At 67.5% G+C, this 57,387-nt stretch carries 53 protein-coding genes (1 of these 53 only partly in view); 29 read left to right on the forward strand and 24 right to left on the reverse strand.

Annotation, left to right across the window (positions count from 1 at the left end; genetic code table 11):
* Positions 1-70: 70 nt before the first annotated feature.
* The gene (locus AC4ELH_RS26085) at positions 71-1,498 is read left to right on the forward strand and encodes an HNH endonuclease signature motif containing protein (protein ID WP_498887647.1); all 1,428 of its coding nucleotides are present in this window, start codon (positions 71-73) and stop codon (positions 1,496-1,498) included.
* Positions 1,499-1,508: 10 nt separating this feature from the next.
* Here AC4ELH_RS26085 and AC4ELH_RS26090 read toward each other — a convergent pair whose 3' ends face one another.
* Positions 1,509-2,324: an AraC family transcriptional regulator gene (locus AC4ELH_RS26090; RefSeq protein WP_498887648.1), complete on the reverse strand. Its 816-nt coding sequence runs from the start codon at positions 2,322-2,324 to the stop codon at positions 1,509-1,511.
* A gap of 27 nt (positions 2,325-2,351) precedes the next feature.
* On the opposite strand from AC4ELH_RS26090, the gene AC4ELH_RS26095 reads away from it, so the two are divergent.
* Genes AC4ELH_RS26095 through AC4ELH_RS26105 form a run of 3 tightly spaced genes read left to right on the forward strand, consistent with a single transcriptional unit; the run spans position 2,352 to position 3,723 of the window.
* Entirely contained in the window at positions 2,352-2,822 is a 471-nt protein-coding gene (locus AC4ELH_RS26095) for a VOC family protein (protein ID WP_498887649.1), read from the forward strand.
* 9 nt (positions 2,823-2,831) lie between these two features.
* The gene (locus tag AC4ELH_RS26100) at positions 2,832-3,269 is read left to right on the forward strand and encodes an HIT family protein (protein ID WP_064960379.1); all 438 of its coding nucleotides are present in this window, start codon (positions 2,832-2,834) and stop codon (positions 3,267-3,269) included.
* 10 nt (positions 3,270-3,279) lie between these two features.
* On the forward strand, positions 3,280-3,723 hold the full coding sequence (locus AC4ELH_RS26105; RefSeq protein ID WP_064886710.1) for a nitroreductase family deazaflavin-dependent oxidoreductase: 444 nt from the start codon (positions 3,280-3,282) through the stop codon (positions 3,721-3,723).
* Here the strand turns inward: AC4ELH_RS26105 and AC4ELH_RS26110 are convergent.
* Both AC4ELH_RS26110 and AC4ELH_RS26115 read right to left on the reverse strand, forming a co-directional pair.
* Positions 3,720-4,769 carry an LLM class flavin-dependent oxidoreductase gene (locus AC4ELH_RS26110; protein ID WP_064960380.1) on the reverse strand — a complete coding sequence of 350 codons (1,050 nt, stop codon included), beginning with the start codon at positions 4,767-4,769 and terminating at the stop codon, positions 3,720-3,722. The two genes, AC4ELH_RS26105 and AC4ELH_RS26110, sit on opposite strands and share 4 nt — an antisense overlap.
* Before the next feature lie 13 nt (positions 4,770-4,782).
* Positions 4,783-5,631, reverse strand: coding sequence for a uracil-DNA glycosylase (locus tag AC4ELH_RS26115; RefSeq protein WP_498887651.1), 849 nt, complete (start codon positions 5,629-5,631; stop codon positions 4,783-4,785).
* A gap of 68 nt (positions 5,632-5,699) precedes the next feature.
* Between AC4ELH_RS26115 and tap the strand changes: the two genes are divergently transcribed.
* Together tap and AC4ELH_RS26125 are read left to right on the forward strand one after the other, a co-directional pair.
* Complete coding sequence (gene tap / locus AC4ELH_RS26120) at positions 5,700-6,929, forward strand: multidrug efflux MFS transporter Tap (protein ID WP_498887652.1); 1,230 nt, start codon at positions 5,700-5,702, stop codon at positions 6,927-6,929.
* A gap of 77 nt (positions 6,930-7,006) precedes the next feature.
* Positions 7,007-8,371, forward strand: coding sequence for an FAD-binding oxidoreductase (locus tag AC4ELH_RS26125; protein WP_498887654.1), 1,365 nt, complete (start codon positions 7,007-7,009; stop codon positions 8,369-8,371).
* Positions 8,372-8,378: 7 nt separating this feature from the next.
* Here AC4ELH_RS26125 and AC4ELH_RS26130 read toward each other — a convergent pair whose 3' ends face one another.
* Positions 8,379-9,254: a rhomboid family intramembrane serine protease gene (locus AC4ELH_RS26130; RefSeq protein WP_082963593.1), complete on the reverse strand. Its 876-nt coding sequence runs from the start codon at positions 9,252-9,254 to the stop codon at positions 8,379-8,381.
* A gap of 65 nt (positions 9,255-9,319) precedes the next feature.
* Between AC4ELH_RS26130 and AC4ELH_RS26135 the strand changes: the two genes are divergently transcribed.
* Genes AC4ELH_RS26135 through AC4ELH_RS26145 form a run of 3 tightly spaced genes read left to right on the forward strand, consistent with a single transcriptional unit; the run spans position 9,320 to position 12,030 of the window.
* On the forward strand, positions 9,320-10,558 hold the full coding sequence (locus AC4ELH_RS26135; RefSeq protein ID WP_055116338.1) for a cytochrome P450: 1,239 nt from the start codon (positions 9,320-9,322) through the stop codon (positions 10,556-10,558).
* Entirely contained in the window at positions 10,558-11,148 is a 591-nt protein-coding gene (locus AC4ELH_RS26140) for a TetR/AcrR family transcriptional regulator (RefSeq protein WP_448448468.1), read from the forward strand. The genes AC4ELH_RS26135 and AC4ELH_RS26140 overlap by 1 nt, the downstream gene beginning before the upstream one ends.
* Positions 11,149-11,193: 45 nt before the next feature.
* Positions 11,194-12,030, forward strand: a complete 837-nt coding sequence (locus AC4ELH_RS26145) for a DUF5995 family protein (RefSeq protein ID WP_064886680.1) — start codon at positions 11,194-11,196, stop codon at positions 12,028-12,030.
* A gap of 20 nt (positions 12,031-12,050) precedes the next feature.
* Here AC4ELH_RS26145 and AC4ELH_RS26150 read toward each other — a convergent pair whose 3' ends face one another.
* The 3 genes from AC4ELH_RS26150 to AC4ELH_RS26160 are packed head-to-tail and all read right to left on the reverse strand — an operon-like array spanning position 12,051 to position 15,742.
* Entirely contained in the window at positions 12,051-12,761 is a 711-nt protein-coding gene (locus tag AC4ELH_RS26150) for a siderophore-interacting protein (RefSeq protein ID WP_448448469.1), read from the reverse strand.
* Between the two features lie 51 nt (positions 12,762-12,812).
* Positions 12,813-13,994 (reverse strand): acyltransferase family protein, encoded by a 1,182-nt coding sequence (locus tag AC4ELH_RS26155; protein ID WP_448448470.1) that lies wholly within the window; start codon positions 13,992-13,994, stop codon positions 12,813-12,815.
* On the reverse strand, positions 13,991-15,742 hold the full coding sequence (locus AC4ELH_RS26160; protein WP_064886683.1) for a DEAD/DEAH box helicase: 1,752 nt from the start codon (positions 15,740-15,742) through the stop codon (positions 13,991-13,993). The genes AC4ELH_RS26155 and AC4ELH_RS26160 overlap by 4 nt, the downstream gene beginning before the upstream one ends.
* A gap of 111 nt (positions 15,743-15,853) precedes the next feature.
* Between AC4ELH_RS26160 and AC4ELH_RS26165 the strand changes: the two genes are divergently transcribed.
* Positions 15,854-16,393 (forward strand): LppP/LprE family lipoprotein, encoded by a 540-nt coding sequence (locus AC4ELH_RS26165; RefSeq protein WP_064886712.1) that lies wholly within the window; start codon positions 15,854-15,856, stop codon positions 16,391-16,393.
* Between the two features lie 13 nt (positions 16,394-16,406).
* On the opposite strand, the gene AC4ELH_RS26170 is transcribed toward AC4ELH_RS26165, so the two are convergent.
* On the reverse strand, positions 16,407-17,147 hold the full coding sequence (locus AC4ELH_RS26170) for an SDR family oxidoreductase (RefSeq protein WP_463793889.1): 741 nt from the start codon (positions 17,145-17,147) through the stop codon (positions 16,407-16,409).
* A 119-nt stretch (positions 17,148-17,266) separates the two neighbouring features.
* Between AC4ELH_RS26170 and AC4ELH_RS26175 the strand changes: the two genes are divergently transcribed.
* The 3 genes from AC4ELH_RS26175 to AC4ELH_RS26185 are packed head-to-tail and all read left to right on the forward strand — an operon-like array spanning position 17,267 to position 22,985.
* Positions 17,267-18,163, forward strand: coding sequence for a LysR family transcriptional regulator (locus AC4ELH_RS26175; protein ID WP_064886685.1), 897 nt, complete (start codon positions 17,267-17,269; stop codon positions 18,161-18,163).
* A 30-nt stretch (positions 18,164-18,193) separates the two neighbouring features.
* A complete protein-coding gene (locus tag AC4ELH_RS26180; protein ID WP_498887657.1) occupies positions 18,194-21,604 on the forward strand; it encodes a TM0106 family RecB-like putative nuclease in 3,411 nt (1,136 codons plus the stop codon).
* Between the two features lie 28 nt (positions 21,605-21,632).
* Positions 21,633-22,985, forward strand: coding sequence for an FAD-binding oxidoreductase (locus AC4ELH_RS26185; protein WP_498887659.1), 1,353 nt, complete (start codon positions 21,633-21,635; stop codon positions 22,983-22,985).
* Between the two features lie 98 nt (positions 22,986-23,083).
* On the opposite strand, the gene AC4ELH_RS26190 is transcribed toward AC4ELH_RS26185, so the two are convergent.
* Positions 23,084-24,772: a DHA2 family efflux MFS transporter permease subunit gene (locus AC4ELH_RS26190; protein ID WP_498887661.1), complete on the reverse strand. Its 1,689-nt coding sequence runs from the start codon at positions 24,770-24,772 to the stop codon at positions 23,084-23,086.
* Between the two features lie 78 nt (positions 24,773-24,850).
* Positions 24,851-26,146 (reverse strand): multidrug effflux MFS transporter, encoded by a 1,296-nt coding sequence (locus tag AC4ELH_RS26195; protein WP_448448476.1) that lies wholly within the window; start codon positions 26,144-26,146, stop codon positions 24,851-24,853.
* Positions 26,147-26,268: 122 nt separating this feature from the next.
* Between AC4ELH_RS26195 and AC4ELH_RS26200 the strand changes: the two genes are divergently transcribed.
* The 3 genes from AC4ELH_RS26200 to AC4ELH_RS26210 all read left to right on the forward strand — a co-directional run bounded on the left by AC4ELH_RS26200 (position 26,269) and on the right by AC4ELH_RS26210 (position 32,332).
* Entirely contained in the window at positions 26,269-27,036 is a 768-nt protein-coding gene (locus AC4ELH_RS26200) for a hypothetical protein (protein WP_064886690.1), read from the forward strand.
* 143 nt (positions 27,037-27,179) lie between these two features.
* Positions 27,180-30,884 carry a multifunctional oxoglutarate decarboxylase/oxoglutarate dehydrogenase thiamine pyrophosphate-binding subunit/dihydrolipoyllysine-residue succinyltransferase subunit gene (locus AC4ELH_RS26205; protein WP_448448477.1) on the forward strand — a complete coding sequence of 1,235 codons (3,705 nt, stop codon included), beginning with the start codon at positions 27,180-27,182 and terminating at the stop codon, positions 30,882-30,884.
* Positions 30,885-31,021: 137 nt separating this feature from the next.
* A complete protein-coding gene (locus AC4ELH_RS26210; RefSeq protein ID WP_064960397.1) occupies positions 31,022-32,332 on the forward strand; it encodes an MFS transporter in 1,311 nt (436 codons plus the stop codon).
* 18 nt (positions 32,333-32,350) lie between these two features.
* Here AC4ELH_RS26210 and map read toward each other — a convergent pair whose 3' ends face one another.
* The gene (gene map, locus AC4ELH_RS26215; RefSeq protein WP_448448478.1) at positions 32,351-33,112 is read right to left on the reverse strand and encodes a type I methionyl aminopeptidase; all 762 of its coding nucleotides are present in this window, start codon (positions 33,110-33,112) and stop codon (positions 32,351-32,353) included.
* Positions 33,113-33,181: 69 nt separating this feature from the next.
* On the opposite strand from map, the gene AC4ELH_RS26220 reads away from it, so the two are divergent.
* From AC4ELH_RS26220 to AC4ELH_RS26230, 3 genes are read left to right on the forward strand one after another with little or no spacing between them, the layout of a single operon-like run.
* Positions 33,182-33,442 (forward strand): helix-turn-helix domain-containing protein, encoded by a 261-nt coding sequence (locus tag AC4ELH_RS26220; protein WP_064960398.1) that lies wholly within the window; start codon positions 33,182-33,184, stop codon positions 33,440-33,442.
* A 38-nt stretch (positions 33,443-33,480) separates the two neighbouring features.
* A complete protein-coding gene (locus AC4ELH_RS26225; protein ID WP_448448479.1) occupies positions 33,481-34,251 on the forward strand; it encodes a class I SAM-dependent methyltransferase in 771 nt (256 codons plus the stop codon).
* A 36-nt stretch (positions 34,252-34,287) separates the two neighbouring features.
* Positions 34,288-35,112: an SDR family NAD(P)-dependent oxidoreductase gene (locus AC4ELH_RS26230; protein WP_064960400.1), complete on the forward strand. Its 825-nt coding sequence runs from the start codon at positions 34,288-34,290 to the stop codon at positions 35,110-35,112.
* A gap of 19 nt (positions 35,113-35,131) precedes the next feature.
* Here AC4ELH_RS26230 and AC4ELH_RS26235 read toward each other — a convergent pair whose 3' ends face one another.
* Both AC4ELH_RS26235 and AC4ELH_RS26240 read right to left on the reverse strand, forming a co-directional pair.
* A complete protein-coding gene (locus AC4ELH_RS26235) occupies positions 35,132-35,983 on the reverse strand; it encodes a glycine betaine ABC transporter substrate-binding protein (protein WP_448448480.1) in 852 nt (283 codons plus the stop codon).
* An 8-nt stretch (positions 35,984-35,991) separates the two neighbouring features.
* Positions 35,992-37,203: an NAD(P)-dependent malic enzyme gene (locus tag AC4ELH_RS26240; RefSeq protein ID WP_064886697.1), complete on the reverse strand. Its 1,212-nt coding sequence runs from the start codon at positions 37,201-37,203 to the stop codon at positions 35,992-35,994.
* A gap of 133 nt (positions 37,204-37,336) precedes the next feature.
* Between AC4ELH_RS26240 and corA the strand changes: the two genes are divergently transcribed.
* Entirely contained in the window at positions 37,337-38,440 is a 1,104-nt protein-coding gene (gene corA / locus AC4ELH_RS26245; RefSeq protein WP_064886698.1) for a magnesium/cobalt transporter CorA, read from the forward strand.
* On the opposite strand, the gene AC4ELH_RS26250 is transcribed toward corA, so the two are convergent.
* The 6 genes from AC4ELH_RS26250 to AC4ELH_RS26275 all read right to left on the reverse strand — a co-directional run bounded on the left by AC4ELH_RS26250 (position 38,437) and on the right by AC4ELH_RS26275 (position 44,235).
* Complete coding sequence (locus AC4ELH_RS26250; RefSeq protein WP_064886699.1) at positions 38,437-39,048, reverse strand: suppressor of fused domain protein; 612 nt, start codon at positions 39,046-39,048, stop codon at positions 38,437-38,439. The genes corA and AC4ELH_RS26250 overlap by 4 nt on opposite strands.
* On the reverse strand, positions 39,045-40,349 hold the full coding sequence (locus AC4ELH_RS26255) for an ABC transporter ATP-binding protein (RefSeq protein WP_463805365.1): 1,305 nt from the start codon (positions 40,347-40,349) through the stop codon (positions 39,045-39,047). Before AC4ELH_RS26255 ends, AC4ELH_RS26250 begins: the two co-directional genes overlap by 4 nt.
* A gap of 4 nt (positions 40,350-40,353) precedes the next feature.
* The gene (locus AC4ELH_RS26260) at positions 40,354-41,178 is read right to left on the reverse strand and encodes an ABC transporter permease subunit (protein WP_448448516.1); all 825 of its coding nucleotides are present in this window, start codon (positions 41,176-41,178) and stop codon (positions 40,354-40,356) included.
* A 69-nt stretch (positions 41,179-41,247) separates the two neighbouring features.
* Complete coding sequence (locus AC4ELH_RS26265; protein ID WP_448448483.1) at positions 41,248-42,153, reverse strand: carbohydrate ABC transporter permease; 906 nt, start codon at positions 42,151-42,153, stop codon at positions 41,248-41,250.
* Positions 42,150-43,547, reverse strand: coding sequence for an ABC transporter substrate-binding protein (locus AC4ELH_RS26270; protein ID WP_498887666.1), 1,398 nt, complete (start codon positions 43,545-43,547; stop codon positions 42,150-42,152). Before AC4ELH_RS26270 ends, AC4ELH_RS26265 begins: the two co-directional genes overlap by 4 nt.
* A 181-nt stretch (positions 43,548-43,728) precedes the next feature.
* Positions 43,729-44,235 carry a YflT domain-containing protein gene (locus tag AC4ELH_RS26275; protein ID WP_064886704.1) on the reverse strand — a complete coding sequence of 169 codons (507 nt, stop codon included), beginning with the start codon at positions 44,233-44,235 and terminating at the stop codon, positions 43,729-43,731.
* 127 nt (positions 44,236-44,362) lie between these two features.
* Between AC4ELH_RS26275 and AC4ELH_RS26280 the strand changes: the two genes are divergently transcribed.
* Positions 44,363-45,103: a DUF4190 domain-containing protein gene (locus tag AC4ELH_RS26280; RefSeq protein ID WP_064960405.1), complete on the forward strand. Its 741-nt coding sequence runs from the start codon at positions 44,363-44,365 to the stop codon at positions 45,101-45,103.
* Positions 45,104-45,149: 46 nt separating this feature from the next.
* On the opposite strand, the gene AC4ELH_RS26285 is transcribed toward AC4ELH_RS26280, so the two are convergent.
* Positions 45,150-46,115: an HpcH/HpaI aldolase/citrate lyase family protein gene (locus AC4ELH_RS26285; RefSeq protein ID WP_498887668.1), complete on the reverse strand. Its 966-nt coding sequence runs from the start codon at positions 46,113-46,115 to the stop codon at positions 45,150-45,152.
* Positions 46,116-46,140: 25 nt separating this feature from the next.
* On the opposite strand from AC4ELH_RS26285, the gene AC4ELH_RS26290 reads away from it, so the two are divergent.
* From AC4ELH_RS26290 to AC4ELH_RS26305, 4 genes are all read left to right on the forward strand, one after another.
* A complete protein-coding gene (locus AC4ELH_RS26290; protein ID WP_055116441.1) occupies positions 46,141-47,427 on the forward strand; it encodes a magnesium transporter MgtE N-terminal domain-containing protein in 1,287 nt (428 codons plus the stop codon).
* Entirely contained in the window at positions 47,424-47,969 is a 546-nt protein-coding gene (locus AC4ELH_RS26295) for a DUF1003 domain-containing protein (protein WP_064886707.1), read from the forward strand. The genes AC4ELH_RS26290 and AC4ELH_RS26295 overlap by 4 nt, the downstream gene beginning before the upstream one ends.
* Positions 47,970-48,127: 158 nt before the next feature.
* Positions 48,128-49,411, forward strand: a complete 1,284-nt coding sequence (locus AC4ELH_RS26300; protein WP_064886714.1) for a lytic transglycosylase domain-containing protein — start codon at positions 48,128-48,130, stop codon at positions 49,409-49,411.
* A 49-nt stretch (positions 49,412-49,460) separates the two neighbouring features.
* Entirely contained in the window at positions 49,461-50,603 is a 1,143-nt protein-coding gene (locus tag AC4ELH_RS26305) for an Mrp/NBP35 family ATP-binding protein (RefSeq protein WP_064886715.1), read from the forward strand.
* On the opposite strand, the gene tatB is transcribed toward AC4ELH_RS26305, so the two are convergent.
* The 4 genes from tatB to sigE all read right to left on the reverse strand — a co-directional run bounded on the left by tatB (position 50,600) and on the right by sigE (position 53,837).
* Positions 50,600-51,004 carry a Sec-independent protein translocase protein TatB gene (tatB, locus tag AC4ELH_RS26310; RefSeq protein ID WP_064886708.1) on the reverse strand — a complete coding sequence of 135 codons (405 nt, stop codon included), beginning with the start codon at positions 51,002-51,004 and terminating at the stop codon, positions 50,600-50,602. The genes AC4ELH_RS26305 and tatB overlap by 4 nt on opposite strands.
* A 2-nt stretch (positions 51,005-51,006) precedes the next feature.
* Positions 51,007-52,503: a serine protease HtrA gene (gene htrA / locus AC4ELH_RS26315; RefSeq protein WP_064886709.1), complete on the reverse strand. Its 1,497-nt coding sequence runs from the start codon at positions 52,501-52,503 to the stop codon at positions 51,007-51,009.
* A 78-nt stretch (positions 52,504-52,581) separates the two neighbouring features.
* Complete coding sequence (gene rseA, locus AC4ELH_RS26320) at positions 52,582-52,980, reverse strand: anti-sigma E factor RseA (RefSeq protein ID WP_054602999.1); 399 nt, start codon at positions 52,978-52,980, stop codon at positions 52,582-52,584.
* A 77-nt stretch (positions 52,981-53,057) separates the two neighbouring features.
* A complete protein-coding gene (gene sigE / locus AC4ELH_RS26325) occupies positions 53,058-53,837 on the reverse strand; it encodes an RNA polymerase sigma factor SigE (protein ID WP_055116450.1) in 780 nt (259 codons plus the stop codon).
* A 174-nt stretch (positions 53,838-54,011) separates the two neighbouring features.
* Here sigE and AC4ELH_RS26330 point away from each other — a divergent pair, with 174 nt between their 5' ends.
* The 4 genes from AC4ELH_RS26330 to AC4ELH_RS26345 form a co-directional block, all read left to right on the forward strand.
* Positions 54,012-54,656, forward strand: a complete 645-nt coding sequence (locus AC4ELH_RS26330; protein WP_064960407.1) for an O-methyltransferase — start codon at positions 54,012-54,014, stop codon at positions 54,654-54,656.
* A 211-nt stretch (positions 54,657-54,867) separates the two neighbouring features.
* Positions 54,868-55,563 (forward strand): TetR/AcrR family transcriptional regulator, encoded by a 696-nt coding sequence (locus tag AC4ELH_RS26335; protein ID WP_064886264.1) that lies wholly within the window; start codon positions 54,868-54,870, stop codon positions 55,561-55,563.
* Positions 55,560-56,453 (forward strand): ABC transporter ATP-binding protein, encoded by an 894-nt coding sequence (locus AC4ELH_RS26340; RefSeq protein WP_064960409.1) that lies wholly within the window; start codon positions 55,560-55,562, stop codon positions 56,451-56,453. The genes AC4ELH_RS26335 and AC4ELH_RS26340 overlap by 4 nt, the downstream gene beginning before the upstream one ends.
* Positions 56,450-57,387 carry the 5' portion of an ABC transporter permease gene (locus AC4ELH_RS26345; RefSeq protein ID WP_448448489.1) on the forward strand. The gene runs 682 nt beyond the window's last position, so the window shows 938 of its 1,620 coding nt (coding positions 1-938); its start codon is at positions 56,450-56,452; its stop codon lies off the right edge, out of view. The genes AC4ELH_RS26340 and AC4ELH_RS26345 overlap by 4 nt, the downstream gene beginning before the upstream one ends.

Genomic DNA, 57,387 nt, shown 5'->3' on the forward strand with positions numbered 1-57,387 from the left:
GCTTGAGCTTCAATCGAAAACACCGCTGAACAGCAGAAAAGCGCCCACTAGAACACTAGGAGCGCCACACATGTTCGAGGTTGATTCCGATGTGGCTCTGATCGACAAGATCAGTGCTGCGGCGCGGGCGGAGTCGGCGGCGATCGCGGGGCGGCTGGCTGCGATTGGGGCGTTGGACAGTCTGCGGGAGCAGGAGTTGGCCGAGTCGATCTTTTGGACCACCGACCCGTTCGAGGAAGTCTCGGCCGAAGTGTCGGCGGCGTTGCGGATCAGTCGGGGCCGGGCCGGCACCCAGATTCATCACGCCCGGGTATTACGCGACAAACTCCCGTTGGTGGCCGCCCGGTTCGCTGTTGGCGACATCGACTACCGGATCGTGCGGACGCTCATCGCCCGCACCGGCATCGTCGACCCCGCAGTATGGGCCGGCCTGGATGAAGAACTCGCCACCCGGGCGCATCGGTGGATGCGGTTGTCTGAACGGCAGTTGCGGGATCGGGTGGATCAGTGGATCGCCAAACTCGACCCCAACGGGGTGCGGGTCCCACCCCCGATCGACGACGGCCGGTTTGTTCAGGTCGAGGCGAGCAGCCCCGGCATGGCCTCGGTGTGGGCCAACATCCACGCCGCTGACGGGGTCGCGTTGAGTCAACGCCTGGATGCGGTGGCTGACACGGTCTGCAACCACGATCCGCGTACCCGCGAGCAGCGCCGCGCCGATGCGGTGGGGCCGGTGGCCCGACTCGAATCCCGCATGCCGTGTCTGTGTCGGCGTGAGGACTGCCCGGCCGCACAGCAGCGGGCGGCCGCGGATGCGGCGGTGGTGCATGTGCTGGCCGACCAATCCACCGTGAACGGGACCTGTGATGATCCGGGGTATCTGGTCGGCCATGGCATCCTGCCCGCCGAGTCCGTGCGGGATCTGGCCGCCACCGGCACGGTCAAACCGGTACGCATGCCCGCTGCGGCTGAGCCGCGGTACCGCCCGTCGGTGGCGTTGTCGGAGTTCATCCGGTGGCGCGATCTGACGTGCCGGTTCCCTGGCTGTGATGCCCCGGCCGAACGCTGCGACATTGACCACACCGCGCCCTGGCCCGCCGGGCCGACGCATCCGTCGAACACCAAACTATTTTGCCGGGCACACCATTTGGTGAAAACGTTCTGCCCCGGCTGGACTGACCGTCAACGACCCGACGGCACCATCGAGTTCACCACCCCCACCGGACACACCCACGTGACCGAACCCCACGGCGCCGGTCTGTTCCCCACCCTGGCCCACCCCACCGGGGACCTCAACCTCCCCGACCCCGAACCGCAAGCCCCGCACCCCGATCGCGCTTCGAAGATGCCCAAACGCTCACGCACCCGCGAACAAGACCAACGTGACCGCATCGCAGAAGAACGACGCCTACGCGCCGAACTCAACAACGACCTCGCCTACGAACGCGACTACCAAGCCTGGCTCGCCGAAGAAAACGGACCACCACCACCCTTCTGAGCAGGGGCGATCAACCTTCGGTGGGCTCGGCCGCGTTCTGAGCGGCGTACTCCCCCGGCGTGCTGCCCAGCATGGACCGAAAGTCGTTGATGAAATGGGCCTGGTCATACCAGCCGAGTCGTACTGCGAGATCAGCAAAGTCGACTCCCGGCACGGTCTCGATCTCCAAAGCCGCCTGCTGCAGCCGATATCGGCACAGTACCCATTTGATCGTCACCCCGACATAGCGCCGGAACACCCGCTGCGTGGTTCGCGTACTCCACGGCGAGAGCTCCATGACCTGCTCCACCCGCTGCAATGTCGCGTCGTCACGCATCCGGTCGATCAACGGGCAGAGCGCACGGTAGGTCGGGTCGGGCTCACCGGCCATCGCACCGATCGCCTCGTCCAGATCCGGTGCGCCCAACAACCCGTCGTCCACCGGCACTACGCGGCCGGTGAGCGCCGCAGCGTCCCCACCGAAACGGCCAACGAAACCACCGGGACGAAATCGCGCCCCAACCACACCACCCCGACCGCTGATCGTGATGCGGAAAACCTCGGGCACCACCCCGTGCAGCAACGTGGCGGGCAGCCGATGCCCATGGCGCACAACATCATCGCCCCACTCGCTGGTGAGATGCATGGCAGGGAAGGTGATCACCGTGCTCTCGAATGGACCTGCCTCATGCCGGTCCCAGGCCACCGACCAGAAGTGCTCGACGAAGCTCGCAGCCGCCTCCGACGGCGCCCACCGCTGAAGGTCGAATGCCGAGGCACTGCCCGCACGGCCGACCACGCCGCGCATCGGCGCGTTCTGCTGTGACGCGTTTTTCCAAGCCGGCATCGACCCCAGCCTACGAAACTGGTCGGCATGAGTGTCACACCGATTCCGGAGGGCTACACGAGCCTGACCCCGTTCATCTGCGTCGACGGCGCTGCCGACGCGATCGCTTTCTACCAGACCGTGTTCGGTGCCACGGTCGTCGAGCGGATGGACGGCGCTGATGGCACCGTCTCGCATGCCGAGCTGGATTTCGGCAACGGTCGACTGCAACTCGGCGACCCACAGGAGTCCTTTCAGATCGCCGCTCCCGCACCAGGCGACCCGGCAACCTATTCGATGGGGCTGTACTGCCCCGACGTCGATGACGTGGTGACCCGCGCGGAGAATGCCGGGGCGACCATCCGCGAACCTGCGCAGACGTTCGTCACCGGTGACCGGTTCGCGTCCGTCCTCGACCCGTTCGGTCTGCGCTGGACCGTGATGACCCGCGTCGAAGACCTCACGCCCGCCGAACGTGAACGACGCGTCGCCGAATGGGCGGCCACCGCCGGCGGCTAACGTGGCGGGATGTCTTGCGTGTTCTGCGCCATCGCCGCAGGTGATGCCCCCGCCATCCGCATCTACGAGGACGACAACTACCTGGGCATCCTCGACATCAGGCCGTTCACCCGAGGACACACCCTGGTGATCCCGAAGCGGCACAGCGTCGACCTGACGGATACGCCGGCCGAGACCGTGGCGGAGATGGCCCGCATCGGTCAACGCATCGCGCGTGCAGCCCGCCGATCCGGACTGCACGCCGACGGCAACAACATCGTGATCAATGACGGCAAAGCCGCCTTCCAGAGTGTGTTCCACATCCATCTGCACGTCGTGCCGCGCCAAACCGGCGACAAGCTGTCCTTCGTCAAGGGCATGATGGTGCGCCGCGATCCGGACCGCGAGGAATCGGGACGCCTGTTACGTGCAGCGTTGGCGGAGCTCGACGAATCCGCGCAGGATTGAGCCCATGAGCATGCCCTGGTGGGAGCGGTACATCGGCCTCCCGTTGCTGTTGCTGCACGACAAGGTCTACAAGGCCACCGACGGCCGGATCGGCCATCACATCCCAGGCGGTCCGACCGCCCTGATCCTGCATACGGTGGGTGCCAAAACCGGTCTGCAGCGCGCGAATTCGCTGACCTACGCAAAAGACGGCGATAACTACCTCGTCGTGGCGTCGAAGGGTGGTGAACCGACGGCACCCGGCTGGTACCACAACCTGAAGGCAAATCCGCAGGTCGAGATCAACGTCGGCCCCAAGCGATTCGGTGTGACGGCCACGCCGGTGATGCCCGATGAGCCCGACTACCCGCGGCTGTGGGAGATCGTCAACGCGATGCCGGGCAACAAGGACCGTTACAAGGGGTACCAGAAGCGGACGTCACGTCCGATCCCGGTGATCGTGCTGAGCCCCTAGAACAGCTCCTTGGCCAGCAGTTCCAGGGTGGTGTCACGGGCCGTCGCGGTCGTCGGATCGGCGCCGCGGCGAGCCGAGCCCACGGGGTTGACCATCACCTCGTCGACGTCGAATTCCTCGGCCAAGGCCCGGACCTGCTCTGCCGCCTCGGTAGGTGAACCGACCACGGCGCGCGCGAGCCCGGAGGCCACAACGGCCTGCGCCTGCGGGGTCATGGTCGTCGCCTCGGCGTCCTCGACGAGATCGAGGGCGCCGAGCGGCTGGCCGGTGCGCAGCCGGCCCATCATCTGCAATTGCGGCAGGAGCAGGGCCCTGGCCTCTTCGCTCGTCTCTGCCACCGAGGCGTTGACAGTCAGGAAGGTCACCGGCTCGGACGCCAGATCGCTGGGCTGGAACTCGTCGCGGTAGACGGCCAGCGCCTCGGCGGTGCCGTGCCCGGAGAAATGGTGGGCGAAGACGTACGGCAGCCCCTTGGCCGCGGCCAGGTGCGCTGAGTACATCGACGAGCCGAGCAGCCACATCCGGGGTTCGGTGACCGCGACGGGCGTCGCCTTGAGCACGTAGTTCTCCCGCATCAGGTCGCGCGGCAACGGCACCCGGACACCGCGCGCACTCATCAAGGCCACCACGTCGTCGAGGTATTGCGGGAACGCTTCGATGTCGCGATCGTCGCGCCCGGCGGCGCCACGCAGGGCCAGCGAGGTGACCGGGTCTGATCCTGGGGCCCGACCGATGCCTAGATCGATTCGACCGGGATGGGCGGCCTCCAGCAGCGCGAACTGTTCGGCCACCGCCAGCGGTGCGTGGTTGGGCAGCATCACCCCGCCCGACCCCAGCCGCAGTTGCGTGGTGTGCGCGGCGAGATGCGCGATCAGCACCGGCGGGCTGGTGGCGGCCACCGCGGGCATGTTGTGGTGCTCTGCGAGCCAGTAGCGGGTGTATCCGAGCCGGTCAGCGGTCTGCGCCAGGTGTGTCGTGGCCGTCAGGGCATCGGCAGTGGACTGGTCGGTGCGAACCGGGACGAGGTCGAGGACAGAAAGCCGCATGACAGCGTCAACGTCACGAGCGGCCCGGTTCGTTCCCGTCCGCCTCGGTCACCAGGTGCTCGGCGGTGACGAAGATGTCGTCGAGCATGGCAGGCGTGAGCCGGCCGGTGAAGGTGTTCTGCTGGCTGGGGTGGAAGCATCCGAGAAGCGTGACCGGGCCGAACGCCGAGGTCAGCGACGCCGTTGCACCGTGGCCGAACTTTGGGGCGGGTTTGGGGCGATCCCCGATCAACTCCAGCGCCGCCCGCCAGGCAAAGCCGCCCAATGCGATGACCACGCGCACCGACGGTCCGGCCAGCCGCCATTCGGCCTGCAACCATGGCGCGCAGGTGGCCCGCTCGGCCGGTGTCGGCGCATTCGCCGGAGGAGCGCAGCGCACCGCGGCTGCCATCCGGGTGCCTCTCAATTGCAGACCGTCAGCGGCGTCGACGCTCTCGGCCTGGTTCGCCAGACCGGTCCGGTGCAGCGCGGCGAACAGGAAATCCCCCGAGCGGTCGCCGGTGAACACCCTGCCGGTGCGGTTGGCACCCTGCGCGGCCGGCGCCAGCCCGACGATGAAGATCCGCGGCCGCTCCGAACCGAACCCCGTCGCCGGGCGACCCCAATATGGTTGATCGGCAAAAGATTTCCGCTTGGCGATCGCGACCTCTTCGCGCCAGGTGACCAACCGGGGGCAGGCCCGGCACACCGAGATCAGCGCGTCCAACTCGTCCACCGACCCGGCCCTGGCCGCCAGCCGCCGCACCTGCGCGGCGGTCTTCGCCACCGGAGTGGATGGGGTGGCCGGATCACCGGGCCAGCCCGAGCCTGGCGGTACCGGGGACGTGAACAGTTCTCCGGTCCTTGGATGAGCGAGCTCCATCAGCTCACTGTGCCCGAAATTCCGTCGCGACGGGTGCGGGCACGCTGCTAGATTCGGCCGCGATAGCCATGACCGACACCAAGCGCGGCCCACTGCTGCTGATCCTGTTCGCCGCGCTGATGGCCGGGGCGGGCAATGGCATCACGATCGTCGCATTCCCCTGGCTGGTGTTGCAGCGCAACGGTTCCGCGCTCGACGCGTCGATCGTGGCGATGGCCGGGACCCTGCCGCTGCTGATCGCCACGCTGATCGCCGGGGCAGCCGTGGACTATCTGGGCCGGCGGCGCGTCTCGATGATCTCCGATCTACTGTCGGCCCTGTCTGTGGCGGCGGTTCCGGCGCTGGCCCTGACCTTCGGGGTGGACGCGGTGAATGTCGCGGTGCTGGCAGTCCTGGCCGCGTTGGGCGCCTTCTTCGACCCGGCCGGGATGACGGCCCGCGAGACCATGCTGCCCGAGGCCGCCGGCCGCGCGGGGTGGACGTTGGACCACGCCAACTCCGTGTACGAGGCGGTGTTCAACCTGGCCTACATCGTCGGTCCAGGCATCGGCGGCCTGTTGATCGCCACCATCGGTGGAATCAACACGATGTGGGTGACCGCCGGGGCGTTCTGCTGTTCGATCCTGGCCATCTCGATCCTGCGGCTCGAAGGTGCGGGCACGCCGGACCGCTCCATGCTGACCGAAGGCGTCCTCGCGGGCATCCTCGAAGGGCTTCGATTCGTCTGGTACACACCGGTATTGCGCACCCTCGCGATCGTCGACCTGGTGGCCACCGGGCTGTACATGCCCATGGAATCAGTCCTTTTCCCGAAATACTTCACCGACCGCAACGAACCCACCGAACTGGGCTGGGTACTGATGGCGCTGAGCATCGGCGGGTTGCTGGGGGCGCTGGGCTACGCGGTGATGTCGAAATACATGAGCCGACGGGCCACCATGCTGACCGCGGTGATCACGCTCGGCGTGGCGATGACGGTCATCGCGTTCCTGCCACCGCTTCCACTGATCCTGGTGCTGTGCGCGATCGTCGGGTTCGTCTACGGGCCGATCGCGCCCATCTACAACTACGTCATGCAGACCACCGCCCCACAGCACCTGCGCGGCCGCGTGGTCGGCGTGATGGGTTCACTGGCCTACGCCGCCGGACCGCTCGGGTTGATCCTGGCCGGGCCGCTGGCCGACGCCGCCGGCCTGCACGCGACGTTCCTGGCCCTGTCCCTGCCGATGCTGCTGCTTGGCCTGGTCGCGGTCTTCCTGCCGGCGCTGCGTGCCTTGGACTCCGCTCGTCAGCATTGACTCTGCGCCCACGGTGAGAAACTGCGGGTGATCAGCGCCCTCCCCGCAGAGTCAACGGCCCGAACTACGATTCCGGTGTGGAATCCGCGCTGTCGAAGTTGATCGCCGAACTGCCCGAGGGGGTCGTGGTCACCGACCCCGACATCCTGGCCTCCTACCGCCAGGACCGGGCTGCCGATCCGGCGGCGGGCACCCCGCTGGCGGTGGTTCGGCCGACCCGCACCGAGGAAGTCCAGACCGTGCTGCGTTGGGCCGGCGAGCATCGGGTGGCTGTGGTGCCGCGTGGCGCAGGGACCGGGTTGTCGGGCGGCGCGACCGCGCTGAACGGCGGGATCGTGTTGTCCACCGAGAAGATGCGTGACATCACCGTCGACCCGGTCACCCGCACCGCTGTCGTGCAGCCCGGCCTGCTCAACGCTGAGGTGAAGAAAGCCGTTGCCGCACACGGACTCTGGTACCCACCCGACCCGTCGTCGTTCGAGATCTGCAGCATCGGCGGCAATGTCGCGACCAATGCGGGCGGGCTGTGCTGCGTCAAGTACGGCGTGACCACCGACTACGTGCTCGGGCTGCAGGTGGTGCTGGCCGACGGCACCGCGGTACGGCTGGGCGGCCCGCGCTTGAAAGACGTTGCGGGCCTGAGCCTGACGAAGCTGTTCGTCGGAAGCGAGGGGACGCTGGGAATAGTCGCCGAGGCGACGCTGCGGCTGCTACCCCCGCAGCACTCCCCGTGCACTGTGGTGGCCACGTTCGATTCCGTGGAAGCCGCGTCGAACTCGGTCGTGAAGATCACCGGCAAGATCCGGCCGTCCATGCTGGAGTTCATGGACTCCGTGGCGATCAACGCCGTCGAGGACAAGCTCAAGATGGGCCTCGACCGCAACGCCGCGGCGATGATGGTGGCCGCGTCCGACGATCGCGGTGCCGCGGGCGCCGACGACGCCGCGTTCATGGCCCAGGTGTTCACTGAATGCGGTGCCACCGAGGTGTTCTCAACCTCAGACCCGGACGAGGGCGAGGCCTTCGTGGCCGCCCGCCGTTTCGCCATCCCGGCCGTCGAGGCCAAGGGCTCACTGCTGCTGGAGGATGTCGGTGTGCCGCTGCCCGCACTGGCAGACCTGGTCAGCGGGGTGGCCGCGATCGCGGCCCAGCGGCGACTGCTGATCTCGGTGATCGCCCATGCCGGTGACGGCAACACCCACCCGCTGATCGTGTTCGACCCGGCCGACGCCGATGAGGCGCAGCGGGCTCAGCTGGCGTTCGGCGAGATCATGGACCTCGCGATCGGCCTGGGTGGCACCATCACCGGTGAGCACGGCGTGGGCCGGCTCAAGCAACCGTGGCTGGCCGGCCAGATCGGCCCGGACGCCATGGAACTCAATCACCGGATCAAGCGGGCGCTGGACCCACACAACATCCTCAACCCCGGCGCAGCGATCTAGCCCGGACTCAGGCCGCTGCGAACATCGTCAGCAGATGGCTTGTGCGCCAGGCGATCAACGCAAGGAATACCAGTAGCACCGCCACCGAGACCCCGGCCTGGATGGCATTTCGACGCGCGCTCGGGGCGTACACGTAAGCGGCGGCGATACCCGCGCCCGTGATCAGGCCGCCGATGTGGCCCTGCCAGCTGATCGCCCCGGTTCCCAATGCGGGCCCGGCGAAGGTGAACACCAAGTTGATGATGACGACGGCAGCGATCATGCGGACGTCGAGTTGGAGCTTGCGGGCCACCACGAAGATCGCACCGAACAGGCCGAAGATCGCCCCGGATGCGCCGGCGGTCGGGACGTTGACCGGCGTGAGCAGGTAGACCAGTACCGAACCGCCCAGGGCGCTGAGCGCATACAACGCCCCGTATCGCAGCCGGCCCAGCCACTGCTCCAGCGGCGGACCCACAACGTAGAGGGCCCACATGTTGAACAACAGGTGCATCACGCCGTAGTGCAGAAAAGCCGAGGTCACCAGCCGGTAGTACTGGTCGTAGACCGCGATCCCCGGGGCCCACAACGTCAGCTCCTCGGTCACCCGATCCCCCGAGGCCATCTGCAGCACGAACATCACGACGTTCACCGCGATCAGCGCGTAGGTCAGGATCGGCGCCCCGGCACGGGCCACCCCGCCGAACTGCGTGCGCTCGGCCCGCACCGACCTGGCGCCCTCGTTGACGCACTCCACACACTGATGGCCGACGGCCGCCGAGCGCATGCACTCGGGGCAGACAGGGCGCCCGCAGCGGGTGCAGCTCACATAGGTGGGACGGTCCGGATGCCGGTAACACGTCGGCGTCTGGGCAGGTAGCTGCGGCGTGCCAGGGGTGTTCATCACGCCCGAGCCTAATGCGGGTCCGACTATTGACACAGATGCCACGACTGTCGTACGAATAAGACATGGCAGCGACTTTGTCTCATAGCTCCGCCCGGTTCGTTCCCGCCGACGCCGACACCTGGCCCAATCCGTGGCCGATGTACGCCGCTCTGCGCGACCACGATCCCGTGCACCACGTCGTGCCCGAGGAGTCGCCGGAGCACGACTACTACGTGCTCTCCCGGCACGCCGACATCTGGGCGGCCGCCCGGGACCACGAGACCTTCTCCTCGGCGCAGGGCCTGACGGTCACCTACGGAGAGCTGGACATGATCGGGCTGGCCGACAACCCGCCGTTCGTCATGCAGGACCCACCGGTGCACACCGAGTTCCGCAAGCTGGTCTCGCGCGGGTTCACCCCGCGTCAGGTGGAAGCGGTGGAGCCCAAGGTGCGGGAATTCGTCATCGAGCGCCTCGAGGGGTTGCGCTCGAATGGCGGCGGGGATATCGCCGCCGAGTTGTTCAAGCCGCTGCCCTCGATGGTCGTCGCGCACTACCTCGGGGTACCCGAGGCAGACCGGGACCAGTTCGACGGCTGGACAGACGCCATCGTCGCGGCCAACAGCTCGGCCGGCGGTATCACGGCGGCGATGGGCACCGCCGGGGCTGCAGTGGCCTCGATGATGGGCTACTTCTCCGAGCTCATCGAACGACGCCGCCGCGAGCCCGGCGACGACACCATCTCGCACCTGGTGGCCGCGGGCGTCGGTGCGGACGGCGACATCGCCGGCGTGCTGTCGATCCTGGCCTTCACGTTCACCATGGTCACCGGCGGCAACGACACCACCACCGGAATGTTGGGCGGCGCAGTGCAACTCCTGCAGCAGCGGCCCGATCAGCGTCAACTTCTGATCGACGACCCCGAACTGATCCCGGAAGCTGTCGACGAGTTCCTGCGGCTGACCTCGCCGGTGCAGGGTCTGGCCCGCACCACCACCCGCGATGTCACCATCGGCGACACCACCATCCCGGCCGGGCGCAAGACGCTGTTGCTGTACGGCTCGGGCAACCGCGACGAGCGTGAATTCGGTGAGAACGCAGCCGAACTTGACGTGCGACGCGCCCCGCGCAACATCCTGACCTTCAGCCACGGTGCACACTTCTGCCTCGGCGCAGCAGCTGCCCGCATGCAGTCCCGGGTGGCACTGACCGAATTGCTCTCCCGCTATCCCGATTTCGAGGTCGACCTGGACGCGGTGGTCTGGGCCGGCGGCAGCTATGTGCGACGGCCGTTCTCCGTGCCGTTCCGAGCCGGGGCCTGATGCCCCGCGACTGGTTGTCGGCCCGGCGGTCCGAAGTGGCCGCCGACCATATCCTCGACGCCGCCGACTCGCTGTTCACCCAGCAGAACGCGGCGACCGTTGGCATGCACGAGATCGCCGCCGCCGCAGGATGTTCCCGCGCCACGCTGTACCGCTATTTCGAGAACCGCGAGGCGCTCTACACCGCCTATGTGCACCGCGAGGCACGTCGGCTGTACGAAGAGGTCAGCGAACAGGTGGCCACGGTCACCGATCCGGCGCAGCGCCTGATCGAGGGCGTGATCACCGCGCTGCGGGCAGTGCGTGTCAGCCCGGCGCTGTCGTCGTGGTTCGCCACCGCTCAACCGCCGATCGGCGGCGAGATGGCCGAACACTCCGAGGTGATCCGCGCGTTGGTGGAAGGCTTCGTGCGTTCACTCGCCGGCGAAACGGGGCAGAGTGACGACGTCGTGGGCCGCCGCGCCAGGTGGCTGGTGCGCGTCATGGTGTCGCTGCTGGTCTTCCCCGGCGTCGACGAGGCGGACGAGCGGACCATGCTGGCCGAGTTCGTCGCCCCGCTGGTGATCCCGTCAGGACTGCGCGCACAGTAGCCGATTGCCCGGCACGCAGGGCGAACCTGCCCCATACTTTCGATTATGGCCAGCCACCCGACGCCACTGCCGCCGCTCCCGGCGGTCACCAGCATTGCCGAGGTTGTCTCGGCCATCGACACGGTCACCGATTGGGCTGTGGAAACGTCAAGTCGGCTGGGCTATTTCGCCGCCCTGTACAAAAGGATCACCATCGCAGTAGGCACCGCGGTCGACGCCGGCACATTCGAGGACGGTCCACGGATGGACCGGCTCGACGCGGCGTTCGCACAGCGCTACTTCGATGCGCTCAACGGTTACTTCCACCCGGACCGGTACCCGAAACCCACCCGGTCCTGGCGGGCCACCTTCGAGTGGGCCGACAAACCCGCACCGATCCTGGTGCAGCACATGCTCGCCGGCGTCACCGCCCACATCGTCCTCGACCTCGGCATCGCGGTACAGGGTCTCGTGGGAGCAGGCCGGCTACCGTCGCTGCACAAGGACTTCGACACCATCAACGCCGTGCTGGCGAGCCAGATCGCCGGGGTGGTCAACGACATCAACGAGCTGTCACCGGCGCTGGCCGACATTTATGCCGTGCTCCAACAGCATCAGATCTTCGTCCTGAACGAGGCGATCCGCTCCCTGCGTGACAGCGCATGGCGGTTCGCCACGGTGCTGGCGTTGGAACCCGGATTCGCGCGGCCACCGACGATCTGGGCCCGAGACCTCCAGGTGAGCCGGCAGGCGCAGGCCGTGTTCGACCCACCCAGCCTGGTCGGCGCCTTCGATCTGGCGATCAAGGAGATCGCCGCGCGCGAGAGTCGCGATGTGGCCCACAACGTTCGGGTGCTCGACCAGATCGCCGAGACGCCCGCCCCGATTCAGACAGTGCTTTGACGGTGTGAGGCCGGGCGGCGTCAGGCCACCCAGTAGGCCTGCGCCTTGATGGACTTGCGCGGGATCCCGTATTCCTCGCGGAAGACCCGTGCCACGGCCCGGGTGGTGCGGTTGTTGCATGCGACCCAACCGAAATGGTCCGATGCGTCGAAGGCCGACGCGCTGACGGTCGCCAGCAGATCTTCTTCCGCCCGGTCCACCCAGATGATCTCCGCGCCACCGGTGACCGGCAGCTCGCGGTCGTCGTCGTATCCGGCCTCCAGGAAGACCCAGGCCGGGGTATCCCCGATCGCGTCCAACAGTGAGTTGATCGCGGGAAGCGACGCCGTGTCACCGACGATCACATAACCGGCCGGTGCCGGCTCGGGTAGGGCGAAGTTGCTGCCGAGGACCGTCACGTCCAGGACGTCGCCGGACTGGGCCGCACGGGCCCAGCGGGTGGCGATGCCGTCGTGCATGGCGAAATCGATGTCCACGGTGCCGGCGTGCGGGTCGGCGTTGACCAGGGTGTAGCCGCGCTGATGAGCCTTGCCGTCGTCGGGAAACCAGCCCCGCACCCACATCGTCGGATGAACCCGATGCTCAGCGAGCAGTTTTTCCGCTTTGAAGTGAAGTCGGAGGTAGTTCGGCGTGAGCTCGGTACGGCCCGAGACCGTCAGCTCGTAGTCACCGCCCCGCCAGAGTTTGACCAGGGCCCCCTCGAGCCCGCGCGACGCCTTCTGCTCGGCCATGCGTACCTCCCGTGAACCTTCTTGTTAGGTAAGCTTACCCTAACTAAAAGATCAGGAGCGGACGCGCGTGAACCGGTGCAGCAACCAGGCGGCTGGGATGGTGAACACCATGGTGAGCACGAACAGGTTGAACATCGACCCCGTGTAGACCGGATCGCGCATCACCTCGACCATCACCAACTCCATGATCATCAGGTGGATCAGGAAGATCTCGTAGGAGATCTCACCGAGGAAGACCATCGGGCGCGACGCCAGGAACCGGCTGTACCAACCTCGGTCGCCCAAAGCCGGCGGAGCCACCAGCAGAGCCGCGATCACCGCATAGAAGAACGTCTTGACCAACGCCTCGCTCAGCTTGGCCGGCGACGTGGTCGGCTCCCCCGCGAGCGGCGTCGACGCGATGAAGTAACACACCACCGCCAACGGCACGCACACCATTCCGTAGCCACGCACCTTGAGCTGGCTCAGCACGGTCAGTGCCATACCCGCCACGAACCAGGCCATGTACGTGGGCAGCCACAACCGGGCACCGTCGGGCAGACCCGTGGAATCGTGCACGATCCACAGCCACAGCGGAGACATCGCCGCCAACGAGGCCAGGCCGAAGAACAACAGGCCCGGGCGCCAACGCCGCCGGCACAACACCACCAGCAGCAGATAGGCCACGAACGGCAACGCGACGTAGAACGCCGCTTCCACCGCCAGGCTCCACATCTGGGTCAACCCCTGATGCAGGTAGGAGAACAGGTAGTTGTCCGTATAGATCTGGGACAACGTCAGATTGCGGAACAGACCCATCCAGGTGTGCCCGGGATTGGGGCCCGCCGTCCGGAAGTGGTAGAGCAGGTAGGCGAGCAGCACCGTGACCACATAGGCCGGCATGATCCGTCGCACCCGGTGCCAGGCGTAGCGGCGGACGGACGGGGACTTGCCCCGCCCGATGTCGCCGGAGGCGGCAGCCCGCACCCACGGCCGGAACAGCAGGAAACCGCTCAGCACGAAGAAGATCGGCACACCGATCTCGGCCCGCGAATACACCAGCCCGAGATAGCCCTGCCCATACTTGCCGGTCGTGTACGCCGCGTGGGTCAGCACCACCAGAATGGCGGCCACCGCACGGATCCCGGTCAGCGACGCGACCCGCGTGGACCCAGAAGCCCCGGAGACCACGTTGTCTACCGACTCGAGGCCACCTTGATCCGACGGCCCCTTCACGCTTCTGGAGACCGTCACTTGGTCTTCCGGTGCGGCTTCCCCGAGCGGTCGCGGTGTTCGGAACGGCCCTTGTACTCACGGCGCGGCCCACGGTCACTATGGTCGGCGCGCTCACCGCGCTCCCGCTCCAGATTGATCAGCATGCCCGAAATCCGGGTGTTCTCCAGCGCCTTGAGCGTCTTGCTCGGCAGCTTCTCCGGCAGCTCCACGAGCGAATAATCACCACGGATGGTGATGTGGCCGAACTCGTTGCGATGCAGGCCGCCTTCGTTGGCGATCGCGCCGACGATGTGGCCGGGACCCACCTTGTGCCGCTTGCCCACCGAGATCCGGTACGTTGCCAGGCCCTCACGCGGCGGACGCTCCTTGCGAGCAGGCCGCTCGCCCCGATCGTCGCGATCGCGCTCCCGGCGCTTCTCCGGCGGCGGCTCGGTCATCAGGAACTCTTCGCCGTTACGCGACTGCAGCGCCAGCGCGGCGGCGATGTCGACCATCGGCACGTCGTTCTCGCGCTCGAAGTCCTCGATGATCCGACGGAACAATTCCAGGCCCGGACCATTGAGCGAGTCGGTGATGGAATCACGGAACTTGGCCACGCGCTGCGCGTTGACGTCGTCGACGCTGGGCAGCTCGGCCTCGATGACCTTCGACCGGGTGTGCTTCTCGATCGACTTGAGCAGGTGCCGTTCGCGCGGGGTGACGAACAGCAGGGCGTGCCCCGAGCGGCCGGCCCGGCCGGTGCGGCCGATGCGGTGCACGTACGACTCGGTGTCATGCGGGATGTCGTAGTTGACGACATGGGAGATGCGCTCGACGTCCAGACCGCGGGCGGCGACGTCGGTGGCGACCAGAATGTCGATCGTGCCGTCCTTGAGCGCGCTGATGGTGCGCTCACGTTGGGACTGGTTGATGTCGCCGTTGATGGCGGCCGCCGCGAAGCCGCGGGCCTTGAGCCGCTCGGCGACCTCCTCGGTGGCCTGCTTGGTGCGGACGAACACGATCATCGCGTCGCCCTCTTCGACCTCGAGCACCCGCGTCAGCGCGTCCAACTTGCGCGCACCCGCCACCTGGATGAACCGCTGGGTGATGTTCTCGGCGGTCGCAGTCTTGGCCTTGACCGTGACCTCGACCGGATCGTGCAGGTACTTGGTGGTGATCTTGCGGATGGCCGGCGGCATCGTGGCCGAGAACAGCGCCACCTGCTTGTACTCCGGGGTGTCGGCGAGGATCCGCTCGACCTCTTCGGCGAAGCCCATGGTGAGCATCTCGTCGGCCTCGTCGAGCACCAGGTAGTCCAGGTTCGACAGATCCAGCGTGCCGCGCTCGAGATGGTCGATCACGCGGCCCGGAGTGCCCACCACGACCTGGGCGCCGCGACGCAGCCCGGACAGCTGCACGGTGTAGGACGCACCGCCGTAGATCGGCAGCACGTTGACCGCAGGAAGGTGCGCGCCGTACCGGCCGAATGCCTCGGCGACCTGCAATGCCAACTCACGAGTCGGTGCCAGCACCAGCGCCTGGGTGGCCTTGCTCGAGGTGTCGATCTTGGACAGGATCGGGATGGCAAAAGCGGCCGTCTTGCCGGTGCCGGTCTGAGCCAGCCCGACCACGTCGGAGCCCGCGAGCATGGCTGGAATGGTCGCGGCCTGGATCGCCGAAGGCGTCTCGTATCCGACATCAGTGACTGCCTTCAACACTGCAGGGTCGATCTGCAGGTCGGCAAACGTTGGGGCGGTATCCCCCGAATCCGGGTCTGGCGAGGTCATCGGTTCAGAAGTCTAGTGCCAATCGGCCGGATTCCCGGCCGCGCGCCTGCACAACCCCGCAGCGGGGTCACGGTAGGTTGCCCAACTGTGAAACGGGTCGCAGTGTTCGCCATGGCGCCCGGGGTCGTCGTGGCGGCCGTGCTCACGCTCGCGGGGTGCGGATCAGGAGATTCCACGGTCTCAAAAACCCCCGAAGCCAGCGCCAACGCGGCACCGCCCCCGGCGTCGAAACCAGCCGCCAAGGCCGCCCCGACACCGGCGGCACCGCAGGCCGACCCGTGCGCGGTCAACCTGGCCGCACCCGAGATCGCCAAGGCCGTCTCCGAGTTGCCCCGTGACCCGCGCAGCAATCAGGCCTGGAGCCCCGAACCGCTGGCGGGCAACTACAACGAGTGCGCTCAGCTGTCGGCGGTGATCGTCAAAGCCAACACCAACTCCGAACACCCCAACACCCGGGCCGTGCTGTTCCACCTCGGCAAGTTCATCCCCACCGGCGTGCCCGACACCTACGGCTTCAACGCCATCGACAAGACGGCCAGTACCGGGGACACCGTGGCGCTGCAGTACTCGGGCGGATTCCACGGACTGGCCAGCACGGTGAAGTTCCGCTGGAACGGCGGCGGCGTGGAGTTGATGGGCAACACAGGCTAGATCCGCAGCCCCGTCACAGTTGTGACTCGCCGCCGTCGACCACCAGCTCGGTGCCGGCGACATACGTCGCGTCAAGCGCCAAAAATGCCACCGCAGGCGCAAACTCGCTGGGCCGACCCCACCGCTTCATCGGACTGCTCGCGGTGAACTCGGCCTTGAGTTGGGCGGCCTTCTCCGGCACTTCCTTCTCCAACTTGCCGGTGTCGATCGAGCCCGGGCTGATCGCGTTGACCCGAATTCCTCTGGGCAGCAACTCCCGGCTGAGAGTGCGGGCCATCGATCGCAGCGCCGCCTTGCTAGCCGAGTACACGCTCAGCGCATCCCACCCCGTCTGGTTCGCGATCGACGTCGTCAGCACCACACCACTGCCCTCGGCGAGCAGCGGCGCCAGCCTCTGCACGGTGAAGAACGGCCCCTTGGTGTTGATCGCGAAGACCTCATCGAAGGTCTGCTCGGTCACCGCATCGAAGGGGTCGAAGCTACCGATGCCGGCGTTGACGACCAACGCGTCGACCGTGCCGAATTCGATCTTGACGCGGCCGGCCAGCGCGTCGATATCCGGTAGCGAGCTCGCGTCGCTACGGACCGTGATCCCGTTGCCGCCGAGCTGCCGCCCCGCATCGTCCAGCGTGTCCTGGTTGCGGCCGGTGACCAGCACGCGAGCGCCGTTGTCCACCAGGAACTGTGCGGCCGCCAGCCCCAGTCCGCTGCTTCCCCCTGTGATCACCACGTTCTTGCCGTCGTATCTGCTCATACCGTCGAGTCTTCGACGGTCCTCCGCACCGCGTCCAAGACCTGTTCGGCACCGCGTCATGCCGAATCGGAATACCGCTGGGCCCGAGCCAGGTTGAGAACAGCCATGGAGACAGTGCGGTGAACGACGCCGGGGTCGACCTGGAGTTGCGCTTGGTGCGGTATTTCACGGTGGTGGCCGAGCAACTGAACTTCAGCCGGGCGGCCGCCGAGTTGCACGTGGCCCAGCCGTCGCTGAGTCGCCAGATTCAACGCCTGGAAAAGCGGCTCGGCGTACGTCTGCTGGAGCGTATCCCGCAGGGCGCCCAGCTCACCGAAGCCGGCAAGGCATTCCTGCCGGAGGCGCAGGCCCTCCTGCGAGCCGCCCGGCAGGCCGCGGTCACCGCGCGCGCCTACGCGCCCGCGGGCAAGGTCATGATCGGGTACGTCGAGGATCTCGTCATCACCCCGGCCGTGCGGGAACTGCGCCGACTGCACCCCGGCACCGAGATCGGCACCCGCCACCTCGAATGCCACGAAGAGAAGGCCTTCACAGACGGACACGTGGATGTCCTGGTGGCCCGTGCCCCGCTGTTCGTCCCGACCGACGGGGTCCGGGTCACCGCGCTGTACGACGAGCCACGGATGCTCGTGGTGCCTGCCGACCATCAGCTGGCCGGCCGGACGTCGGTGTCGCCCGACGACTTCGCCGGCGAGGATTTCATCTGCCCCCACGGCGGGGCCCGCTCGATCTATCCGACGGGTTCATTCCAGGACAGCGACCCCGGGCCGATGTCGGCTGGTCCCATCGACGAGAGCTTCGAGGACCGGCTCGAACTCATCGCAGGCGGGCAGGCGATCGCGGTGCTGCCCGTCGGTGATCGGCGTGCGTCGCTGCGCGCCGATCTGGTCACCGTTCCGGTGGTGGGCTTCCCGGCCAGCACGGTGGTGGTGGCCAGCCGGGTCGGTGAACCGAACCCGCTGGTTGCCGAGTTTGTCCGGACCGCTCGCACCCACCTCACCGCGCAAGCCGCCTGACCTGTCGGAGCGCTGCCCTACAGTGGCACCGTGTTCGTCACCGACGAAGGCGCGTCGGGCCCGACGGTCATCTACAGCGCGTCGGACCTGGCTGCGGCCGCCCGCTGTGAGTACGCCCTGCTGCGTTCGTTCGACGCGCGGCTGGGCCGGGGACCGGCCGTGTCTTCCGACGACGAATTACTGGCCCGCACAGCAGAACTCGGCGAGGAACACGAGCAGCGCCACCTTGATGAATTGCGCGCCGACGCATCTCCGTCCGAGGTGACGGTGATCGGCCGGCCTGCCTACACGGTGCCGGGGCTGACCACGGCTGCCCAGGCCACTCTCGAAGCAGTAGAACGCCGGGACCCGGTGATCTACCAGGCCGCGATGTTCGACGGGCGCTTCGCCGGGTTCGCCGACTTTCTGATCTGGGACGGCGACCGCTACCGGCTGCGGGACACCAAGCTGTCGCGCTCGGTGAAGGTGGAGGCACTACTGCAGCTGGCCGCCTACGCCGACGTACTGGCCCGAGCCGGCGTGCCGGTGGCCGACGAGGTCGACCTGGTCCTCGGCGACGGCGCGGTAGCCAGCTACCGCGTCGACGAACTGCTGGCGGTGTACCGGCCACGGCGCAGCGCGTTGCAGACCCTGCTCGACGGCCACCTCACCGCCGGTACCGCGGTGTCCTGGTCCGACGAGACGGTGCGGGCCTGTTTCGGCTGCGATGAATGCCAGGAGCAGATCCGCACCACCGACGACCTCTTCCTGGTCGCCGGAATGCGGGCGACCCAGCGCGCCCGGCTCATCGACGCGGGCATCACCACCGTGCATCAACTGGCCGAGCACACCGGAGCCGTACCCGGGCTGGCCCAGCGCGTGGTGACAGCGCTGACCGGCCAGGCCTGCTTGCAGGTGGCGCCGCGGGTGGACGCCAAGCCGCCGTACGAGGTCGTCGATCCGCAACCGCTGATGCTGCTGCCCGACCCGGACAAGGGTGACCTGTTCTTCGACTACGAGGGCGACCCGCTGTGGACGGTCAACGGTCACGAGTGGGGCCTGGAATACCTGTGGGGCGTCCTCGGCGCGGAGGGCAACTTCCAACCGCTCTGGGCCCATGACCGGGCCAGCGAACGTCAGGTGCTCATCGATTTCCTGGACCTGGTCCGCAAGCGCCGCAAGCGTTTTCCCAAGATGCACATCTACCACTACGCGCCGTACGAGCGCAGCACCCTGCTGCGGCTGGCCGGCCGCTACGGGGTCGGCGAGAACGACGTCGACGATCTGTTGCGCAACGGCATTCTCGTCGACCTACTGCCATTGGTACGCAAGAGCATTCGCGTCGGCACCGAGAACTACAGCATCAAGTCGCTGGAACCGCTCTACATGGGCAACGAGCTCCGCGACGGTGAGGTCACCAAGGCCACCGATTCGATCACCGAGTACGCGCGCTACTGCGCACTGCGGGAGGCCGGGGAGCACGACCAGGCTGCCACGGTGCTCAAGGAGATCGAGGACTACAACCGGTACGACTGCCGATCCACCCACCGGCTGCGGGACTGGTTGATCAACCGGGCGTTCGAAGCCGAGGTTCCGCCGCGCGGTCCGCAACCGGTGCGTGACGGAGGGCCGATCGAGAAGGCCGACGCCACGGACCGCAAGCTGCTGAAGTTCGCCGGCGACGGGGTCGAACCGCGCACCGACGAGCAGCAGGCCGTCGCGATGATCGCCGCGGCCCGGGGTTTCCACAAGCGTGAGGACAAGCCGTTCTGGTGGGGCCATTTCGACCGGCTCAACAATCCGGTCGACGAATGGGCCGACAGCACAGGTGTTTTCGTCGCCGAGAAGGCACAGGTGGTCACCGACTGGCACACCCCGCCACGCGCCCGCAAACCCCAACGCCAGGTCTTGCTGACCGGCGCCATCGACGCCGGGGAACTCAGCACCGAGGTATATGCGCTGTACAGCCCGCCCGCTCCGGCCGGCCTGTCCGACGACCCGGACCGGCGCGGCTTCGGCAGCGCGGCCGTCGTCGGCTGCGACAACCCGGAGGCACCCACCGAAGTGCTGATCACCGAACGCCAACCCAAGGACGGGGACGCCTTCACCCAGGTGCCGTTCGCGCTCACCCCTGGCCCGCCGATCAACACCAAGCCCCTGCAGGCATCCATCGACAGCACCGCCACCACCGTCGCCGCCGGTCTGCCGAACCTGCCCGCCGATGCGATGACCGATGTCCTGTTACGTCGTCCGCCCCGCACCGTCAGCGGCGGCCCGCTACCCCGCAACGGCGACACCGCCGCCGACGTCAGCGCGGCTCTGCTGGATCTGGACTGCTCGTACATCGCGGTGCACGGGCCGCCCGGCACCGGGAAAACCCACACCTCGGCGCGGATCATCGCCGGACTGGTCAACCAACACGGTTGGCGCATCGGGATCGTCGCGCAGTCGCATGCGGTGATCGAGCATCTGCTCGAGCAGGTACTCGATGCCGGGGTGGACGCGGCGCAGGTGGCCAAGAAGCGCAAAGGCGCCGACCCGCGGTGGACCGAGATCGGCGAGAGCCACTACGCGTCGTTCATCGCCGACCATCCTGGCTGCGTGATCGGCGGCACCGCATGGGATTTCGCGAACGAGACGCGGGTACCGCGGCAATGCCTCGATCTGCTCGTGATCGAGGAGGCCGGGCAGTTCAACCTGGCCAACACCATCGCGGTGGCCCCCGCCGCGCGGAATCTGCTGCTGCTGGGTGACCCGCAACAACTCCCGCAGGTCTGTCAGGGCACCCACCCGGCACCGGTGGACGATTCCGCGCTGGGCTGGCTCGTCGACGGGGCGCACACGCTGCCGGCCGAGCGCGGCTACTTCCTGGACCACTCCTTCCGGATGCATCCGGCGGTGTGCGGCCCGGTGTCCCGACTGTCCTATGACGGCCGGCTGCAGTCGCATGAAAAGGTCAGTGCGGCACGCAAACTCGACGGCATCGAACCGGGAGTCCGGGTGCTCGCGGTCGAGCACCTCGGCAATTCGACCGACAGTCCGGAAGAGGCCGCCGCGATCGTCACCACCATCACCGGTCTGCTGGGCACCACCTGGACCGACGAACACGGCAGCACCCCGCTTGGGCAGGACCACTTCCTGGTCGTCACGCCCTACAACGCCCAGGTGACCACGGTTCGTCGCGCGCTGGACGCAGCGGGTCTCACCGAGGTGCAGGCCGGCACCGTGGACAAGTTCCAGGGCAGACAGGCGCCCGTGGTGTTCGTGTCGATGACGGCGTCCTCGGCCGCCGACGTCCCCCGCGGCATCGGGTTCCTGCTGAACCGCAACCGGCTCAACGTGGCGATCAGCCGGGCCAAGTACGTCGCCTTCATCGTGCGTTCACCACAGCTCACCGACTATCTGCCCGGCCAACCGGACAGCCTGATCGCGCTGGGCGCATTCCTGGCCCTGACCGAATGACGGACCCGGCCTGTGATACACCCAACCGGTGACTGAAACGCTTACCGGAACCCTTGCCGGAATCGTCGGTGCCGGCTACGTCACCACCGATCCCGACGTGCTGGACGGCCGGTGCGTCGACCACACCGGGCGGTATCGCGGACAGGCAGCAGCTCTGGTCCGGCCCGGCACCGCCGACGAAGTCGCCGCGGTACTGCGCGCCTGCCGCGATGCGGGGGCGTGTGTCACGGTGCAAGGCGGCCGCACCTCGCTGGTGGCCGGGACGGTGCCGGAGAACGACGACATCCTGCTGTCGACCGAGCGCCTCACCGAGATCGGTGTCGTCGACACCGTCGAGCGCCGTATCCGAGCCGGCGCCGGGACTCCCCTGGCCGCGGTGCAACGCGCCGCCACCGCAGCCGGATTGGTGTTCGGGGTGGACCTGGCCGCGCGCGAATCGGCCACCGTCGGCGGGATGGCCTCCACCAATGCCGGCGGTCTGCGCACCGTTCGTTACGGCAACATGGGCGAGCAGGTGCTGGGCCTGGACATCGCTCTGCCCGACGGATCGGTGGTCCACCGGCACAGTCAGGTACGCCGCGACAACACCGGCTACGACCTGGCCTCGCTGTTCGTCGGCGCCGAGGGGACGCTCGGTGTGATCACCGCACTCGATCTGCGCCTGCACCCCACCCCCACCCACCGGGTCACCGCGATCTGCGGGTTCACCGACCTGGAGGCGCTGACCGGGGCCGGCCGCGTCTTCCGCGACCTCGACGGCATCGCGGCCCTGGAGCTGATCGACGCCCGGGCCAGTGCGCTGACCGCCGAGCATCTCGGGGTCCCCGCCCCGGTCGACGGTGCCTGGCAGTTGCTGATCGAACTGGCCGGCGACAGCGACCAGACCGAACGCCTGGCCGACGCGCTGGACGGGGCCGACCTCTGTGGTGAGCCGGCCGTCGGCATCGACACAACCGCCCAGCAGCGGCTGTGGCAGGTACGGGAGTCGGTGGCCGAGGTGCTCGGATTGTTCGGTCCGCCATTGAAATTCGATGTCTCGCTGCCACTTTCGGCAATCAAGAACTTCGCCACCGAAGCCACCGAACTGATCGCCACCCATACGGCGGACGCCATTCCGGTGCTGTTCGGCCACATCGGGGAGGGCAATCTGCACCTGAACGTGCTGCGGTGCTCCACCGACGCCGAGGCGGGGTTGTATGCCGCGATGATGACGTTGATCGCCGACTGCGGCGGCAACGTCAGCTCCGAACATGGCGTCGGGTCACGCAAGCGCGACTATGTGGCGATGTCACGCACCGAGGCCGACATCGCAGCCATGCGCACGATCAAGGCCGCCTTCGATCCGGACGGATACCTCAATCGCGCCGTGCTGTTCCGCTGACCTTCCTTGCGCTGACTTTCCTTGCGCGAGAAGACGCGTAGGTACCCGAAAACGAGCGTTGTCGGGTACCTACGCGTCTGTTCGCCGGAGAAAAGTAATTATTCCTCGCGCTCTGCCATGAACTCGGCGTAGATGTTCTCCCATTTCTCGGGATCCTCGGTCAGCGGCAGCACCCGGAACGAATCGGTCACCGCGTCGGCCACACCATCGCCATCGATGTGGTGATGGCTCACCGTGAACTCCACGTAATCGTCGTCATCGTCGTCGCGGGGGTCCAGGTAGGGATCCGGCTCGGAAGCGAAGACGGGCTCGGCATCGAAACCGAGCAGGAACAGCGCGGCCACCACCCCGAACAGCGCGATGAACGCCGGCAGGAGCATGGACTGCGACATCGCCGCCGCGAACGGCGCGCGCAGGAACTCCGGCAACTCGGTGACCGCGCCCTCACCGCGGGGCGCCGCGCCGGCCGCCCCCGGCATCTCTGCGCCGATACGCGACGTCATGTACGCCGCGATCCCCGCGCTGCCGAGCACCGACCCGACCTGGCGGGTGGCGTTGTACACGCCGGATCCGGCCCCGGCCAGATCCGGCGGCAGGTTGCGCGTCGCGGTCGCTGCCAACGGCGACCAGATGAACGCCATGCCGACGCCCATCACCAACTGCGGCAGCAAGAGGCGCCAGATCGGCGTCGTCGGGGTCATCTCCATCGCCAGCCAGGTCAGCCCGATCGCCATCGCCGAGAAACCGAAACCGATCACCGGCGTCGGATGCGCCCGGTCGACGATGCGACCCACGACCGGCGCCAGCACACCGCTGGCGATCGCCGTCGGAGCAGTCAAGAGTGCCGACCGGATCGGCGACAGTCCGCACACCGTCTGGGCGTAGAACATCAACGGCAGGATCATCGCGGTCACCGCGAACCCGATCGTGGCGACGCCCACGTTGGCCAGGCTGAAGTCGCGATCTTTGAAGATCCGCAACGGGATCAGCGGCTCGGCGGTGTTGACCGCCTGCCAGCACACGAACGCCACCATCACGGCAATGCCGACCGCGCCGGTGGCCCACACCCACGGCGCCCAGTGGCGCGACTGCCCCTCCTGCAGCGCGAACACGATCAGGAACATGCCCACCCCGGACAGCACCACGCCCAGCACGTCGAACCGGTGGTCCTGGGTGGGTAGCACCGGCACCAGCCAGACCGCCAGGGCGAAGCCGACAACCCCGATCGGCACGTTGACGAAGAAGATCCACTGCCAGCCCAGCCCCCCGACCAGCACGCCACCGGCCAGCGGACCGACCAACGTGGCCACCCCGGCCGTCGCGCCCCACACACTCATCGCCACACCGCGCCGCTCGGGCGGGAAGATGCGGGTGATCGTGGACAACGTCTGCGGCGTCAGCAGGGCCGCGCCGATGCCCTGCACCACACGGGCCGCGATCAGCACCCCGATACTGCCGGCGAGACCGCACCACAGCGAGGCCGCGGTGAACACGGCCAGGCCGGCGAGGTAGAGGTTCTTGGGCCCGTAGACATCGCCCAACCGGCCCGCGACGAGCAGCGGCACGGCGTACGCCAGCAGGTAAGCGCTGGTCACCCAGATCACGCCGTCGTAATCGGCGCCGAGCTCTTCCATGATGGTCGGATTGGCGACGGCGACGATCGTTGCGTCGACCAGGATCATGAAGAAGCCGACCATCATGGCCCACAGGGCGTTCCACGGGTTGTCCGCACGCGCGGGCACCCTGCCCTGCGGGCTCGGGGTGCGGGCGTTCAGCGCTGGAGACATGGCGATGCGGTGTGTTGGGCCTCGGGTCCGGCTCAGTTGGGTGGTTGGCGGGCCCAGCCGACGCTACCCGGGAGCGCGTCAGGCGGGCTCGACAACCGCCTCGGAAACGACGAGCGTGTCGCCCGGGTATTCGCTCGGCTCGTCATCGTCGTTACGCCGACCGACCAGCAGCAGCGCCGTCAGGGCGATCGCCATGCCGGCCGTCATCACCCACGACAACGCCAGCGCACCGTTGCCCAGGGCCCCGATCGCCGGTGCCACCGCCGCGCCGAGGCCGAACTGCGCCGCGCCTAACAACGCGGCCGCCGTTCCGGCAGCGTCGGGATGCCGCGACAGTGCGACGGCCGGGGCGTTGGGAAGCACCAGGCCCATTCCCGCCAGGATCGCCAGCACCGGCACCACGAAGGCGGACAGCCCACCGACGTGCGCCACGGTCAGCACCACGAACACCACCCCGGCAAGGGTCGACCAGCTCAGCGCCGCCACCGTGATGGCCTGCGGCGAGAACCGGCGCAGCAGCACGACGTTGAACTGGGTGGAGCCGATCAGCGCGATCGCCCCCGCGGCGAACACCAGCGCGAAGGCCTGCTGGTCGAGACCGTAGTGGCCCTGCAGGACGAACGGCGCCGCCGAGATATAGGCGAACAACCCGGACATGCCCAGGGCGGCGACCAGCACCAGGATCACGAACCGCGAATCACGCAGCAGCTCGATGTACGTGCCGACGATGCCGCTCACCGCGAGTGGGCGCCGGTGGGCGACCGGCAGGGTTTCCGGCAGGGCGAGCGCAGCCATCGCCAGCAGGCCGCCGGCCACCACCACCAGCGCGACGAAGACCCAGTGCCAGGACCCGTGCAACAGCACGGCCGCCCCCAAGGACGGGGCCAGCACCGGGGCCACCCCCAGCACCAGCATCAACCGCGACATCACCGTCGCCGCCACGGTGCCGCTGAACAGGTCGCCGACCACGGCGATCGCCACGACGGAGGCCGCCGCCGCACCCATGCCCTGTAGGCCGCGCGCGAACCCGAGAACGGTGATGTTGGGTGCCAGCACGCACAGCACCGAAGCCACCATGTGCAGCACGATGCCCGCCATCAACGGGCGCCTGCGTCCCAGCGAATCCGACAGTGGGCCGACGATCAGCTGGCCGAGGGCCAGACCGGCCAGGGTTCCGGTGAGCGTCAACTGCGACACCGAGGAGGAGACCGAGAGCTCCTCGGCGATCCGGGGCAGGGCCGGCAGATACATGTCGATGGTCAGTGGACCCAGCGCCACCAGCGCACCCAGGACGAGAATCATCCGGATCCGACCCGGCATCCGACTGTGCTCAGCTACCGATGTCGTCTGGTCCACGTCGGGCGATGATGCCATGAAGGTGAACAGCCCCGCATTTCAGTTTTTTGTTCCCGTGACGGCTGTCACCCTCGGGCACCGGCAACGGGTGACCGTTCGTTCTCCCGACGTCAGGTCAAGCGTTAGCCTGGCAGTCAACGATGGGTTCACACCTGGGAGGCCCCGAAGTGCGTGCGCGGTCCAAAGCCCTGCCTGCGAAGGTCGAAGAGACCGAAGATCCCAGCACGGCGGCCAAGGTGCTCTCGGCCATCATCGAGCGCAGTTCGCGCGTCCAGGCTCCGGCCGTCAAGGCCTACGTGGACCGGTTGCGCAGCCACCAGCCCGATGCCACCCCGGCCGAGATCGTGACCCGGCTGGAGAAGCACTACCTGGCCGCGGTGATGGCCAGCGGCGCCGCAGTCGGCTCGGCCGCCGCCTTCCCCGGCATCGGAACCCTGGCGGCGCTGTCGGCCGTCGCCGGCGAGACGGTGGTGTTCCTCGAAGCCACGTCGGTGTTCGTGCTCGCCGTCGCCGAGGTGCACGGCATCCCGGCCGACCATCGCGAACGGCGCCGTGCGCTGGTGCTTTCGGTCCTCGTCGGCGAAGACAGCAAGCGTGCCATCGCCGACCTGCTCGGCACCGGGCGGACCAGCGGTGCGTGGCTGTCCGACGGTGCGGCGACGCTGCCGTTGCCCGCGGTCTCCCAGCTCAACTCCCGGCTGGTCAAGTACTTCGTCAAGCGGTATACGCTCAAGCGCGGCGCGATGGCTTTCGGCAAGATGCTGCCGGTGGGCATCGGCGCTGTCATCGGCGGCGTCGGCAACCGGCTGATGGGTAAGAAGATCGTCGCCAACGCCCGCCAGGCGTTCGGCGCACCCCCGCCGCGGTGGCCCGCAACGTTGCATGTGCTGCCGTCCGCCAACCCCTGAGGACCATGCTGACCTCAGGTGGCACTGAAAGGCGATAGCCTTTATGCGGCGGTCCAGAGGGGTCGGCCGCCCACAGAAGAACACAAGCGGCAAGCCTGCATGTGACGGCTGGCCGGACACAAGAATCGAGGCGAGTGTCTGCCGTGAGCAGTTCACCTTCACCATTCGGGCAGAACGAGTGGTTGGTCGAGGAGATGTATCGCAAGTTCCGCGAGGATCCCTCTTCGGTGGATCCGAGTTGGCACGAATTTCTGGTCGACTACTCCCCTGAACCCACCACCGACAACACCGTCGCCAACGGTCAGCCGGCGGCGCAGACAGCGCCTGCCGCCGCACCGCCAGCAACTCCCGCCGCGCCTGCGGCACCCGCTCCGGCAGCGGCGCCCGCCAAGGCCGCACCGGCCAAGGCTGCTGCACCGGCCAAGCCGGCGAAGCCGGGCCCCACCCCCGCCGAGGGCGACGAGTCCCAGGTGCTGCGTGGCGCGGCGGCGGCCGTGGTCAAGAACATGAACGCGTCGCTGGAGGTGCCCACCGCGACCAGCGTGCGGGCCATCCCGGCCAAGGCGATGATCGACAACCGCATCGTCATCAACAACCACCTCAAGCGCACCCGTGGCGGCAAGGTCAGCTTCACCCATCTGCTCGGCTACGCGATCGTGCAGGCGGTCAAGAAGTTCCCGAACATGAACCGGTACTTCGCCGAGGCCAACGACAAGCCGGCTGCGGTCACCCCGGCCCACACCAACCTGGGCCTGGCCATCGACCTGCCCGGCAAGGATGGCAACCGGTCACTGGTCGTTGCAGCGATCAAGCGTTGCGAAACAATGCATTTCGGCCAGTTCATCGCAGCCTACGAGGACATCGTGCGCCGGGCCCGTGACGGCAAGCTGACCGCCGAGGACTTCTCCGGCGTGACCATCTCGCTGACCAACCCGGGCACGATCGGCACCGTGCACTCGGTGCCGCGGCTCATGCAGGGCCAGGGCGCCATCATCGGCGCGGGCGCCATGGAGTACCCGGCCGAGTTCCAGGGCGCCAGCGAGGAACGCATCGCCGACCTGGGCATCGGCAAGCTGATCACCCTGACATCGACCTATGACCACCGCATCATCCAGGGTGCCGAGTCGGGCGACTTCCTGCGCACCATCCACACCCTGCTGCTCGACGACGAGTTCTACGACGAGATCTTCCGCGAACTCGGCATCCCGTATGAGCCGGTGCGCTGGCGCACCGACAACCCGGACTCGATCGCCGACAAGAACGCCCGTGTCATCGAGCTGATCGCGGCCTACCGCAATCGCGGCCACCTGATGGCCGACATCGACCCGCTGCGGCTGGACAACACCCGCTTCCGCAGTCACCCCGATCTCGACGTCAACACCCATGGCTTGACGCTGTGGGACCTGGACCGCGAGTTCAAGGTCGACGGGTTCGCCGGCAAGCAGTACATGAAACTGCGCGACGTGCTCTCGGTGCTGCGTGACGCCTACTGCCGCCACATCGGTGTGGAGTACACGCACATCCTCGAACCCGAGCAGCAGCGCTGGATCCAGGAACGCGTCGAGGTCAAGCACGACAAGCCCACCGTCGCCGAGCAGAAGTACATCCTGAGCAAGCTCAACGCGGCCGAGGCATTCGAGACCTTCCTGCAGACCAAATACGTTGGGCAGAAGCGCTTCTCGCTGGAAGGCGCGGAGACCGTCATCCCGATGATGGACGCCGTGATCGACCAGTGCGCCGAGCACGCGCTCGCCGAGGTGGTCATCGGCATGCCGCACCGCGGCCGCCTCAACGTGCTGGCCAACATCGTCGGCAAGCCCTACAGCCAGATCTTCACCGAGTTCGAGGGCAACCTCAACCCGAGCCAGGCCCACGGCTCCGGCGACGTCAAGTACCACCTCGGCGCCACCGGCACCTATATCCAGATGTTCGGCGAGAACGACATCGAGGTGTCGCTGACCGCCAACCCCTCGCATCTGGAAGCCGTCGACCCGGTGCTCGAGGGTCTGGTACGGGCCAAGCAGGATCTGCTGGACGGCAGCAAGGACGCCGACGTCTCCGGCGAGTACCCGGTCGTCCCGCTGATGCTGCACGGCGACGCGGCGTTCGCCGGCCAGGGCGTGGTCGCCGAGACGCTGAACCTGGCCCTGCTGGACGGTTACCGCACCGGCGGCACCATCCACATCGTGGTCAACAACCAGATCGGGTTCACCACGGCGCCAACGGATTCGCGCTCCAGCGAGTACTGCACCGACGTCGCCAAGATGATCGGCGCACCGATCTTCCACGTCAACGGCGACGACCCCGAGGCGTGTGCCTGGGTGGCGCGGCTGGCAGTGGACTTCCGCCAGGCGTTCAAGAAGGACGTCGTCATCGACATGCTGTGCTACCGCCGCCGCGGACACAACGAGGGCGACGATCCGTCGATGACCCAGCCGTACATGTACGACCTCATCGACACGAAGCGCGGCTCCCGCAAGGCCTACACCGAATCACTGATCGGCCGTGGCGACATCTCGATGAAAGAGGCCGAGGACGCCCTGCGTGACTACCAGGGTCAGCTGGAGCGGGTGTTCAACGAGGTCCGCGAGCTGGAGAAGCACGCTGCCGAGCCCAGCGAATCGGTCGAGGCCGACCAGCAGATCCCGCAGCGGCTCGCCACTGCGGTGGACAAGTCCCTGCTCGCCCGGATCGGCGACGCCCATCTGGCCCTGCCGGACGGGTTCACCGTGCACCCGCGCGTCAAGCCGGTGCTGGAGCGGCGCCGTGAGATGGCCTACGAGGGCAAGGTCGACTGGGCGTTCGCCGAGTTGCTCGCGCTCGGGTCGCTGGTCTCGGAGGGCAAGCTGGTCCGGATCTCCGGCCAGGACACCCAGCGCGGCACCTTCACCCAGCGCCACTCGGTGATCGTCGACCGCAAGACCGGCGAGGAGTTCACCCCGCTGCAGCTGCTGGCCACCAGCACCGACGGCACCCCCACCGGCGGTAAGTTCCTGGTCTACAACTCTGCGCTGTCGGAATACGCCGCGGTGGGCTTCGAGTACGGCTACTCGGTGGGCAATCCCGACGCAATGGTGTTGTGGGAGGCGCAGTTCGGCGACTTCGTCAACGGCGCCCAGTCGATCATCGACGAGTTCATCAGCTCCGGTGAGGCCAAGTGGGGCCAGCTCTCCGACGTCGTGCTGCTGCTGCCGCACGGCCATGAGGGTCAGGGCCCCGACCACACCTCGGGCCGCATCGAGCGCTTCCTGCAGCTGTGGGCCGAGGGCTCGATGACCATCGCGGTGCCGTCCACTCCGGCGAACTACTTCCACCTGTTACGCCGGCACGGCATGGACGGCATCCAGCGTCCGCTGATCGTCTTCACCCCGAAGTCGATGCTGCGTAACAAGGCCGCGGTCAGCGACATCCGCGACTTCACCGAGAACAAGTTCCGTTCGGTGCTGGAGGAGCCGGTCTACACCGACGGCGAGGGTGACCGCAGCAAGGTCACCCGCGTCCTGCTGTGCAGCGGCAAGATCTACTACGACCTGGCGGCCCGCAAGGCCAAGGACAACCGCGAAGACGTGGCGATCGTGCGCCTGGAACAGCTCGCCCCGCTCCCGCGGCGCCGGTTGGCCGAGACCCTGGACCGCTACCCGAATGTCACCCAGAAGTTCTGGGTGCAGGAGGAGCCGGCCAACCAGGGCGCCTGGCCGTCACTCGGCCTGACCCTGCCCGAGGTGCTGCCGGACTACTTCAACCCGATCACCCGGATCTCGCGGCGCGCGATGTCGGCTCCGTCATCGGGGTCGTCGAAGGTGCATGCCGTCGAACAGCAGGAGATCATCGACCTGGCCTTCGGGTAACCCCAGCTGCGCGAGCGTGCGTGTCTGCAGGCCTACACGCCGGTATAGGCCAGCATTCTGCGCACGCTCGCGGCCGGGTTTGAATCACCTCGCGCGCAACGGTGTGCGCAGCGTCGGGCGGTCACTAGACAACTAGGGTGACTATCGCAGCCGCCCCGCCCACCGCCTCCACGGCGACGCCCGCCTCGGGAAACACGGTGCGCACGGCGGTGCTGGCCAGCGTGCTCGGGACGACGATCGAGTGGTACGACTTCTTCCTCTACGCCACCGCCGCCAGCCTGGTGTTCAACCACACCTTCTTCCCGGACCAGAGCTCGTTCGTCGGCACCATGCTGGCATTCGCCACATTCGCGGTCGGGTTCGTCGTGCGGCCCATCGGCGGATTCGTGTTCGGCCACATCGGCGACCGGATCGGCCGCAAACGCACGCTTGCCCTGACCATGCTGTTGATGGGCGCGGCCACCGCACTGATGGGAGTGCTGCCCACCGCGGCGCAGATCGGCGTCCTGGCCCCGATCCTGCTGCTGGTGCTGCGCGTGGTCCAGGGATTCGCCCTCGGCGGCGAGTGGGCCGGCGCCGTGCTGTTGGCCGTCGAGCACAGTCCCCGGCATCGCCGCGGACTGTTCGGCAGTATCCCGCAGGTCGGGCTCGCCCTGGGTCTGGCACTGGGCACCGGGGTGTTCGTGCTCCTGCAGCTGTGGCTGTCCGCAGAGGCGTTCCAGACCTACGGCTGGCGGATCGCGTTCCTGTTCAGCGTCGTGCTGGTGGTCTTCGGCGTCGTGGTGCGGTTCCGGGTGGCCGAGACGCCGGCATTCGAGAAGCTGCGCGACGACGACGAACGCTCGGCGGTCCCCGTCAAGGAGATCTTCCGGCCCCCGGCGTTGCGTTCGACCGTGCTCGGCCTGCTGTCGCGCTGGGGTGAGGGTGCCGCGTTCAACACCTGGGGCGTGTTCACCATCGCGTATGCAACGACGACGCTGCATCTGGGCAAGGTGCCGGTCCTGATCGTGGTGACCGCGGCGGCACTGCTGATGGCGGTGCTACTGCCGGTGTCGGGTCTACTCGCCGACAAGTTCAGCCCGAAGGCCGTCTACGCGTCGGGCATCGCCGCTTACGCCGTGGTGGTGTTTCCTGCCTTCGCATTGTTCAACACCGGCAGCATCACGGCCTATGCGGTGGGAATGTTGTTGGCGTTCGGCGTCATTCACGCCTGGTTCTACGGCGCGCAGGGCACGCTGTACGCGTCGTTGTTCCCGACGCGGACTCGCTACACCGGACTGTCGACGGTGTATCAGCTCTCGGGCGTCTACGCCTCGGGTCTGACCCCACTGATCCTCACCGCACTGATCGCCGCCGGCGGCGGCACGCCCTGGCTGGCGTGCGGATATCTGGTGGCCACCGCGGTGATCAGCGTGATCGCCACGCTGCTGTTGCGCCCACAGCATTGAGCAAAAGGCCAGCACGACTCAACACGTGAGTACCACCGGGCCGGATTCGGTGATCGCCACGGTGTTCTCGGTATGCGCGGTGCGGGAACCGTCGGCGGATCGGATGGTCCAGCCGTCGCGGTCGAAGACGATGTGGTCGGTACCGGCGGCCAACCACGGTTCCAGCGCCAGTGTCATCCCGGCCCGCAGCTTCATGCCGCGGCCGGGCTTGCCGCGGTTCGGTACGTGCGGGTCCTCGTGCATGGTCCGGCCCAGTCCGTGCCCGCCGAACTCGAGGTTGACCGGGTAGCCGTAGTCGGCGGCGACGGCGCCGATGGCGGCCGAGATGTCACCGAGCCGGTTCCCCGGACGCGCGGCGGCGGTGCCGGCCTCCAGCGCCTCCTCGGTGGCCCGAACCAACCGTGCATCGGCGGCTGACGGCGTCCCGACGATCACGGTGCGGGCCGCGTCGGCGACCCACCCGTCGATGGACACCGCGAAGTCCATGGTGAGCACGTCGCCGTCGGCCAGCCGGTAGTCGTGCGGAAGACCGTGCAGCACAGCATCGTTGACCGACAGGCAGATGACATTGCGAAACGGGCCGCGGCCGAATGACGGGTCGTAATCCCAGTAACACGATTCGGCACCGCGACGCTTGACCATGTCGCGGGCGTGCAGTTCGAGGTCGAGCAGGTTGACCCCGATATCCGCGAGCCCGCTCAGCTCGGCGAGCACCTCGGCCACGAACCGTCCGGTGACCCGCATCTTCTCGATCTCGGCGGCGGTCTTCAGCTCGATCATGTCCACACCCTTCTCGGTATTTAAATACCAACACTAGCGGTATATAAATACCGGCGCTACCGTGGTGACGTGGTCCGCACCCCACTCACCCCCGCACAGATCGCTGCCGGCCGCCGACTCGGCGAGACCCTGCGTGCCGCCCGGGGCGCCCGCCCGCTCGACGAGATCGCCGCGCACGCCGGCATCTCCCCGGAGACGTTGCGCAAGATCGAGACCGGACGGCTGCCCTCCCCGGCGTTCGGCACGGTCGTCGGCCTGAGCGATGCCCTGGGAATTCCGCTGGAGACGCTGGCCGAAGTCTGGCGGCCGGTGCGCGCAGCCGCGTCGTAGCCCACCAGCTACCGGCCGACCTGGCTACCGTGGGTGAAATGGACTCCCCCGATTACGGATTCGACGGCGATTACAACACGGTGTCCGCGCCCGCCCAGGCCGCGATCGCCGGCGGTGCGTTTACCGCCCTGCTGGTCGCGACGATCGTCAACATCGCCCGCAGTCGACGCCGAACCGCCTGTCTCACAGGTGCTTCCGCCGCTCTTCTGGCGAGCACCGTTTCGTTGTTCGTGCACACCACCCGCCGCGGCAAGTTCGCAGTGTGGAGCGACATCCTCGATGGCCTGGCCCTGCGCGGCGATGAGACGCTGCTCGATCTCGGCTGCGGCCGCGGCGCGGTGCTTCATGCCGCGGCAAAACGACTTCCACGCGGACGCGCACTCGGCGTCGATCTGTGGCGCGCCGATCAGACCGGCAACTCGCCGGAACAGACTCTGGCCAACGCCGCAGCCGAGGGCGTCGCCGACCGGGTCGAGGTCCACACCGGCGACATGACCGCCCTGCCCTTCGACGATGCCAGCGTCGACGTCATCGTCAGCAGCCTGGCCATCCACAACATCCCCGATCGGGCCGGGCGGTCCCGTGCTCTCGACGAAGCCGCCAGAGTGCTGCGCCCGGGCGGCCGGCTGGCCATCGCCGACATCTGGGAAACACGTCGCCATTCCGAGCGTCTGTGCGCCAACGGCTGGCAGCATGTGCAGCGACAGAATCTCGGCTGGCGGATGTGGTGGGGCGGCCCCTACGTCGGAACCCACCTGGTGACAGCGACCAAGCCGGCCAGCACAACCGGGACCGCGGGTACCGGGTAATCTCGACGCAAGTCGATCGACACAAGGGAGTGTTCTATGGAGGGCTTCGCCGGAAAGGTCGCCGTCGTGACCGGCGCCGGATCAGGCATCGGACAGGCGCTGGCCATCGAGCTCGGACGTTCCGGGGCCAAGGTGGCGATCTGCGACGTCGATACCGAGGGACTCGCGGTCACGGAGGAACGCCTCAAGGCGATCGGCGCCGAGGTCAAGACCGACCGGATCGATGTCACTGAGCGCGAGGCCTTCCTGCTCTACGCAGACGCGGTCAAGGAGCATTTCGGCAAGGTCAACCAGATCTACAACAACGCAGGCATCGCGTTCACCGGTGACGTCGAGATCAGTCAGTTCAAGGACATCGAGCGGGTGATGGACGTGGACTTCTGGGGCGTCGTCAACGGCACCAAGGCCTTCCTGCCGCACCTGATCGAATCCGGCGACGGACACGTCATCAACGTCTCCAGCCTGTTCGGCATCTTCTCGGTTCCGGGCCAGGCCGCCTACAACTCGGCCAAGTTCGCGGTGCGCGGCTTCACCGAGGCCCTGCGTCAGGAGATGGCTCTGGCCAAGCATCCGGTCAAAGTGACCTGTGTGCACCCCGGCGGGATCAAGACCGCCATCGCCCGCAACGCCACCGCCGCCGAGGGACTGGATCAGAAGGCACTCGCCGAGACCTTCGACCGGAAACTGGCCAACACCACCCCGCAGCGCGCGGCCACGATCATCCTCGAAGCGGTGCGCAAGGACCGGGCACGGGTACTCGTCGGCGCCGACGCCAAGGTCCTCGATGTCATCGTGCGGATCACCGGCTCGGCGTACCAGAAGCTGTTCGCGGGCGCGATGGGGCGGATGCTCCCCCGCTGACGCCGAGGGTTGCCGAGGGCTAGTGGCCCAGCGGGTTGGACTGGAGAAATTCGTCTGCCACCGCACCGGGATCCTTGCCCTCGGCGACCTGTCTGCGCATGTCGGCCAGCGATCCGGTGTCCAGGACGCCGGCGATCTCGTTGAGCGCCAGAACCTGGCGCTCGTTCAGTGTGTTGCGGCGATACAGCGGCACCACGTTCTCACCGCGGATCAGCGCCGTCTTGTCGGCCAGCACGGTCAGGTCCGACGGGATCGCCGGATCGGCTGTCGTGGACCAGGCTGCGTTGATCTTCCCCGCACGTAATGCGGCGAACAGGCTCTTGTCGTCGGGGAATGTGACGGCCTTGGGCAGATTGCAGGACCCCACCGCCTCGGGCACCGAGGAACCGACCACGGCACCCGGCCGTGCCTGGGCACAGTTGCGGCGCAGCGCGCTCAGATCGGTCCCGCGCCACGCCGTGGCGGTGGCCTCGGCGACCACCAGCGCGGGCTTGTCCTGTGCCGACATGGTGTAGTCGCCGGCCGCGACGCCTTCGGGCAGCGCCGAGACCAGGTCCCGGTAGACCTGCTCGTCCGCGCGGGCCGTGGCGGCCGGAACCAGCCGCGTCAGGAACCGGCCGGTGAACCCCGGCTGCACGGTCACCGATCCCGAATCCAGCACCCCGAGGCTGCCGTCGGTCTCGGTGACCACGGCCGGCGTGCCGTAATAGCGCAGTGCCGCGGCATACAGATGACCGAGCAGTGCCGACTCCGGCGCCGGCCCCGCCCCGACCGCGAGAGCAGCCGAGGCCGAGTTGGACGCGCAGCCCCCCAACACTGCCACGAGCAGCGTCGACATGGTCAACAGCGCCAACGCCAGAGTTCGGCGCATTCGCGAACTCAGGATTCTGCGGTATCAGACGCCGCTGCGACCGCGGCCGCAACCGCGGGACCGACCCGCGGATCGAGCGCACTGGGCACGATGTGGTCGACCGCCAGATCGTCGCCCACGACCGAGAAGATCGCCTCGGCAGCCGCCACCTTCATCTTCTCGGTGATACGACGGGCACCGGCGTCGAGCGCCCCGCGGAACACGCCCGGGAAGGCCAACACGTTGTTGATCTGGTTCGGGAAGTCGCTGCGTCCGGTCGCCACCACCGCGGCGTACTTGCGGGCCGCGTCCGGGTGGATCTCCGGGTCCGGGTTGGACAGCGCGAAGACGATGGAGTTGGGAGCCATCGTCGCGATGAGCTCCTCGGGCACGACGCCGGCCGACACCCCGAGGAACACGTCGGCGCCCTCGAGCGCCTCGGCCACCCCACCGGTGAGCTTGCGCGGGTTGGTGCGCCCGGCCAGCTCGGCCTTGAAGGAATTGAGGTTGTCACGACCCGAGTGCACGATGCCCTGCGAGTCGAGCACGACGACGTCGGTAATACCCTTGTTCAGCAGGATGTTGGCACACGCCACACCCGCTGCACCGGCGCCCGAGATGACGACGCGCAGTGCATGGATGTCACGCTCGAGGACCTTCGTGGCGCCCAGCAGCGCGGCTAGCACCACGATCGCCGTGCCGTGCTGGTCGTCGTGCATGACCGGGCAGTCCAGCGCCTCGATGACCCTGCGCTCGATCTCGAAGCACCGCGGCGCCGAGATGTCCTCCAGGTTCACCGCGCCGAAGGTCGGACGCAGCCGGATCAGGGTCTCGACGATCTCGTCGGGATCCTTGGTGTCCAGCACGATCGGGATCGAGTTCAGCCCGCCGAAGGACTTGAACAGCGCGCTCTTGCCCTCCATGACCGGCAGCGACGCCGCGGGGCCGATATCGCCGAGGCCCAGCACCGCGGTGCCGTCGCTGACCACCGCGACCAGGCGGTTGGCCCAGGTGTACTTGGCAGCGAGCGTGTGATCCGTGGCGATCGCCCGGCTCACCTGGGCGACACCAGGGGTATAGGCGATCGACAGCGCACGCTGGGTGTCCAGCGGCTCCTTCAACTCGACCGAGAGCTTTCCGCCTTCATGAGCATCGAAGATCTCGGCGTCTTCGATGACAACTTGCGGGGTGCGCTCCGCTGACGAGCGCTCGGACGAGGAGGCGACTGTACTTTCCGACACGGCGCAAGGGTACTTCAATGCCAATTCTCACAGGGCCCGGTTCCCCGCTGGTGAGCGTTACTTAACAGTAACTACGCGTAGCATTCTCTGTGCTGATCAGGTAGCTGCACACCGCGCAGGAAGGTCGCAGATCATGCCCTCATTCCGCGCCTTGCCACCGGCCCTGCGTTCGACGGCAAGGACCCGCCCCACCGACCCCGACGCCAAGACGATCCACGTTCCGGTCGCCCGCGCGATGGTCGATTGCGGTGTCTACTGCGGCGGTGACCGGTTACCCGGCAAGTACACCCACGCCGCGGCTCTGAACAAGGTCCGTGAGTTGCAGAACGCCGGTCAGAAGGCATTCGTCTGGATCGGTCTGCACGAACCCGACGAATTCCAGATGCAGTCGGTGGCAGACGTTTTCGGCCTGCACGAGCTGGCCGTCGAGGACGCGGTGCACGCCCACCAGCGCCCCAAGCTCGAGCGGTACGACAAGACCCTGTTCCTGGTACTCAAGACCATCAACTACGTCGAGCACGAATCCGTGGCACTGGCCCGCGAGATCGTCGAGACCGGCGAGATCATGATCTTCGTCGGGCCGGACTTCGTCGTCACCGTTCGTCACGGCGAGCACGGCGGGCTGGCCGGCGTGCGGAAGAGGCTCGAATCCTCGCCTGCCACCCTGAAACTCGGGCCATTCGCGGTCATGCACGCGATCGCCGACCATGTGGTGGACAGCTACCTCGACGTGACCGATCTGATGGAAACCGACATCGACGCGATGGAGGAGGACATCTTCTCCCCCGGCACGCACACCAACATCGAGAGCATCTACCTGCTCAAGCGGGAAGTCGTCGAAATGCGCCGTGCGGTGGCCCCGTTGACCCTGGCCCTGGCCCGCCTTCTCACCGACCACAACGACCTGATCTCGGTCGAGGTACGCAGGTACATGCGCGACGTGCACGACCACAACGTGCAGGCCTCCGATCGCGTCACGAGCTACGACGAGATGCTCAGCTCGCTGGTGCAGGCCGCACTCGGCAAGGTCGCCATGCAGCAGAACGTGGACATGCGCAAGATCTCCGCGTGGGTGGCGATCGCCGCGGTGCCGACCGCGATGGCCGGGATCTACGGGATGAACTTCGAGCACATGCCCGAATTGCAGTGGACCTGGGGCTATCCCGCCGTACTCCTGTCCATGGCCCTCATCTGCTTCGCGCTGTATCGCACGTTCCGCCACAACGACTGGCTCTAGCTGGGGCTCGCTGCCCGTCTGGTCGGATCCAGCACGTCCACCCCATCGGTCTGCCACGCCTCCCGCATGGCGTCCGCACCCTTCAGGCGCACCCAGGCTGCCTCGGTGGCGGTGATGGGCGTGGCCGAGAGCACGGTCACCGGCGAGAGCGGCTCGGCCAGAGGAACCTCGCCGATATCGCTGGGGCCCAGCAGGAATGCGCTGAACGGTGCGGAGTCGAACAACTGGGTCTCCAGGTCGATGAGCGCGTCGGCCTCCAGCACCAGGCCTTCCACCGCGGGTGCGGCAGCCAGGACGGCCAGTGACCGGGCCAGCCCGCCCGGGGTCGGACCCCGGAGCGAGAGCACCACCTCGGCCCGGGGACCGTGGATCGGATCGGAGACCAGTTCGGTCGGATCGAACATCGGGTGACGCGAACAGCCCACCGTCACATAGTGATACAGATCCTGTCCGCTTCCACCAGAGCGCAGATCCGGGCCGAACCGCAGGACGTCGATGCGCTCGGTACCCAGGAACGTCACGCTGGCACTGACGGGTTCCGCGGAAATGCCTGCCGCACCGAAGTATTCGCCCACGTGGGCGCGGACGGCAGCCAGGACGTCGATCACTCTGCTGTCGGTTCTCCGGCCGGCTCGGCCGACTCGGCGGGTGCGGCTGCCCCGGATTCCTCGGTCTCGTCGGGCCCGGTCTCGGTCTCCGCGGTGTCCTCGGCCGGCTCGGGTTCCTCGGCGGGCTCGGTACGGGTCAGGTTCACCCCGGTCGCGGCGTCGAAGATCGCCAACTTCGAGGTGTCGAAGGCCAATTGGATCTGCTGGCCGCCGGCGGCCGTGGACTCGGCAGACACCCGGGCGACGAACTCGTTGGCACCCGCGCCGGAATCCGCCGCCAACTCGGCAAGCTGTGCCGCCTCGGCGCCCGCACCCTCGATCGTGAAGTGCACGTACTTGTCGGCACCGAGCGACTCGACGATGTCGGCGCGCACCGGGAAGCTCAGAGCCCGGATCCGCGCGTACCCGTCGAGCAACGAAGCGTCCTCCAGATGCTCGGGCCGGATCCCGACGATGATGTTGTCGGGCTTGGGATGCCGCGCCAGCTGATCATGCACCTGCTGGGTCAGGGTGACGTCGCCGAACGGCAGCCGCACCCCGACGTCGGTGAACGTGGCCGGGAAGAAATTCATCGCCGGTGATCCGATGAAGCCGGCCACGAACAGGTTCGCCGGGTTGTTGTACAACTCGTCGGGCGTGCCGATCTGCTGAATCTCGCCTGCCAGCAACACCACAACCCGATCGCCCAGGGTCATCGCCTCGGTCTGGTCGTGCGTGACGTAGACCGTCGTGGTGCCCAGCCGACTCTGCAGTCGCGAGATCTCGGCGCGCATCTGCACGCGCAGCTTGGCGTCCAGGTTGCTCAGCGGCTCATCCATCAGGAATGCCTTGGGGCGACGCACGATTGCCCGCCCCATCGCCACCCGCTGACGCTGCCCGCCCGACAACTGTGCGGGCTTGCGGTCGAGCAGTTCGGTCAGGTCCAGGATCTTGGCGGTCTCGGCGACCTTGGCCTCGATCTCGTCCTTCTTGAGCTTGGCCAGGGTCAGCGGGAAGGCGATGTTCTGCCGCACCGTCATGTGCGGGTAGAGCGCATAGGACTGGAACACCATCGCGATATCGCGGTCCTTGGGCGCCTTCTCGTTGACCCGCTCGCCACCGATCCGGAGTTCGCCCGACGAGATGTCCTCAAGCCCGGCGATCATGTTCAGTGTGGTGGACTTACCGCACCCGGACGGTCCCACCAGGATGATGAACTCACCGTCGGCGATCGTCATCGAGAACTCTTTGACGGCCTCTCTCGTGCCGCCCGCACCGTCGGGGTAACTCTTGGTGACCCGGTCCAACACAATTTCGGCCATCCAATTACCCCTTTACCGCACCGGATGTCAGGCCAGCGACGATCCGCCGCTGGAAGATGAGAACAAAGATAATGATCGGGATCGTGATGACCATCGCACCGGCCGCGATCGACCCGGTCGGTTCCTCGAACTGGGAACTGCCGGTGAAGTTCGCGATCGCCACCGGCGCGGTGATCGCCCGCTCGGTCGCGGTCAACGACAGCGCCAAAAGCAGGTCGTTCCACGCGAAGATGAACACCAGGATGGCCGCGGTGACGATGCCAGGAGCCGCCAACGGAGCGATCACCTTGCGGAAGGCCTGCGCCGGGGTGGCCCCATCCATCTTCGCGGCCTTCTCCAGATCCCAAGGGATCTCCCGGAAGAACGCCGAGAGCGTGTAGATCGCCAGCGGCAGCGCAAAGGTGATGTAGGGGATGATCAGCCCGGGCCACGTGTCGAACAGACCGATACTGCGCCACAGGTTGAAGATCGGGGTCACCAGCGAGATCTGCGGGAACATCGCGATCAGCAGGGCGACCCCCACCAACAGCTTCTTGCCGGGGAAGTCCAGTCGGGCCACCGCGTAGGCCGCCATGCCGCCGATGGTCACCGCGATCACCGTGGTGATCAAGCCGATGCCGATCGAGTTGATCAACGCCGAGGTGAAGATGTTCCCGGTGAAGATGCCCTTGTAGTTGTCGAACGTGATCTGCGACGGAATCAGCTTGCCGTCCTTGACACTCGACGTCGGCTTCAACGACAGCGACAGAATCCACAAGACCGGTATCAACGCGTAGAGCACCACCAGGATGTTCACGACCGTCCACCCGGTCGCGCGCCGCGCACCCACTCGCTCGGTCATGGCTGTCCCCCGCTCTTCGCGCAAGCGCTCATCGTCCCTCGCTCTTCGCGCAAGCGCTCATCGGTGCCCCTCCGCCTCTGCACCGGGCGCCGACGCACCGAACAGCTTGATGAAGATGAACGCGATGACCGCCACCGACAGGAAGATCAATACGCTGATGGCCGAGCCCAATCCGAGGTTGAACGCCTTGAACAGGTTGTCATACCCCAGGATCGACACCGACCCGGTGCTGTTGGCTCCCCCGGTCAACACATAGATGTTGTCGAAGATCCGGAAGGCGTCCAGGGTGCGGAACAACAGGGCGACCAGGATGGCCGGTTTGATCAGCGGCAGAATAATTCTCACCAACCGCGTCCACGCTCCGGCCCCGTCGACCTCGGCGGCGTTGAGCAGATCCTGCGGCACCAGCGCCAGCCCGGCCAGCAGCAGCAGCGCCATGAACGGCGTGGTCTTCCACACTTCGGCCAGCACGATGATCGCCAGCGAGGGCAACTGTTCGGTCAACGGAGCGCTGCCGTCGGGCAGCAGGTTGGCCAGATAGCCGGTGCCCGGCGTCCAGGCGTAGTACCAGCTGTAGGAGGCTGCCACCGTCACGATCCCGTAGGGGATCAACACCGCGGTGCGCACCACGCCCTTGCCGAAGGTGGTGCGGTGCATGACCAGCGCCAGTGCCATGCCGAGGACGAACTCGATCGTCACCGAGACGACAGTGATCGCCAGGGTCACCACGAACGCGGTCCACCAGTACCGGTCGGTCAGGATGGTCTGATAGTTGGCGAACCCGACAAATGCGGTGTCGTCGGGGGCGGCCAGGTTGTAGCGCTGCAAGCTCAGCCACACCGCGTAACCGATCGGATACGCGGTGACCGCGATCATCAGGATCACCGCGGGCGCGATCAGCGCAAACGCCAGCTTGCGTTCGGAGGCGCGGTTGGCCGTCGTGGAGGTCGTCGCCGAAGTCACGGGATCAGCCCCTTGCCGTCGATGGCCTTCTGCACCTGTTCGGTCAGCTCATCGGCGGTGTGCTCCGGATCGATGTCGGTGATCGGGGCCAGGGTGGCCGAAATGCGGGTGGACACAGCCTGATAGACCGGCGTCGCGGGCCGCACCGCGGCGTTGGTCAGCTGCTCGCGGATGATCGCGTACTGCGGGTACTTGGCCTGGAACGCCGGATCGTCGTACAGCGACTCCCGCACCGCGGGCAGACCGCCTTCGACCGAGGTGTACCGCTGGTTCTCGACATTGCGCAGGCAGCGGATGGCTTCGAAGGCCTCGGCCTTGTGCCGGCTGGTCTTGGCCACCGCGAGGTTCAGCCCGCCGATGGTCACCTTTGCCGGCTCACCCTCGGACACCCCCGGGTAGTTGGCGAAGCCGAACACGTCTTTGCTCGCCTCGTAGGCCGACTCGAACTGTTCGTCGGTCGGCGAGAAGGTGCCGAGATCGTTGATGGCGCCGGTCAGGTCGGCACGTTTGTCGAGGGGAAGGAAGTTCACCCCGCCCTTGACGGCGTTCTCCAGCAGTGAGGGCAGCACGAACGGCCAGTTGACCTCGAGCGCGGCCTTGCCCTGTTCGAGAGCCAGTCGGGCCGTTCCCTCATCGGTCTGGGTGACCGACGGGTCGGCGCCGGGCGCGGTGGCAACCGATTTGATGATCTGCAGTGCCTTGACCGTCGCCGCGCGATGTTCCGGGGTGTCGGTCAGCGTGACGGTCTTGCCGTCCTCGGAGAGCACCTGGCCGCCGGCACTGGCCAGCAGGGTGTTGAACCACACCACCAGGCCCTCGTACTGCTTGGCCTGCACCGCAATCCAACTGGGCTTGCCCGCCGCGTGCAGTCGCGACGCCTCCGAAACCATGCCGTCCCAGGTGGACGGCGGTCCGTCCATCAAATCGGCCCGGTACCACAGCAATTGGGTATTGGTGGTGATCGGTGAGGCGTACAACCTGCCTTGCCAGCGGGCCGTCTCCAACGGTCCGGGCAGGGTGTTGGATTCCGCGTCGGACTCGGCTTCGCCGGCCGGATCCTCGGACAATGGCACGGCCCAGCCGGCCTCGGCGAACTCGGCGGTCCAGACCACGTCGAGCGCCATGATGTCGAGCGTCTTGTCGTTGCCGGTCAGCCGCCGGGCGAGCTGCAACCGTTGGTCGTCAGCACCTTTCGGCAAACTCACCTGCTTGATGGTGAAACGGCCGCCGAGTTCTTCATTGCAGCGTTTGGCCACGGCGGTGAAAGTCGCCATCTCGTTGGCCGGGGTGTAGTAGTTGATGACGATCCCGTCGTCGCCTTTGCCACAAGCCGACACCACCGAGGCCGTCGTCAACGCGGCCACTGCCGCAGCACATAGCCGCCGAGCGCGCACCGCTCTGCCTCCCGTCCGAGTCATCTCTCGCCGCCGGAGCGGCCCCCACGACGCCGGAGCGGCTCCCGCGCGCAAACCGTAGAGCCATGCGGAGCTATGTGCAACAGTGCCGGGCGCGCCGCGTCACAATCGTGACCTGCGGAACTTTGCCACCGCGGCCCGGCACTGGTGGCGAGACGGGTCAGATCGTCAAGCGGGCCAGCAGATCTCGGCCCTGCTCGGCACCCTGCGGGTCGCACAGCACGTCATAGCGGCCCGCGACCAGCTGCATCGTCGAACTGAAATCTCTTGTGCCGCGAGCCATCGCGTACGGGATCGCCGAGGTGATCAAGCCGAAGAAGACGCCGGCGACCAGACCGGTGAGCAGTGCGCTCCACGGGTTGGGGCTGAAGAAGCCCAGGATCAGGCCGATGAACAGGCCGAGCCAGGCGCCGGACAACACACCGCCGCCGAGCACCTTGGGCCAGCTCAGCCGGCCCGTGACCCGCTCGACCTGCATGAGATCCACCCCGACGATCGTCACCTGCTGCACGGGGAACTCTTGGTCGGACAGGTAGTCGACGGCACGCTGGGCCTCCGCGTACGTCGGGTAGGAGCCGATCGGCCAGCCTTTGGGCGGCGTCGGCAGCGCACCGCGCGCCGTGGGCGCGGCACCCGGTGTCTGACCGGACTGAAATGGGCTCGTCATCGAACTTCACTCTCCTCCGCACCGCCTGCTCGGCGGCTGCTCTCGTTACAGCAACGCCCTCACACCGGAATTGGTGCCGGAGTCACGCCCCCCTTGGCGCCATTGTCCGTGCGCTAGGTTGATCAGCATGACAAACGCGGACGGCAACGCGGGCGAAACGCCGCCATCCGACCCCGGTTCCCAACCGTCTGAACTGTCGTCCAGCGGCTACGAAGCACCTTCGATCGAGCACTCTCAGGATCGGCCGGATACCGGCGCGGCGCAACCGTCGTACGAGTTCGCGCCGCCGACCCCCGATCCCGGCACGCCTTATCCGCCTGCGATCGACTACCCCGCCGACATTCCGTACGACTACCCGCCACCGCCGGGGCTGCCGCCGTCAATGCCGGGTGGTGCCGGCTATCCCCCGCCGCTGCCCGGATATCCACCGCCACCGCCGGGTTACGCACCGCCGGATTTCGCACCGCCCGGCGGTTACCCCGCCGGCGTGTCCGGCTACCCGGGATACCCAGGTGGTTACGGGATGCCACCGGCCAACCCCACCAACAGCATGGCGATCGGATCGCTGGTCGCCTCGGTCCTGTCGCTCATCATGTTCTTCGCCTGCGGGGTCGGACTGCTCGCCGCCCTGGTCGGTATCGGTCTCGGGATCGTCGCGCTCAATCAGATCAAGCAGAGTGCACCGGGCTTCGGTCCGCAGAGCGGACAATTGGGCTACGGCCCGCAGAGCGGACAATTCGGTTACGGCCCGTACGCCGAGCAACCGGGCCGCGGCCTTGCGATTGCCGGTATCGCTGTCGGCGCCTTCGGCACCCTGATCAACGGCGTCTGGCTGCTGTTCTTCATCGGCAGCGCCCTCGGCTCATAGCCCCGCCCCACGGCACCAAATCTGGTGCAGCACAGGAGGGTCCGGCCTAAGTGGGCGGCCGGAAGGGGTCGGCCAGCCGGTTCATCCCCGCTGCCCGCCCCTTGCCCGCGATCACCAAAGCCATCTTGCGGCTGGCCTCGTCGATCATCTCGTCGCCGAGCATCACCGCTCCCCTGGCCCCGCCGGCCTGCGAGGTGTGCCACTCGTAGGCGTCCAGGATCAGCTCGGCGTGATCGTAATCGGCCTGGCGAGGACTGAAGATCTCGTTGCCGGCCTCGATCTGGTCCGGGTGCAGCACCCACTTGCCGTCGTAACCCAGTGCCGCTGAGCGGCCGGCCACCCGGCGGAACCCGTCCACGTCGCGCACCTTCACATACGGCCCGTCGATCGCGTTGATCCCGCGGTTGCGCGCGGCGATCAGGATGCGCATCAGCACGTGGTGATGGGCGTCGCCGATGTCGTACCCGTCGGGCTGCCCGCCGACCTCCAGAGTGCGCATGTTGAGGCTGGCCGCCATGTCCCCGGGTCCCAGCACCAGCGCGCACACCCGCGGGCCGGCTGCGATCGCGTCGACGTTGGTCAGTCCCTGCGCGTTCTCGATCTGCGCCTCGATCCCGATCCGGCCGGGTTCCAGCCCATGGGTGACCTCCAGCTGGGTGAGCAGCAGATCCAGCGCCTGCACGTGGGCCACCTCGGTCACCTTGGGCAACACGATGAGATCGATGGACGCCCCCGCTGATGCCACAGTGGACACCACCTCGATCACGTCGGCGTAGGTCCATGGGGTGGTCCAGTCGTTGACCCGTACCCCACGCAGCTGGCCTGCCCAGCCGTCACCGGCCAGTGCGACCGCCACCTGTGCGCGGGCCGACGCCTTGGCCTCGGGGGCGACCGCGTCCTCGAGATCGAGGAACACCTCGTCAGCAGGCAGCGCTTTGGCCTTCTCGATCATCTTCAGGCTGCTGCCCGGAACCGAGAGGCACGTTCTGCGGGGTCGATACGTGTTCTCCACGACCACAGTCTCTACCCTTTGACTCATGGCGGCGGTGAACAGGGTCTACGCGGCCCGGCTGGCGGGGATGGTCGTGCTGGGCCCCGACGGGGAGTCCATCGGCCGTGTCCGCGATGTGGTGATCAGCATCAGCATCGTCCGGCAGCAGCCGCGTGTTCTCGGCCTGGTGGTCGAATTGCTCACCCGACGAAGGATTTTCGTTCCGATTCTGCGGGTCACCGCGATCGAACCCGGTTCGGTGACGCTGGCCACCGGTAGCGTGTCGCTGCGCCGGTTCGCGCAGCGCCCCGGCGAGGTGCTGGTTCTGGGCCAGGTACTCGAAACCCGGGTGCGGGTCGACGATCCCGATCTGGAGCAACTGGCCGGAATCGACGTCGTGGTAGTCGATCTGGGCATCGAGCAGACCCGGACCCGCGACTGGGTGGTGACCCGGGTGGCGGTGCGTCCGCAACGACGCCTCGGACGGCGCACCAACATCCACGTCGTCGAGTGGCAGAACGTGCACGGCCTGACGCCGTCCGGCCTGGCGATGCCGGACCAGGGGGTGGCCTCGCTGCTCGAGCAGTTCGAGGGACAACGACCCATCGAGGTGGCCGAGGCCCTCCGCGAACTGCCGACCAAGCGGCGCTACGAGCTGTACCGGGCGTTCGACGACGAGCGGCTGGCCGACGTGTTGCAGGAGCTCCCCGAAGATGAGCAGGCCGCGGTGCTGCGCCAGCTGAACACCGAACGCGCCGCCGACGTCCTGGAGGCGATGGACCCCGACGACGCCGCCGACGTGCTGGGTTCGATGACCCCGGCCGATGCCGAGACCCTGCTGCGCAAGATGGACCCCGAGGATTCCGAGGATGTGCGACGGCTGCTGGCCCACTCACCCGACACCGCAGGTGGTCTGATGACCAGCGAACCAGTGGTCCTGGCGCCCGACACCACTGTCGCCGAGGCGTTGGCGCGAATCCGCGACCCCGATCTCACGCCGGCCCTGGCCTCGATGGTCTTCGTCACGCGGCCACCCAGCGCCACCCCGACCGGGCAGTACCTGGGCTGCGTCCACCTGCAACGGTTGCTACGAGAACCGCCGGCGGCCCTGGTCAGCGGTATCGCCGATACGGATTTGCCCAGCCTGAGCCCGGCCGATTCACTGGCCGCGGTGACCCGCTACTTCGCCGCGTACAACCTGGTGTGCGGCCCCGTCGTCGATGAGGAGAACCACCTCTTGGGGGCGGTGTCGGTCGACGACGTGCTCGACCACATGCTGCCCGACGACTGGCGTGAACGTGACGAGCCTGAGCTCCCGGTGGCGGGCTCATGAGCGAAACCTCGGCGCGTCAGCGGCTGGACACCCCGCGCGCGACCCGCGGCTTCGGGCTGCACGTCGACATCGAGGCGGTGGGCGCGTTCAGCGAGTCGATCGCGCGTTTCCTCGGCACCGGGCGCTACCTGGCCATTCAGACCATCGTGGTGCTGGTCTGGATCGCCCTCAACATCGGCGTCTTCACCTTCCAATGGGACCCGTACCCGTTCATCCTGCTCAACCTGGCGTTCTCGACTCAGGCCGCGTATGCCGCCCCGCTCATCCTGCTGGCCCAGAACCGGCAGGAGAACCGGGACCGGGTCTCCCTCGAGGAAGACCGGCGCCGGGCCGAACAGACCAAGGCCGACACCGAGTACCTGGCCAGGGAACTGGCGTCGCTGCGGTTGGCGGTCGGCGAGGTTGCCACCCGCGACTACCTGCGCCGCGAGTTGGAAGAACTGCGTGACCTGATCACCGAGATCACCTTGCCCGCCGACGGCGACCGGGCGAACCCGAGCAAATCCGACGGGGGTGAACGCCGGTCCAAACGCGGTGGTTGATCTCGCTGTCGACCATTGTCGTAACAACGGAAACCGGGACTATGTATGGTGACTTGGTTCACAACATGGTATTTGGCCAAAGCTGACCTAAGGACAGGCAATTGCGCGTAGGGGGAGGAGCGGTGTTCGAGACCGCTCGGCGCCGTATGAGCCAGCTCATGCGCTCACCTGTGCTCGGCGTCGCCGTCCTGGCTCCCATCGTTCTGGTCGCCGGTGCCGGGTCTTCCGCATCTGACGTCGACATGTCCGATACCGCGGTCACGCCGCTGGCCGCGGTGCAGCCGCAGATCGACCGCTCGGGCCCCGCGGTGGTCGCCGCGGCCAGGCCCCCCACGAACTTCCGCATCAAGGCGATGACCACGATCTCGGCTCCCCCGCCCGCTTTCGTCGTCAATACCCCTGGCGCCCTTGGCATTCCGGGCACGTCGCTGAAGGCGTACCGCAATGCCGAACGGATGATGGCCGCGGCCTACCCCGGTTGCGGGATCAGCTGGAACCTGCTGGCCGGCATCGGCCGGATCGAGTCGGGGCACGCCAACGGCGGCGCCACCGATGCCCGCGGCACCGCGGTGCGGCCGATCTACGGTCCCGCCCTCGACGGCACCCTGCCGGGCAACGAGATCATCGTCCAGAGCGCTCAGGCCGGGCGGATCTCCTATGTCCGGGCGATGGGGCCGATGCAGTTCCTGCCCGGAACCTGGGCCCGGTATGCCTCCGACGGGGACGGTGACGGCAAGGCCGACGTGCAGAATGTGTTCGATTCGGCGCTGGCCGCCGCCCGCTACCTGTGCAGCGGCGGGCTCAACCTGCGGGAACAGTCCCAGGTCATGACCGCCATCCTCCGGTACAACAACTCGGTGGCCTACGCCCGCAACGTGTTGGGCTGGGCCGCCGCGTATGCCACGGGCGTGGTGCCGGTCGACCTGCCGGAGATCACCGGGTCCATTCCGCCGATCGGTGATTCGCATCTGGACAATCCCGAGGGCCTCGGACCGGGCCTGCCGGCCGATGCCACCGGGCTGCCCGCTGGCGATCCGCTGGCTCTGATCCCGCTGCTCAACCGCAATGAGACCGGCACACAGAACGTCCCGGGATTCGCGCCCGGGCAGGTGCTCGGCCCGCTGCCCGGTCCGGCCCAGGCCATCCCGTCCGAGACGCCCGCCGCCCCGCCGCCGTGGGTCCCGCCCTGGGAGCAGCCGCGCCAGCCCGCATGCGTGGTGTTCTGCCTGGGCGAGCAGGCTCCCCCGCCGGCTCCCGCGCCGCCGCTGGGGCCGCCCCCCGCTCCGGGACCGGGGCCGGTCCCCGCTCCGCAGCTGGCGCCCCCGCCGGGACCGTTGCCTGGCGCGCCGGTCGGCCCACCGATCGAGGCCGCGCCTGCCGCTCCGGCACTTGTCGGGCCGGCACCCGGACCCGCGCCGGGACCGGCACCGGGTCCGGCCTGATGCTGGCCTGAATCCAGGTCGCGGTGCGGCCGCCGTAGACTCGGCGGTGATGTCCGAATCTGCCACTGAGCTGCAATCCGCAGTTCGCGCTGCGCTGGCCAAGGTGATCGACCCCGAATTGCGGAAGCCGATCACCGAACTCGGCATGGTCAAGAACATCTCGATCGATGCCGACCACGGCGTCCACGTCGAGATCTACCTGACCACCGCGGCCTGCCCGAAGAAGACCGAGATCGCCGACCTCGTGACGGCCGCCGCCACCGATGTGCCGGGCACCGGCGCGGTCAAGGTGAGCCTCGACGTGATGAACGACGAGCAGCGCGCCGAACTGCGCACGCTGCTGCGTGGCGATTCCCGCGAACCGGTGATCCCCTTCGCCCAGCCCAACTCCCTGACCCGGGTCTACGCGGTCGCCTCCGGGAAGGGCGGCGTGGGCAAGTCCAGCGTGACGGTCAACCTGGCCGCGGCGATGGCCGCCCGCGGTCTGTCCGTCGGTCTGCTGGATGCCGACATCTACGGCCATTCGGTACCGCGCATGATGGGCACCAACGACCGGCCCACCCAGGTCGACTCGATGATCCTGCCGCCGATCGCCCACGACGTGAAGGTCATCTCGATCGCCATGTTCACACAGGGCAACACGCCCGTGGTGTGGCGTGGGCCGATGCTGCATCGGGCCCTGCAACAGTTCCTGGCCGACGTCTACTGGGGCGATCTGGACGTGCTGCTGCTCGATCTGCCGCCCGGCACCGGCGATATCGCCATCTCGGTGGCCCAGTTGATCCCCGGCGCGGAGATCCTGGTGGTGACCACTCCGCAGATGGCTGCCGCCGAGGTGGCCGAGCGCGCCGGCGCGATCGCCCTGCAGACCCGTCAGCGCATCGCCGGCGTGGTCGAGAACATGTCCGGTCTGCAGATGCCCGACGGCACCGTCATGCAGCTGTTCGGTGAGGGCGGCGGCCGTCAGGTCGCGGAGTCGCTCACCCGCTCGGTCGGCGCCGAGGTCCCGCTGCTGGGCCAGGTCCCGCTGGACCCGGCGCTCGTGGCAGCCGGGGACTCCGGAGTTCCGCTCGTCCTGTCGGCGCCCGAGTCAGCGGCCGGTGCCGAGCTGCGCAAGATCGCCGACGGACTGTCGGCCCGCAAGCGGGGCCTGGCCGGGATGTCGCTGGGTCTGGATACCGCGCGCCGCTAGGTGGCGTCGGGGTCGAACGTCGTGCCGGCCGCCTTGTCTACCGGCTTGCTGTCGATCTCACCGGCCGGCTTGTCGCCCGGGACCGACGGCTGCTGATTCTTACTGTCGTCGAACGCCCCGGTGAGGAACGAGTCGTCGCCATCGAGCAGATGCTTGGTGAGCGCGGCCCGCGGCGTCATGCCGCGCAGCTTCTGCAACTCGGCCAGGGGCTGCCGCAGATCGTCGAACTCCGGGCCCAGGTCTTCGCGCAGCTGGCTGGTGGCACCGCTGACATAGTCGCGTGCCTGACGCAGAGCGCCGGAGGTCCACCGGATGGCACCGGGCAGGCGCTCAGGCCCCAGGATCACCAGACCGGCGATCACCAGGACCAGCATCTCCCCCCATCCGATGTTCGCGAACATCGCTACTGCGCTTTTTGATCGTCGCCGATCGGCGTGACCATGAAGGTCATGGGCCGACCGTCGCGGAGCACCTCGATCGGGGCTTCCTGCCCGATGTGGAGCTGACGCACCGCGACCACCATCTCGTCGGCGTCGGCAACCTTGCGGTCCCCGACCTTCACCACCACGTCGTTCTCCAGAATGCCCGCCTTGTCGGCCGGGCCGCCGGCGTTGACGTTACGGACCTGCGCACCGGAGGCCACGCTGTTGCTCACCGTGACGGCGCTGAGCAGCAGCGTCGGATGCGCGACCTTGCCGTCCTTGATCAGGTTCTCGACGACCTGCTTGACCTCGTTGACCGGGATGGCGAAACCGAGGCCACTGGCGCTGTCCGACAAGGACTTTCCGGCCGTGTTGATGCCGATCACCTCGGAGGACATGTTGATCAGCGGGCCACCGGAGTTGCCGTGGTTGATGGAGGCATCGGTCTGAAGGCCGTCGATCACCGTGTCGGTGTCCGAACCTTCGCCCGACAGGGGCACCGGCCGGTGCAGCGCGCTGATGATGCCGTGGGTGACCGTGCTGCGCAGACCCAGCGGGGCGCCCGCAGCGATGACTTCCTCACCGACGCGCACCTTCTCGGAATCGCCCATCCGCGCCACGACGAGATTGTCGACGTTGTCGACCTTGAGTACCGCCAGGTCGGTCTTGGGGTCGCGACCGACCAGGTTGGCCGGCACTTCCTTGCCGTCGTTGAAGACCACGGTGATCTGGTAGTCGGCGGGCTTGCTCGCCGCATCGGAGATCACGTGGTTGTTGGTGACGATGTAGCCCTTGCCGTCGACCACGACGCCGGAGCCTTGCGAGCCCTCGGTCTTGCTCTTGGCCTCGATGGTCACCACCGAGTCCTCGACCGCCGCGGCCACCGTGGCGAACCGGCCGGCGTCCGGGGACGGCAGGTCGCCGGTCTCCAGTGTCACCTTCGAGGTGGTGAAGGCCTGCACGGTACCTGCGGTCTTCTGCCCGACCCAGCCACCGATCGCGCCGACCATGAGCGTGATCAGGAGCAACACGACCAGCGCGAGCCACGACACGCGGCCGCCGAACAACACTTCGCGGGCACCCAGCTTGCCGATCGGCGCAGGCACGATCACCGGAGCGGCCGGTGCCTGCGCGGGCGTGCCCAGCGCCGGGACGGCGCCCGGGTTGCGCCATGGGTCGTCGAAGTCGTCTTCACCTGCGGTCCGCTCGGCCTCGAGTGCCCCGGCGTCGGTGGGGTGCCGCTGCAGCGAGTCACCGCCGGCGGAGGGTCGACTGAAGGCCTCGGCCAGCACGGGATCCGGCGGGAGGTCCTTGGGGGCGTACTCGCCCTGGTCCTGGTACTTCTCTGCACCGAGGAACGAGCCGTCCACACCGGCGGGACGGCCGAACGTGCGCTGCGACAACTGGTCGACGGGTGGCCGCTCGACAGGGCGCGGTTCCAGACGGCCGCTCTCGTCGGACTGGTCCTGATTGGTCACCGGTGTATCACTCTCTATCGGAGCGCCCGCCCCAGCCAGATAGGCCGACGCCGGTCACTGATCGCCTTGTGGTCCAGCCTACCGGCGCTTACGCCGACTCCGCGTCGGGTCATCAGCAAACTGAGGCTGTTCGTCGACGTCAGCCGGAGGCTGCGGACTGTGGTGCGGAATCTGCGACAACAGTCCCAACAGGGAATTCGGAATGGCTATCGGACAGGAATCTCGCAATGCGGCCCGGGCCTGACCCTGGGCATCGACCTCGGCCGCGCAGTCCGGGCACAGGGACAGGTGGTGCGCGGCCCGCAAGTGCGCACTCATCCTCAGCTCACCGTCGACGAAGGCCGCGATGGCCTCGGTCGACAGGTGTTCGGTGGAACCGAACTGTCGAGGTGCACCTACCGGTGCATCGCTCTGGGAGGCGAACTGCGCAGGCAACCAGGAGAATGCGCGACGGAACACGTGTCCCGGGTCGACCATCGCCCAGCTCCTCCCGCCATGACCAAATGTCCTGACCCGAATGTAGCGCGACCGGGCGCGCCGAACACCAACCACCACTAGGCGGATTTGGCGGTTTCCGGCGAGTGCTTCGCCAGGTACTCGCGCAAGGCCTGCCGACCGCGGTGAATGCGGCTGCGGACGGTACCGAGCTTCACGCCCAGCGTGGCGCCGATTTCTTCGTAGGACAGACCCTCGATGTCGCACAGGACCACGGCGGCGCGGAACTCCGGGGCCAGCGAGTCCAGAGCGGCCTGAAGATCGGCTCCCAACCGCGAGTCGTGGTAGATCTGCTCAGGGTTCGGGTCGTCTGCGGGGACTCGGTCGTAGTCCTCGGGCAGCGCTTCCATGCGGATGCGGCCGCGCCGGCGGACCATGTCCAGGAACAGGTTGGTGGTGATGCGGTGCAACCACCCCTCGAACGTTCCCGGCTGGTAATTCTGCACGGAGCGGAACACCCGGATGAACGTCTCCTGGGTCAGGTCCTCGGCATCGTGCTGGTTACCCGAGAGGCGATAGGCCAGCCGGTATACCCGGTCCGCGTGTTGACGCACCAGCTCGTCCCATGACGGCATGGCAGCCTGATCGCCGGTGGCGTCGAACACGGCGGTGCCGGTCAACTCATCAGACGGCTCCACCCATTCGCCTGCGGTGAATTGCTCCAGGTGGGCCATGGTCACCGGGGCGGCCTGGGTGGCGGGGTTCGAGGTAACAGCGTTCGCGCTCGTCGGATCCTCCTGATCACAGTTTTCACTCAGCTCAACACGACTGATGACTTCGCTATTCCGATTGCTGTCCTGGTTGTGCTGGGCAGTGCGCCAGCGGGCGCCGTGTTCCATGCGGATACCGTTCCTGATCCCGGTGTGGCGGGCATATGAGCAATCTGAACTTTCCCTGAGAAAGCCGACGATACGTCCGGTTACCTGCGCAGACCAGCGAATTTTCAGTGGTGATACCTGCCACCCACGGGCGTGTCGCGACGGTGCCCCCGGCCTCTGGCCTACGCTGCGGGCATGGTCAGCTCCAACCCCGGTCGCGCCGAAGCGATCGTCACGCATGCCGAACGGTCGATCTCCGAAGACGAGATCGTCGCGGCCGCGCGTGAGCGGGCCGAAGAACTCGGCGCGGGTGCGGTGACCCCGGCCGTCGGAGCGTTGCTGAGCGTGCTCGCGCGGCTCACCGGAGGCCGGGCGGTCGTCGAGGTCGGCACCGGTGCCGGCGTCAGCGGGTTGTGGCTGTTGTCCGGCATGAGCGACGACGGCGTGCTGACCACCATCGACGTCGAGCCCGAGCACCAACGAATCGCCAAACAGGGGTTCAACGAGGCCGGAGTCGGCCCGGGACGTACCCGGCTGATCAGCGGTCGCGCCCAGGAGGTGCTGACCCGCTTGGCCGACGAGTCCTATGACCTGGTGTTCATCGACGCCGAGCCGATCGATCAGCCGCAGTTCGTGGCCGAAGGTGTGCGCCTTTTGCGTTCCGGCGGCGCGATCGTGCTGCACCGGGCCGCGCTGGGCGGCCGGGCCGGCGATGCCTCGGCGAACGACGCCGAGGTCGCTGCCGTGCGTGAAGCAGCCCGGCTGATCGCCGAGGACGAACGGCTCACCCCGGTGCTGATCCCGTTGGGCGACGGTCTGCTCGCGGCCGCCCGCGACTGACCCTCCCCCCGCCTCCTCTCCCCGCCTCTTCCTGACCTCACCCCGGTCGCTTCCGGCTGAGCAGACGCGCAGGTCCCCGCTGCCCGGGTTTTTCGGGTACCTGCGCGTCTGCTCGGCACGGAGCGCTGTCCCGCGCCGAACTTTTTCTTTACGGATTCCTGACGGGCCACCCCCTTGACCGAGCGCTGAACGCGCGTTTAGCGTATTGAACATGCGTTCAGTCGATGATCGAGATGATCGAACAGCAGTGGCCCGGATCCGCGACGCCGCGATCGAGCAGTACGGGCAACACGGATTCAGCGTGGGACTGCGCACCATCGCCGAGGCCGCGGGCGTCAGCGCCGCCCTGGTGATCCACCACTTCGGTTCGAAGGAAGGGCTACGCAAGGCGTGCGACGCCTATGTCGCCGAAGTGGTGCGCGAGGCCAAGACCGAGTCGCTGCAGAACGGCGACCCCGCCACCTGGATGGCCCAGATGTCCGAGATCGAGTCCTACGCGCCGCTGATGGCGTACCTGGTCCGCAGCATGCAGTCCGGGAGTGACCTGGCGAAGACGTTCTGGCGCACCATGGTCGACAACGCCGAGCAGTACCTCGAAGAAGGCGTGCGGACCGGAGTGCTCAAACCCAGCCGCGACCCGAAAGCGCGCGCCCGCTTCATGGCGATCTGCAGCGGCGGCGGATTTCTGCTGTACCTGCAGATGCACGACGACCCAACGGATCTGCGCCGGGTGCTGCGGGATTACGGCGAGGACATGATGCTGCCGGCCCTCGAGCTCTACACCGACGGTCTGATGACCGACTCGACGATGTACGACGCATTCCTGCACCAGCGCGAACAAGGCATCCCGTTCAGTTCCGGCACCGACGACACCGCCACAACCACCGACAAGAAGGAGCCAGCGTGAACCACTCCGTCGAAATCCGCGGACTGTCAAAGTCTTTCGGACACACCAAGGCACTCGATGGCCTGAATCTGAGCGTGTCCCCTGGCGACGTCACCGGATTCCTCGGGCCCAACGGGGCCGGTAAGTCCACCACGATCCGGGTGTTGCTGGGCCTGCTCCGCGCCGACGGGGGCACCGTGCGACTCCTGGGCGGCGACCCGTGGCGCGACGCGGTCGCACTGCACCGCCGCATCGCCTACGTCCCCGGCGATGTCACCCTGTGGCCCAACCTGACCGGCATGCAGGCCATCGATTTCCTGTGCCGGCTGCGCGGGAACGGCAGCGACACCCGCAGACGCGACGAACTGATCGAACGGTTCGAACTGGACCCGCACAAGAAGGCCCGCACCTACTCCAAGGGCAACCGGCAGAAGGTCGCCATCGTGGCGGCGTTCAGCTGCCACTCCGACCTCTACATTCTCGACGAGCCGACGTCCGGGCTGGACCCGTTGATGGAACGAGCATTTCAGCAGTGTGTAGCCGAGGTGGCCGGGCAGGGTGCCGCGGTCCTGCTGTCGAGCCATATCCTGGCCGAGGTCGAAAAGCTCTGCGACAACGTGACGATCATCCGGTCCGGACGCACGGTACGTTCCGGCACCCTCGCCGAACTACGGCACCTGATGCGCACCAAGGTCAGCGCCCGCACCCGCTCCGACGGCCGGGCACTGCAGAACACCCCGTATGTGCACGACTTCGCGAGTAACGATGGCACCGTGTCCTTCTCGGTGGACCGGGCCGACCTTGAGTTCACCCTCGAGCACTTGACCGATCTCGGCATCGAGGATCTGACGGTCACACCAGCGTCGCTGGAGGACATGTTCCTGCGCGAGTACCAGGGGGCGACCCGGTGACCACCGCAACCGGCCCGGCCCGGCCCGCCCGACGGCCGAGCACGGGCACATCGCCGTTCACCGGTATCGGCACGCTGCTGAAGTTGGCACTACGCCGGGACCGGGTCCGGCTGAGCGTGTGGGTCGCCACCCTCAGCTTGATGATGGTGTACGCCCCCAACGCAATTCGCCTGGCCTACCCAGGAGAGGAACAACGCCTGGCCCGGGTCAACCTGCTGAAGACACCTGCCGGGATGATGCTGGGCGGCCCGATGTTCGGCGTGAACGAAACCGACCTCGGCGTGATGATGGCCAACGAGCTGACTCTCACCCTGACCATCGCCACCTCGATCCTGGCCATTCTCACCGTGATTCGTCATACCCGCGCCGAGGAGGAGAACGGCAGCGCAGAGCTGGTGCTGTCCTCCGTGGTGGGCCGCTACGCCCGAACGGCTGCGGCTCTGACGCTGGTCGGCGGAGTCAACGCGGTGCTGGCACTCACGATGACGCTGGCGATGGCCTCCACCGGTTTCGCCGTCGTCGACACCGCCGCCATGAGCCTGGGCATCACGGGGGTGGCGATGGTGTTCGGCGCGGTCTCCGCCGTGACCGCCCAACTCTGGCGCCAGTCCCGCACCGCGTCGGGCGCAGCGATGGCGACCCTGGCGGTGGCCGCGCTGGTGCGCGGGGCCGGTGACGTCATCGACAACTCCGGCAGCACCCTGAGCTGGTTCTCCCCCATCGCCTGGGCGCAGCAGATGCGCCCGTTCGTCGATCTGCGCTGGTGGCCGTTCGGGTTGTTGGTCATTCTGGCGGTCGGATTGATGACCGTGGCCGCGGTGCTGGAGAGCCGTCGTCAATACGATGCGGGGACTATCGCGTCGACGGGTGAGCGTCCCGACGCCCCTGCCATCACCGGCCCGCTGCGGCTGCACCTGACGCTGCAACGCGGCCA

Source organism: Mycobacterium shunyiense (assembly GCF_058270075.1).

Coding starts and splice junctions, on each gene's coding strand:
- AC4ELH_RS26085 (WP_498887647.1), top strand. CDS start 71: ATGTTCGAGGTTGATTCCGATGTGGCTCTGATCGACAAGATCAGTGCT.
- AC4ELH_RS26090 (WP_498887648.1), bottom strand. CDS start 2,324: ATGCCGGCTTGGAAAAACGCGTCACAGCAGAACGCGCCGATGCGCGGC.
- AC4ELH_RS26095 (WP_498887649.1), top strand. CDS start 2,352: ATGAGTGTCACACCGATTCCGGAGGGCTACACGAGCCTGACCCCGTTC.
- AC4ELH_RS26100 (WP_064960379.1), top strand. CDS start 2,832: ATGTCTTGCGTGTTCTGCGCCATCGCCGCAGGTGATGCCCCCGCCATC.
- AC4ELH_RS26105 (WP_064886710.1), top strand. CDS start 3,280: ATGCCCTGGTGGGAGCGGTACATCGGCCTCCCGTTGCTGTTGCTGCAC.
- AC4ELH_RS26110 (WP_064960380.1), bottom strand. CDS start 4,769: ATGCGGCTTTCTGTCCTCGACCTCGTCCCGGTTCGCACCGACCAGTCC.
- AC4ELH_RS26115 (WP_498887651.1), bottom strand. CDS start 5,631: ATGGAGCTCGCTCATCCAAGGACCGGAGAACTGTTCACGTCCCCGGTA.
- tap (WP_498887652.1), top strand. CDS start 5,700: ATGACCGACACCAAGCGCGGCCCACTGCTGCTGATCCTGTTCGCCGCG.
- AC4ELH_RS26130 (WP_082963593.1), bottom strand. CDS start 9,254: ATGAACACCCCTGGCACGCCGCAGCTACCTGCCCAGACGCCGACGTGT.
- AC4ELH_RS26135 (WP_055116338.1), top strand. CDS start 9,320: ATGGCAGCGACTTTGTCTCATAGCTCCGCCCGGTTCGTTCCCGCCGAC.
- AC4ELH_RS26140 (WP_448448468.1), top strand. CDS start 10,558: ATGCCCCGCGACTGGTTGTCGGCCCGGCGGTCCGAAGTGGCCGCCGAC.
- AC4ELH_RS26145 (WP_064886680.1), top strand. CDS start 11,194: ATGGCCAGCCACCCGACGCCACTGCCGCCGCTCCCGGCGGTCACCAGC.
- AC4ELH_RS26150 (WP_448448469.1), bottom strand. CDS start 12,761: ATGGCCGAGCAGAAGGCGTCGCGCGGGCTCGAGGGGGCCCTGGTCAAA.
- AC4ELH_RS26160 (WP_064886683.1), bottom strand. CDS start 15,742: ATGACCTCGCCAGACCCGGATTCGGGGGATACCGCCCCAACGTTTGCC.
- AC4ELH_RS26165 (WP_064886712.1), top strand. CDS start 15,854: ATGGCGCCCGGGGTCGTCGTGGCGGCCGTGCTCACGCTCGCGGGGTGC.
- AC4ELH_RS26170 (WP_463793889.1), bottom strand. CDS start 17,147: ATGAGCAGATACGACGGCAAGAACGTGGTGATCACAGGGGGAAGCAGC.
- AC4ELH_RS26190 (WP_498887661.1), bottom strand. CDS start 24,772: ATGTCTCCAGCGCTGAACGCCCGCACCCCGAGCCCGCAGGGCAGGGTG.
- AC4ELH_RS26195 (WP_448448476.1), bottom strand. CDS start 26,146: ATGGCATCATCGCCCGACGTGGACCAGACGACATCGGTAGCTGAGCAC.
- AC4ELH_RS26200 (WP_064886690.1), top strand. CDS start 26,269: ATGGGTTCACACCTGGGAGGCCCCGAAGTGCGTGCGCGGTCCAAAGCC.
- map (WP_448448478.1), bottom strand. CDS start 33,112: ATGATCGAGCTGAAGACCGCCGCCGAGATCGAGAAGATGCGGGTCACC.
- AC4ELH_RS26225 (WP_448448479.1), top strand. CDS start 33,481: ATGGACTCCCCCGATTACGGATTCGACGGCGATTACAACACGGTGTCC.
- AC4ELH_RS26230 (WP_064960400.1), top strand. CDS start 34,288: ATGGAGGGCTTCGCCGGAAAGGTCGCCGTCGTGACCGGCGCCGGATCA.
- AC4ELH_RS26235 (WP_448448480.1), bottom strand. CDS start 35,983: ATGCGCCGAACTCTGGCGTTGGCGCTGTTGACCATGTCGACGCTGCTC.
- corA (WP_064886698.1), top strand. CDS start 37,337: ATGCCCTCATTCCGCGCCTTGCCACCGGCCCTGCGTTCGACGGCAAGG.
- AC4ELH_RS26255 (WP_463805365.1), bottom strand. CDS start 40,349: ATGGCCGAAATTGTGTTGGACCGGGTCACCAAGAGTTACCCCGACGGT.
- AC4ELH_RS26275 (WP_064886704.1), bottom strand. CDS start 44,235: ATGACGAGCCCATTTCAGTCCGGTCAGACACCGGGTGCCGCGCCCACG.
- AC4ELH_RS26280 (WP_064960405.1), top strand. CDS start 44,363: ATGACAAACGCGGACGGCAACGCGGGCGAAACGCCGCCATCCGACCCC.
- AC4ELH_RS26290 (WP_055116441.1), top strand. CDS start 46,141: ATGGCGGCGGTGAACAGGGTCTACGCGGCCCGGCTGGCGGGGATGGTC.
- AC4ELH_RS26295 (WP_064886707.1), top strand. CDS start 47,424: ATGAGCGAAACCTCGGCGCGTCAGCGGCTGGACACCCCGCGCGCGACC.
- AC4ELH_RS26300 (WP_064886714.1), top strand. CDS start 48,128: ATGCGCTCACCTGTGCTCGGCGTCGCCGTCCTGGCTCCCATCGTTCTG.
- AC4ELH_RS26305 (WP_064886715.1), top strand. CDS start 49,461: ATGTCCGAATCTGCCACTGAGCTGCAATCCGCAGTTCGCGCTGCGCTG.
- tatB (WP_064886708.1), bottom strand. CDS start 51,004: ATGTTCGCGAACATCGGATGGGGGGAGATGCTGGTCCTGGTGATCGCC.
- rseA (WP_054602999.1), bottom strand. CDS start 52,980: ATGGTCGACCCGGGACACGTGTTCCGTCGCGCATTCTCCTGGTTGCCT.
- sigE (WP_055116450.1), bottom strand. CDS start 53,837: ATGGAACACGGCGCCCGCTGGCGCACTGCCCAGCACAACCAGGACAGC.
- AC4ELH_RS26330 (WP_064960407.1), top strand. CDS start 54,012: ATGGTCAGCTCCAACCCCGGTCGCGCCGAAGCGATCGTCACGCATGCC.
- AC4ELH_RS26335 (WP_064886264.1), top strand. CDS start 54,868: ATGCGTTCAGTCGATGATCGAGATGATCGAACAGCAGTGGCCCGGATC.